Source organism: Janibacter sp. UYMM211 (assembly GCF_040547045.1).
Classification (GTDB): Bacteria; Actinomycetota; Actinomycetes; order Actinomycetales; family Dermatophilaceae; genus Marihabitans; species Marihabitans melonis.
Window position 1 is genome coordinate 1 of the sequence record NZ_JBEPOY010000008.1, and the last position, 56,827, is coordinate 56,827.

Genomic DNA, 56,827 nt, shown 5'->3' on the forward strand with positions numbered 1-56,827 from the left:
CCCCGGGGGGGGGGGCCCCCCGGGGGGGGGGCCCCCCGCGGGGGCCCCCCCCCCCCCCCCCCCCCCGGGGGGGGGGCCCCCGCCCCCCCCCCCCGGGCCCCACCCCTTCGCCATGCCCTGAGTCACCCGCCCCAGTCACCTCGGGCAAGGACCTTCGACCTCGGGAAGGAAATGTTCTTTCCCGAGGTCGAGCTTTCCCGCCCTGGGCGGGAAAGCTGAGGCCTCAGAGCGGGATGTTCGTGTGCTTCCCACGGGCCGCGGGGGCGGCGGCGAGGGTGGCGACGACCGCGGAGCGGGTCCCCGTCGGCTCGACGATCTCGTCGACGACGCCGATCTCGACCGCCCGCGGCAGACCACCGGAGAGGCGGTCGTGCTCGGCGGCGAGCTGCTCCTCGACGGCGGCGCGCTCTGAGTCGTCGACCTCGGCCAGGCGTCGGCGGTGCAGGATCCGGATGGCCGCGACCGAGCCCATGACGGCCACGTGCGCGTCGGGCCAGGCGTAAACCTTCGTCGCGCCGAGCGAGCGAGAGTTCATCGCGATGTAGGCGCCGCCGAAGGTCTTGCGGGTGACGACGGTGACGCGCGGGACGACCGACTCGGCGAAGGCGTGGAGCAGCTTCGCCCCGCGTCGTACGACGCCGTCCCACTCCTGGCCGACACCGGGCAGGTAGCCCGGCACGTCGACGAGGACGACGAGCGGGATGCCGAAGGCGTCGCACATCCGCACGAAGCGGGCCGACTTCTCCGCCGAGGCGGAGTCGAGGCAGCCGCCCAGGCGCATCGGGTTGTTGGCGATGACGCCGACGCTGCGACCGCCGAGACGGCCGAGCGCGGTGACAATGTTCGGTGCCCACCGGGCGTGGAGCTCCTCGGTCGTGCCCTCGTCGAGGAGGTCGTCGACGAGCGAGTGCACGTCGTAGGCGCGCTTGGCCGACTCGGGCAGCGAGGCCGAGAGGTCGCGGTCCTCGACGCCGTCGACGTCGAACTCGCCCTGCGTCGCCGGGTCCATGAGACGCGCGATGGCGCGGCCCCGGGCGAAGGCGTCGTCGACGGAGCTCGCGAGGACGTGGACGACACCGGAGCGACGCCCGTGCGGCTCGGGCCCACCGAGGCGCAGCGCGTCGACGGCCTCGCCGGTGACGGAGCGCACGACGTCGGGCCCGGTGACGAAGATCCGGCCCTCGGGGGCGAGGATGACGACGTCGGTGAGCGCGGGGCCGTAGGCGGCGCCGCCGGCAGCCGCGCCGATGACGATGGAGATCTGCGGGATCTTGCCGCTCGCGCGGGTCATGATCGCGAAGATCAGGCCTACGGCGTGCAGCGAGACGACGCCCTCGGGCAGACGGGCGCCACCGCTGTGCCACAGGCCGATGATCGGCAGCTGCTCGGCGAGGGCGAGCTCGTAGGCGTCGACGACGACGCGGCAGCCGTCGACACCCATCGCGCCGCCCATGATCGTCGCGTCGGAGACGAAGGTGATGACCCGCTGGCCGTCGACCGTGCCGCGCGCGGCCATCATGCCGGAGCCGTCGTCGGGCCCGAGGAGCTCGACCGAGCCCTCGTCGAGGAAGGCCCGCAGGCGCTTCTCCGGGTGACGCGGGTCCTGCAGGCGGTCGGGTTTGCCGGCCTTGCTCACGGCAGCGCTCGCGGCGCTGGGCTGGCGCGCCATCAGATGCTCCCGAAGGTCAGCGCGACGTTGTGACCGCCGAAGCCGAAGGAGTTGTTGAGCACGAGGATCTGGCCGTCGCCGAGCGGGCGGGGCTCGTCGCGCACGACGTCAAGGGTGACCGCGGGGTCGAGCTCGGTGATGTTGATCGTCGGGGGAGCGACACGGTGGTGGACGGCGAGGACGGAGAAGATCGCCTCGAGCGAGCCGGCGGCACCCAGGAGGTGGCCGGTCATCGACTTCGTGCCGCTCACCGCCATGTGGTCGGCCTCGTCGCCGAAGGCGCGACGGATCGCGGCCACCTCGGCGACGTCGCCGACCGGCGTCGAGGTCGCGTGGGCGTTGACGTGGACGACGTCGGCGGGGGTGGCGCCGGCGTCGGTCACGGCGTCGGCCATCGCGCGGCTGGCACCGGCGCCCTCGGGCTCTGGGGCGGCCATGTGGTGGGCGTCGGCGCTCACGCCGAAGCCGGCGAGCGTCGCGTAGATCGTCGCGCCGCGGGCCTTCGCGTGCTCCTCGGACTCGAGGACCATGATCGCGGCGCCCTCGCCGAGGACGAAGCCGTCGCGCGTCGTGTCGTAGGGGCGCGAGGCGGTCGCCGGGTCGTCGTTGCGGGTCGACAGCGCCTGCATCGCGGCGAAGCCGGCGATGGGCAGCGGGTGGATCGCGGCCTCGGAGCCGCCGCAGACGACGACGTCGGCCTTGCCGTCGCGGATCATCTGCAGGCCGTAGCCGATCGACTCCGCGCCGGAGCTGCAGGCCGAGACGAGGGTGTGGGCGCCCGCACGGGCACCGAGCTCGAGCGAGATCGTGCCGGAGGCGCTGTTGGGCATGAGCATGGGGATCGACAGCGGGTAGACCCGACGGGCCCCCTTCGAGCCGAGGGTGTCCCACGCGGTGATGAGGGTCTGCACCCCGCCGATGCCGCTGCCGACGGCGACGCCGAGCCGCTCGGGCTCGACCTCGGGGGCGCCGGCGTGCTGCCAGGCCTCACGGGCGGCGACGAGCGCGTACTGGGCGAAGGGGTCGAGCCGCTTGGTCTCGACCTTCTTGAGCACCTCGGCCACCGGGGTGGTGAGGCTGGCGGCGAAGGTGACGGGCAGCTCGTGCTCGCTCACCCACTCCTGGGTGAGGGGCCGGGCGCCGGGGGTCCCCGCGAGCGCGGCCTCCCAGGTGGAGGTGACGTCCCCGCCGAGCGGGGTGGTCGCCCCGAGACCGGTGACGACGACGGTGGGTGAAGTCATGAGTTCTCCGTGGTGGGGTCGGCGAAGGGGGTGGGCCCGGCGGCCACGCGGCACCGGTCGTGGTGACGACCGGCGCCGCGTGGCAGCGCGGTGATGCGGGCGATCAGCCCTGGTTGGTCTTGATGTAGGTGACGGCGTCGCCGACGGTCTTGAGGTTCTTGACCTCCTCGTCGGGGATCTTCACCCCGAACTTCTCCTCCGCGGTGACCGCGATGGTCATCATCGACAGCGAGTCCACATCGAGGTCGTCGGTGAAGCTCTTGTCGGCGGTGACCTCGGCAGCGTCGATGCCGGTCTCCTCGGCGACGACCTCGGCGAGGCCCTCGAGGATCTCCTGGTCGGTGTAGGCCATGCGTGTCTCCTTCTTCTGTGTGGGTGGTGCTGGTGGTGCGGGTGGTCAGGGTGCGATGACGACCTGGCCGGCGTAGGCCAGGCCGGCGCCGAAGGCGATCTGCAGGACGACGTCGCCGCTGCGGATCTGGCCGGACTCGACGAGCTTGCTCATCGCGAGCGGCACGGAGGCGGCCGAGGTGTTGGCCGTCGTGCGGATGTCGTCGGCGATGACGACCGACTCGGGCAGGCCGAGGGTCTTGGCCAGCGAGTCGATGATCCGCATGTTCGCCTGGTGCGGCACGAAGACGTCGACGTCGGCGACGGTGAGCCCGGCCGCGTCGAGGGTCTCCTGGGCCTTCTTCGCGATCGTCCACACGGCCCAGCGGAAGACGCTCTGGCCCTGCATCTTGATCGAGGGGAACTGCAGGTCCGGGTTGGCCCGGACCTCCATCCACGACTCGTCCTGGGCGATGACGGCCTTCTGCTCGCCGTCGCTGCCCCAGACGGTGGGGCTGATGCCCGGCGTCTCGGAGCGGGAGACGACCGCGGCGCCGGCGCCGTCGCCGAAGATGAAGGCGATGGTGCGGTCGTCGTAGTCGGTGAAGTCCGAGAGCTTCTCGACGCCGAGGACGAGGACGTTCTGGGCCGAGCCCGAGCGCACCATGTCCGAGGCCAGGCCGATGCCGTAGCAGTACCCGGCGCACGCGGCGCTGAGGTCGATGGCCATGCACGTCAGGCCCAGGCGGTGCGCGAGCTCGGGCGCCGCGGCGGGCGTCTGGTAGGGGTGGGTCACCGTCGCGACGAGGACCGCGTCGACCTGGTCGACCTCGAGCCCGGCGTGCGCGATCGCGGCGCGCGCGGCCTGCTCGGCCATGTCGACGACGGTCTCCTCCGGGGCCGCGCGGTGGCGGGCCTCGATGCCGGAGCGCTGGCGGATCCACTCGTCGCTGGAGTCGATCCGCTCGACGATCTCGCTGTTGGGCACGACCCGCTCGGGGCGGTACCCGCCGATGCCCGAGATCCGCGAGTGGTAGCCGCCCGGCGTCGTGCCCAGGCCGGGGCTGAGGGTCACCATGCTGCTCATGCGAGCTCTCCCGTCGGGTGCAGGCGCAGCAGCGGCTGGCCGGGGGAGACGGGGTCGCCCTCCTCGACGAGCCACTCGACGACCTGCCCGCCGTATGCCGAGATGACCTGGTGGGTGTCGCGAAGGGAGGAGACGCGGGCGACGAGGTCGCCCGGGCTCAAGGAGTCGCCGGGGCCGTGCGGCTCGACGGCGACGGTGCCCTTGACCGGGGCGACGACGAGGCGCCAGGCCGGGTCGGACGCGGTGCGCTCCTCGCCGTGCTCGCGCACCATGCGGTGGGCCGCCTCGAGGTCGTCCGGGGTGCGCAGCGCGAGCGTCTCGACGCCCTTGAGGCCACGCTTGGCCAGACCGGTGAGGGCGCCGGCCGGCGGCACCTCGATGATCCCGGTGACGCCGAGGTCGCGCATCGTGTCCATGCACAGGTCCCAGCGCACCGGCGAGGAGACCTGACGCACGATGCGCCGCAGCACCTCGCTGCCGGAGCCGACGACGGTGCCGTCGGAGTTCGACAGCAGCGGCACGCGCGCGTCGTGGGTGGAGACGGCGCGCGAGAGGCGCGAGAGGGTCTCGACGGCGGGCGACATGTAGTCGGTGTGGAAGGCGCCGGCGACCGAGAGCGGGATGACCCGGGCCTTCGCGGGGGCGTCGTCGGCCAGGGCGGCGAGCGCGTCGAGCGCACCGGCCGCGACGACCTGGCCGGCGCCGTTGACGTTGGCGGGGGTGAGACCGTGGCGCTCGATCGCGGCGAGCACCTCGCTCTCGTCGCCGCCGACGACCGCGCTCATGCCGGTCGGGGTCTGCGCCGAGGCGGCGGCCATCGCGCGGCCGCGCTGGGCGACGAGGACCATCGCCTGCTCGGCGCTGATGACGCCCGCCGCGGCAGCGGCGGTGAGCTCGCCGACGGAGTGGCCCGCGCCGACGCCGACGACGCGGAAGCCGTCGGCCGGGTGCTGGAAGAGGCCGAGCATGCCGAGCAGGCCCGCGGCGACGATGAGGGGCTGGGCGACGGCCGTGTCCTTGATCGTCGCCTCGTCGGAGACGGTGCCGTGCTGCTCGAGGTCGAGACCGGCGACGGTGGACAGCCAGTAGAGGCGGTCGCGCATCCCGGGGAGCTCGAGCCAGGGGGCGAGGAAACCGGGGGTCTGGGAGCCCTGACCGGGGCAGGTGATCGCAAGCACGTCTCCACCTTCGCGATGATCGGGCCGTCGACGCGACGGCGACGGGCACAGCAAAATCAGTTAGTTGTTGGAGGTTACCTCCAACAACCGGCCGATCGTCAGGGCAGTGCGCACGGTGAAGGCGTCGTGCGGCTCAGCGAGGTCGTAGCCCGTGGCGTCGGTGATCTTGCCCAGGCGGTAGCGCACCGTGTTGACGTGGACGAAGAGGGCGCGCGCGGTGCCCTCGAGGCCCCCCTTCGTGTCGAGGTGGATCTCGGCGGTGCGCAGCAGCGCCGGCTGCGCGCGCAGCGGCTCCCACACCGTCGTCACGAGCTCGTGGCGCGCCCACTCGTCGCCGGCGAGGGCCCGCTCGGGCAGCAGGTCGGAGGCGGGGCACGGGCGAGGGCAGGCCGGCCAGCCGCCGGACGCGTCGTAGCCGGCCATCGCGGCGGCGGCCGACAGCGCGCCCTCGACGAGGTCGTCGACGACGAGCCCGTGCACGAGCGGGCCGTCGCCGAAGCAGTCGGCGAGCGCGCTCACCTCGGCGGTGACGTCCTCGACCTGGCCGAGCACCGCGACGAGCCGGCGCCCCTGGACCCCGGCGATGACGGCGAGGTGACGGCGGGCGGCCGCCCGGTGCAGGTGAGACAGGACCCCTTCGATCCCGCTCTCGTCGGGCGCCGGGGCGCGGCCGACGACGACGACCACCCCGGTCGTCGCGGTCCACCCGAGGGCCGAGGCCTGCGAGCGGATCGACTCGTCGACCTCGCCGCGCAGGACCGCGTCGAGCACGAGCGCCTCGAGCCGGGCGTCCCATGCCCCGCGCTGCTCGGCCGCCTCGGCGTAGACGAGCGCCGCCCCGAAGGCGACCTCGCTGCTGTAGCGCAGGATGGCCTCGCGCACGACGACGACGTCCTCGGCGCGCACGACGCTCTCGACCCGTGACTCGACGACGCGGACGACCTCGCGGAGCAACGACAGGGTCTGGGCGAGGGTGATCGAGCGGGTCAGCTCGCGTGGTGCGGAGGCGAAGATCGCCCCCGGTCGGGCCGGCCCGCCGTGCGTGCCGGCGGCCAGCCACGCGACGAAGTCGGCGATGCCGGCCTGGGCGACCTGGGCCACCCAGGCGCGCTCCTGGGCGCTGAGGTCGGCGTACCAGGAGTGGCTCTCCTCGAGCTGCCTCGTCGCCGCGGTCGCGAGCTCGCCGGCCCGCCGGCGCACGGCGGCCTGGGCGCGCGAGGGGACGGGCGACGCGGTGGGCACGAGCGCACTCTAGGGGCTGTCTTTGTGGGCGGACGACAACCGGCCCCGTCGAGGACGACGGGGCCGGGTGCGTGGAGAGGTGCGAGGTCAGTCGGTGCCGAACTCCATGGCGGCGCGGTCGAGCGCGTCGTCCTCGTCGTCGACGGCGGCCGCCGCGGGGTTGGAGGCGATCTGCTCCGCACCACCGGGCTCGAGCTCGCCCATGAGGTCGGCGTACCCGCCGCCGAGCTGGTCCTGGCCGGCGTAGATCTCGAGCTTCGCGCGGCTGTCGGCGATGTCGAGGTTGCGCATCGTCAGCTGACCGATGCGGTCGACCGGTCCGAAGGCGGCGTTCTCGGTGCGCTCCATCGACAGCTTGTCGGGGTGGTAGCTGAAGTTCTCGCCCGCCGTCGACACGATGCTCCAGTCGTCGCCGCGGCGCAGCCGCAGGGTGACCTCACCGGTGACGAGCGAGGCGACCCAGCGCTCGATCGACTCGCGCAGCATGAGCGCCTGCGGGTCGAACCAGCGGCCCTCGTACATGAGGCGGCCGAGGCGGCGGCCCTGCGTGTGGTACGCCTCGACGGTGTCCTCGTTGTGGATCGCGGCGACGAGACGCTCGTAGGTGATGTGGAGCAGCGCCATCGCGGGGGCCTCGTAGATGCCGCGCGACTTCGCCTCGATGATGCGGTTCTCGATCTGGTCCGACATGCCCAGGCCGTGGCGACCGCCGATGGTGTTGGCCTCGTGGACGAGGGCCACCGGGTCGTCGTAGCGGGTGCCGTTGATCGCCACGGGACGGCCGCGCTCGAAGCGCACGGTGACGTCCTCGGTCTCGATGGCGACCTCGGGGTCCCAGAAGCGCACGCCCATGATCGGCTCGACGATCTCGATGGACTCGTCGAGGTGCTCGAGGGTCTTCGCCTCGTGGGTCGCGCCCCAGATGTTCGCGTCCGTGCTGTACGCCTTCTCGGCGCTCGCGCGGTAGGGCAGGTCACGCGCGGTGAGCCACTCGCTCATCTCCTGGCGCCCGCCGAGCTCGGTGACGAAGTCGGCGTCGAGCCACGGCTTGTAGACCCGCAGCGCGGGGTTGGCCATGAGGCCGTAGCGGTAGAAGCGCTCGATGTCGTTGCCCTTGAAGGTCGAGCCGTCGCCCCAGATCGACACGCCGTCCTGCGCCATCGCGCGCACGAGCATCGTGCCGGTGACGGCGCGCCCGAGGGGAGTGGTGTTGAAGTACGTGCGGCCGCCCGAGCGGATGTGGAAGGCGCCGGTCGCGATCGCGGCAAGACCCTCCTCGACGAGGGGGCCCTTGCAGTCGACGAGCCGGCTGATCTCGGCGCCGTACTGCCCGGCACGGCCGGGGATCGTCTCGATGTCGTCCTCGTCGTACTGGCCGAGGTCGGCCGTGTACGTGCACGGGACCGCGCCCTTCTCGCGCATCCACGCGACGGCGACAGAGGTGTCGAGACCACCGGAGAAGGCGATCCCGACGCGTTCGTTGACTGGCAGAGAGGTGAGGACCTTGGACACGAGGTCAGCGTAGGACCTCCCGCGCGCGCACCGCGCGCCGGTCCGTCCCCGCGACCTCATCTGATCGTCACCGGCGCGCCACCTGCGCGTCGCGGCCTGCTGGCCGGGCGTCCCTAGCGTCGCCGCCATGACCCCCACGAAGATCGCCACCGGCGTGCTCGCGGCCGCGGCTCTCGCCGCCCCCGCGGCCGCCGCCGTCTCCGCGCCGGCCCCCGCCCTCGACACCCAGACCCAGAGCGTCACCGGCGGCCCCGGTCTGCGCGAGAAGGACATGATCCGCCCGCTCGTCGTGGCCCACCGCGGCGCGTCGGGCTACCGCCCCGAGCACACCCTCGCCGCCTACGAGCTGGCCGTCGGCCAGGGCGCGGACTACATCGAGCCCGACCTCGTCATGACGAGGGACGGCGTGCTCGTCGACCGTCACGAGCCCGAGATCGGCGGCACGACCGACGTCGCGCAGCGCCCCGAGTTCGCCGACCGGCGCACGACGAAGCTGCTCGACGGGGTGCCCACGACCGGGTGGTTCGTCGACGACTTCACCCTCGCCGAGCTGAAGACGCTGCGTGCGACCGAGCGCCTCGGCGAGCTGCGCGAGGAGTCGGCGATGTACGACGGCCGCTTCGAGGTGCCGACCTTCGAGGAGGTGCTGCGCCAGCGCGAGGAGCTCTCGCGGCGCACCGGCCGGGTCATCGGCGTCATCCCCGAGATCAAGCACTCGACCTACCTCCACGCGGAGGGCTTCGACCCCGAGCGCGAGGTGGCCCGCCTGGCCCGCAAGCACCACCTCGACCACCGCCGAGCACCGCTGTGGGTCCAGTCCTTCGAGCTCACCGCCCTGAAGGACCTGCGCGAGCAGCATGGCTTCCGGGCGCGCACGACCTTCCTCACGACGGCGAAGGGGGGCCCCTTCGACCTCAGCGGGCGGGGGACCACCTACGCCCAGCTGACGACGCCGGCGGCGATGAAGGACCTCTCGCGCTGGATCGACGGCTACGGCCCGGAGAAGTCCCAGGTCATCCCGCGCCGGGCGGACGGCTCCCTGGGCACGCCGACGACCTTCGTGCGCGACGCCCACGCGGTCGGGCTCACGGTCATGCCGTGGACCTTCCGGGCGGAGAACTCCTTCCTGCCGACCGACTACCGGGTCGGCGGCGACCCCTCGCACTTCGGCCGCGCGATCGACGAGGCCCGGGCCTTCCTCGAGACCGACGTCGACGGCATCTTCTGCGACCAGCCTGATGTGTGCGTGCAGGCCCGCACCGAGATGCTCCACGAGCGCGGCTGACCCGCGCGGACCTGCGTCGCGCGGAGCGGGCATCGCGAGGAAGGCGATCACTCCTGGCTCGGGACCGGGATGTCGAGATGCTGCTCCTCGGTACACCCCATGCCCTCTGGGGTCTCGGGGCAGAAGCCGATCGCCGTGCGACCCGTGGCCTCGCCGGCCGAGGTCTCGATCGTCAACCCCGAGCCCCACGCCATCTCGTCAGTCGTGATCTCGACCTCGATGACGACGGCTCCCTCGCTGCCGTCGCACCGGGGCAGGACGCTCGACGTGGGTGAGCCGAGCTCTGAGAGCGGACGCGGGGTGAAGTCGTCCGACGGTCGTCGCGGGGCGACGCCGACCTTCGTGATGGTCAGCCCCTCGGACATCTCCCAGCGTGCCCGGGTGACCGACACCTCGTCGTCGGAGCAGAAACCGTCCTGCGTCGCGACGGTGAAGATGGACTCAGCCGGGGAGTACGGCTCGGTGACGACCACCTGGCTCGGGCTCACCACGACCGTCGAGCTGCACCCTGCGAGCAGGAGGCACGCGAGACCGCTGACCCGCCGGATCACCACATGGCCTTGTGGATCTCCAGGCGTTCGGCTTCGCCGTAGTGGTCGGTATCTCCGCACACCGTCGAGCTGGCGCTGGGGTTGATGTACATCCTCGTCTCCTTCGTCCAGTCCGCCTCGGCCGACAGGCCTACCCCCTCGACAGGGAGACCACCTGAGTACTTCCGGTTGTTCTCGCTGATCCTCCATATGGACCTCCCCTTCGGGAGCTTGGCGCAGTACCGGAAGCTCGGACGGGTCGAGTCCCGGTTGAGGCCCCGGCACGACGAAGGGGGAGGCCGGCGGGCCTCCCCCTTCGCAGCCTCGCCTGCGCTCAGGCGTCGCCCCCGGCGTTGCCGGAGGTGCCGGCCCGCACGTCGAGCAGCTGGTACTTCCTCGCCGCCTCCTCGGGGACCGAGGCGTCCACCCAGCCGCGGGCGGCGAGCATCTGCAGCGCGCGGACCGCGACGGACGGGCCGTCGACGTGGAAGAAGCGACGGGCCGCGGCGCGGGTGTCGGAGAATCCGAAGCCGTCCGTGCCGAGCGCCGAGAACTCCTCGGGGACCCAGGGACGGATCTGGTCCTGGACCTGCTTCATGTAGTCCGAGACCGCGACGACCGGGCCGACCGCCGGCTCGAGGGCCGTCGTGATGTACGGCGTGCGCTTCTCCTGCTCCGGGTGGAGGAAGGCCTGCTCGTCGCAGTCCATCGCCTCACGGCGCAGCTCGGTCCACGACGTCACCGACCACGCGTCGGCGACGACGCCCCAGTCCTTGCGCAGCAGCTCCTGGGCCTCGAGGACCCACGGCATGCCGACACCGCTGCCGAGCAGCTGGCAGCGCGGCGGGGTGTCGCCCAGACCCTCGGCGTCACCCTTCTTGTAGAGGTACATGCCCTTGAGCAGGCCGTCGACGTCGACGCCCTCCGGCTCGGCCGGCTGCACGTACGGCTCGTTGTAGAGGGTGAGGTAGTAGATCTTGTTGCGCGACGGGTCGTCCTGCGGGGCGTCGCCGCCGTACATCGTCTCGAGGCCGCGGCGCATGATGTGCCCGATCTCGAAGCCGAAGGCGGGGTCCCACGTGACGACGGCCGGGTTGGTCGCCGCGAGGATCTGCGAGTGCCCGTCGGCGTGCTGCAGGCCCTCGCCGGTGAGCGTCGTGCGGCCGGCGGTGGCCCCGAGGAGGAAGCCTCGGGTCATCTGGTCGGCGGCCGCCCAGATGCCGTCACCGGTGCGCTGGAAGCCGAACATCGAGTAGAAGATGTACAGCGGGATCATCGGCTGGCCGTGCGTGGCGTAGCTCGAGCCGGCGGCGATGAAGGCCGCGACAGAGCCGGCCTCGTTGATGCCGGTGTGGATGATCTGACCCTGCTCGGACTCCTTGTAGGCGAGCATGAGGTCGGCGTCGACCGAGGTGTAGTTCTGGCCGTGCGGGTTGTAGATCTTCTTCGTCGGGAAGAAGGAGTCCATCCCGAAGGTGCGGGCCTCGTCCGGGATGATCGGCACGACGCGGTCGCCGAAGTCCTTCTCGCGCATGAGGTCCTTGACGAGGCGCACCCACGCCATCGTCGTCGCGACCTCCTGCTTGCCCGAGCCCTTGGCCATCTGCTTGTAGGCGTCGTCACCGGGCAGGGTGAGGTCCTTGTACTTCACCCGGCGCGAGGGCAGCGAGCCGCCGAGCTTCTCGCGACGCTCGAGCATGTAGCGCACGGCCTCGTCGTCGGTCCCCGGGTGGTAGTAGGGCGGGGCCTTCGGATTGGCCTCGAGGACCTCGTCGCTGATCGGGATCTTCAGCCCGTCACGCAGACCCTTGAGGTCGTCGAGCGTGAGCTTCTTCATCTGGTGCGTGGCGTTGCGGGCGGCGAAGTGCGTGCCCAGGCCGTAGCCCTTGATGGTCTTGACGAGGATGACGGTCGGCTGGCCGGTGTGCTCGGTCGCCGCCTTGTAGGCCGCGAAGACCTTGTTGTAGTCGTGGCCGCCGCGCTTGAGCTTCCACCACACGTCCTCGTCGCTCCAGTCCTGCACCATCTTGCGGGTGCGGGGGTCGCGGTCGAAGAAGTGCTCGCGGACGTACCGTCCGTCGTTCGCGCGGTAGGTCTGGTAGTCGCCGTCCGGCGTCTGGTTCATGAGGTTGACCAGGGCGCCGTCGTGGTCGGCGGCGAGCAGCGGGTCCCACCCGCGGCCCCACACGACCTTGATGACGTTCCACCCGGCGCCGCGGAAGAAGGCCTCGAGCTCCTGGATGATCTTGCCGTTGCCGCGCACCGGCCCGTCGAGGCGCTGGAGGTTGCAGTTGATGACGAAGGTGAGGTTGTCGAGCTCGTCGGTCGCCGCCGTCTGCAGCAGCCCCCGGCTCTCGGCCTCGTCCATCTCGCCGTCGCCGAGGAAGGCCCACACGTGCTGCTCGCTCGTGTCCTTGATGCCCCGGTTGTGCAGGTACTTGTTGAACTGCGCCTGGTAGATCGCGTCCATCGGGCCCAGGCCCATGGAGACGGTCGGGAACTCCCAGAAGTCGGGCATGAGGCGCGGGTGCGGGTAGCTCGGCAGCCCGAAGGGCTTGCCGTCGACCTCGTGGCTCTTCTCCTGGCGGAAGCCGTCCATCTGGTCCTCGGACAGCCGGCCCTCGAGGAAGGCGCGGGCGTACATGCCGGGGGAGGCGTGGCCCTGGAAGAAGATGTGGTCGCCACCGCCGGGGTGGTCCTTGCCGCGCCAGAAGTGGTTGAAGCCCACCTCGTAGAGGGTCGCCGCGGAGGCGTACGTCGAGATGTGACCGCCGACGGAGATCTCGGGGCGCTGCGCGCGGTGCACCTGCACCGCGGCGTTCCAGCGGATCCACGAGCGGTAGCGCCGCTCGACCTCCTCGTCACCGGGGTACCAGGGCTCGTGCTCGGGCCGGATGGTGTTGACGTAGTCGGTCGTCGTCAGCGACGGGACGCCGACGTTCATCGCCCGGGCGCGCTCGAGCAGGCGCAGCATCACGTAGCGGGCTCGGCGGCGGCCGGCCTGGTCGACGAGGGCCTCGAGCGACTCGACCCACTCCTGGGTCTCGTCGGGGTCGATGTCCGGCAGGTGGGTGGGGATGCCGTTGAGGATCGGGCCGTCGTCGGGCCGGTCGTCAGGGACGGTCACGTCTGCGTCCTTTCGGTGCACGGGGTGCAGGGTGCTGCACCGGGCCCACCACGCGGTGGGTTGCTGGGACCAGTCTCCCACCCGAGGTGGTCACGGTCACATTCCGGGGTGGTGGTTGGATGAGCGCATGACGGAGCAGCCGCCCGCCCTGGACCTCTACGACGACGGCGCGGTGCGCTGGGCGCGGGTCGACCCGGGCCTGGCGGGGGTGCGTCGGGTCGCCACCTCCGTCGTCCTCGCCCCCCTGACGCTCGCCGCGGTCGTCGTCGCCGCGACGGTGTGGCGGTGGGCTGCCGTCCCGGCCGTCGTGCTGCTCCTCCTGTGGGCCTGGGCGTGGTGGCTCGTCGGCCGCCAGGTGAGCGCGATGAGCTATGCCGAGCTGCCCGACGAGCTGGTGATCCGCAAGGGACGGATTGTCCGCACCCTCGTGACGATCCCCTACGGCCGCATCCAGTACGTCGACGTCGAGGCGGGCCCGCTGCTGCGTCGTGCCGGTCTCGCCGAGGTCGAGGTGCACACCGCCAACCCCCAGAGCGCCGGGTCGATCCCCGGCCTGCCCGAGCCGGTCGCCCACCGGCTGCGCGAGAGCCTCAGCTCGCTGGGCGAGAGCCGCCGGGCGGGGCTGTGAGCGCCCCGCCCGAGCCGGGCTGGCAGCGCTTCCACCCCCTCTCCCCGCTGCTGCGCGGCGGGCTGCTCCTGCTCGCCGTCGTCGGCTACCTCGCCAGCCAGCTCGTCGAGGACCTCCTCGGCGGGGTCACCGGCCGGGCCGAAGGGGGACCAGAGGGCGGCGGGTGGGAGGCGTCGGCGGGGGAGCACCCCCTCCTGGCCGTCGCCGCGGTCGCCCTCGTCGTCCTCGGCGTCGTCGCCGTGGCCGCGGCGTCGTGGTGGTTCACCCGCTACCGGCTCGGCCCGAGCACCATCGAGCTCACCCAGGGCGTCCTCTTCCGCCGCCACCGCCAGGCCCGATACGCGCAGATCCAGGCCGTGAGCACGACCCAGCCCCTCCTCGCCCGGCTCGTCGGGCTCGCCGAGGTGCGGGTCGAGTCCGCGGGCGGCGGAGACTCGCACATGTCGCTCGCCTACCTCGACCGGCGCTCCGCCGCCGTGCTGCGCGACCAGCTCCTCGGGCTGGCCGAGCGCGCCGGCGCCGACCCGGTCGGCGCGGGGGCCGACGGGGACGCCCGGGACGAGAGCACGGAGGTCTCGCCCGACGGGCTCGACCGCTCACCCGCGGCGGGTCCCCCTTCGCCGGCGGGACCACCGCCGCCCCCGGTCGTCTCGATGCCCTTCGGCCGGCTTCTCGCCTCAACCGTGCTCACGCTCGACACCCTCGTCATCACCGTGCTCGTCGTCCTCGGCCTGGGCGTCGGGGCGCTCTTCGGGCAGGTCGCGGTCACCGGCTTCGTCGTGCCGCTCCTGCTCTACGTCGTCGGCAAGGTCCGGCGCCTGCTGACCTGGGGCAACCTCACGATGCGGGTGAGCGGTCGCACCCTCGCCTCGCAGCACGGGCTCACCGAGCTCGCGACGTCGACCGTGCCGCTGCACCGCGTGCAGGCGGTCGAGCTCACCCAGCCGCTGCTGTGGCGTCGCCCCGACTGGTGGTCGGTGGCCGTCAACATCGCCGGGGTCAAGGTCGGCGGCGACACCGTCGTCGAGGAGGGCGTCATCGTCCCGGCGGCCAGCCGGGCCGAGGCCGAGCGTCTGCTCGCGGTGCTCTCGACGACGATGGACACGACCCCGGCCCGCTCGGTGATGCGCGACGGGCTGCCGCCCGAGGCCGTCGGCTGCCCGCCCTCGGCCCGGCTGCTCGACCCGTGGGCCTGGCGGCGGCGAGGTGTCCTGCTCGCCGACGAGGTCGCCGTCGTGCGCAGCGGGCGGCTCGCCCGCGTCGTCACCGTCGTGCCTTGGGGGCGCATCCAGTCCGTCGAGGTCTCGCAGGGCCCGCTCGCGCGCCGGCTCGGGCTGGCCGACGTGCGGCTCGTCTCGACCGTCGGGGCGGTGCGCCCGCTCGCCCAGCACCTCGCCGCCCGGGACGCGCAGGAGGTAGCCGAGGAGATGCGCGCTCGCTCCCGCGCGCGGCGCGCCGGGCCAACTCCGAGCGCCCCTAGCCGACCCTTGCCATCCGGGTCGTGATTGGGTGGACTTGATGACAGACATCACGCGAAGCACGAGAGGTGGTACGAGGTGAGCGGGGAGAGCGCCACGAGCGCCGTCAGCCGACTTGGTCTGGAGCACGACCAGGTGATCCAGGAGTTCGGCTGGGACGAGGACATCGACGAGGGCTTCCGGGCCTCGGTCGTCGAGGTCGTCGGGGGAGAGCTGGAGGACGAGGACTACACGGGTGTGGTCGACCACGTCCTCATGTGGTGGCGTGACTCCGACGGCGACCTCACCGACGCGCTCGTCGACACGCTTGGCACCCTCGAGGAGGGCGGCAGCATCGTGCTCGTCACCCCCACCTCCGGGCGGCCCGACGAGGTCGACGCGACGGAGATCGAGGAGGCCGCGAGCACGGCCGGTCTGCACACCTCGGGCACGACGAAGTGCGGCCCGGACTGGGTGGCCACCCGGCTCGTGTCGCCCAAGGGCGGGCGATGAGGCGGCACCAGCCCGTCCCCGCGCCCACGAGGAGCGCCCACCCGCCGGCGGTCGGCGACCTCGCCCCGGATCTCGCCCTGCGCGACCAGAACGGCGCGAGCGTGCGCCTGTCGCAGTTCGCCGGCGAGAAGAACGTCCTGCTCGTCTTCTACCCCTTCGCCTTCTCCGGCATCTGCACGGGTGAGCTGAGCGAGATCCGCGACGACCTCGGCTCCTTCGTCACCTCCACGAGCGAGGTGCTTGCCATCTCGTGCGACCCGATGTTCAGCCTGCGCGCGTGGGCTGACCAGCAGGGCTACTTCTTCCCGCTGCTCTCCGACTTCTGGCCCCACGGCGAGGTCGCCCGCAGCTACGGCGTCCTCGACGAGAAGGCCGGCATGGCGGTGCGCGGCACCTTCCTCGTCGGCCGGGACGGTCGCGTCGTGTGGTCCGGCGTCAACGAGCAGGGCCAGCGCCGCGACTTCGCCCGGGTGCGCGCGGAGGTCGCCGCGCTCGACCGCGTCTGACCTGACGCAGACCCACACGGGCGGCGAAGGGGGAGCACAGCCGGGCCACAGGGTCTGCGTCGACCCTCGGTGAGGTGAGCGCACCGACCCTGCCCGTCCCGGCACCCCCTCTGCCCGTGCCCGCACCCGTGGCCCGGCGGTCCGGCCCGCCGCGCTGGTGGCGTGCTGCGACCGCGACGGCGGCCTGGGGGGTCGTCGTCGCCGTGTGCGCCCTGTGGGCGTACGGCGGCGGTCTGCGCGAGCTCGGCGACCTCGGCAGCGCCCTCGTCTCCCTCGGCCGGCTCACCGGCCTCGTCGCCTCGGCGCTCCTCCTGCTCCAGGTCGTGCTCATGGCGCGGGTGCCCGTCGTCGAGCGGGCGTGGGGGCAGGACGCGCTCGCCCGGGCGCACCGCGTCGTCGGCTTCTCCTCCTTCGTCCTGCTGTGGGTGCACGTCGTCCTCATCAGCGCCGGCTACGCCGCGCGCGCTCCCCGCTCGGTCTCCTGGGCACGCTTGCCGACCTCGTCCTCGACTACCCGGGCATGCTCCTGGCGCTCGCCGGCACCGTGGCCCTCTGCCTCGTCGTCGTGACCTCCCTCGCCCGCGCCCGGCGCCGGCTGCGCCGGGAGTCGTGGCACCTGCTGCACCTCTACGGCTACCTCGGGGCGGGCCTGGTCCTGCCGCACCAGCTGTGGACGGGCGCGGACTTCCTCGGGTCCCGGCTCGCGACGGTCGTGTGGTGGGGGCTGTGGGGAGCGACGGCCGGTGCCGTGCTCCTGTGGCGGGTCGCCGTGCCGCTGCACCGCTCGCTGCGGGCCCCCCTTCGTGTCGTCGACGTCGTCCCGGCCGGCCCGGGCGCCACGACGGTGCGCGTCGGCGGCCCCGGTGTCGCGGCGCTGCAGGCACGGGGCGGTCAGTTCTTCCAGTGGCGCTTCCTCGGTGCGCCGGGGTGGACCCGCGCGCACCCGTATTCGTTGTCGGCCGCCCCCGGTCGCGACACCCTCGAGGTCACGGTCGCCCACGTCGGCGACGGGTCGGCCGCGGTCGCCGACCTGCGGCCCGGTGCCCGGGTGCTCCTCGAGGGCCCCTACGGCCGTCTGCACGACGGCGTCAGGACCCGCCCGCGGGTGCTCCTCATGGGGTCGGGCGTCGGCGTCGCACCGCTGCGCTCGCTGCTCGGCGACCTCGGCGACGACGTCGAGGACGCCGTCCTCGTGCACCGCGTGCGCACCCCGCACGACGCGCTCGTCGCGCAGAGCGCACGGACCGCGGAGGCCGTCGGCGCGCGCTACGTGACCCTCGCCGGTCGTCGCGCGCCCGGCAGCTGGCTGCCGCTCGGGGCGACCTCTCTCGACGACGCAGCGGCCATCGCCCACCTCGTGCCCGACGTCGCGTCGCGCGAGGTCTACCTGTGCGGGGCGCCGGGGTGGACCGACGCCGTCGTCGCGGCGCTGCGCGCCCTCGGCGTGCCCGACGACGCGGTCCACCGCGAGAGCTTCGAGCTGTAGAGCCCCGCACGTGCGGCCCGACCACCCATCACGAAGGAGCGAGATGCGACGCATCGTCATCTGGTCCGCGAGCACGCTCGGCGCGCTGCTCGTCCTGCTGTCCTACTCGACGTCGACCGGCCGGGCGGCCACCCACATCAACTCGCCGGCGGTGGCCGGAGCCGCCCCGGCCGCGGGCGCCACGACCGGCTCCGCGGGGTCGAGCGGGGCAGGCACGACGTACACCGGAGATGTCATGAGCACGCAGTGGGGGCCGGTCCAGGTGCAGATCACCGTCTCCGGCGGGCGGGTCACCTCCGCCGACGCCGTCCAGGTGCCCACCGGCAACCCGCGTGACGAGCAGATCAACGGCTACGCCGTCCCCGTCTACGAGTCCGAGACCGTCACCGCCCAGAGCGCGGACATCGACGCCGTCTCCGGGGCGACGGTGACCTGGCAGGGGTACACGGGATCCCTGCAGTCGGCCCTCGACGAGGCCGGGCTGTGACCGCCACGCCGGTGCGGCCGTGGGCGCCGCCGGGACAGGCTCGTCGCTCGTGGGTCGAGCAGGTCATGGGCATGCCCGTGTCGGTGGCCGTGCGCGGGCCCGTGCACCTGCTCGACGGCGCCGCCCCGCACGTCGAGCAGGTCTACGCCCGGCTGCGCCGCGTCGACCGGGTCTTCTCGACCTACCGGGACGACTCCGACCTCGTGCGGGTGCGGCGCGGCGAGATCGGCCTCGACGAGGCCCACCCGTGGCTCGCCGAGGTGGCCGACCTCTGCGCGCGGGCAGAGGACGTCACGGACGGTCTCTTCAGCGCCCGGGCGCCGGCTCCTGGAGGGGGCCGGGTCTTCGACCCGACGGGCCTGGTCAAGGGGTGGGCCGTCGCCACCGCCTCCGAGCAGCTGCGTCTCGTCCCCGGGGTGCAGCACCTCGTCGACGCCGGGGGCGACGTCGTCGCCGGCACGGGCACCGGCCTCGCCGGTCCGGTCCCGCCGTGGCGGGTGGGCATCGAGGACCCGGCCGACCGCACCCGGGTGGCCCGGGTCGTCGAGGTGGCCCGCGGCGCGGTGGCGACGTCCGGTGCGGCGGCCCGGGGGGACCACGTCTACGACCCGAGGTCGGGGACGGCGATCTCGCCGGCCGGGTCGGCGAGCGTCGTCGGGCCGGACCTGCTGTGGGCGGACGTGTGGGCGACGGCCGCCTACGTCGACCCCGTCGCCGTCTCCGCCCTGCTGCCGCGTCGCGCACCGGGGTACGAGCTCGTCGTGCTCGGCTGAGCGGTACGCCGCGCGTCGGGCGGCGCGGTAGCCTCCCCGCCATGAGCGAGCACATCCTCGAGGTCGACCTGGCAGCCTTCGAGTCCGGGGACGCGCAGCGCGCCCGGGCGGTCGTCGAGGGGATGATGACCTCGCTGGAGACCGGCTTCGTCTTCGTGCGCCACGACCTGTCCGAGGACCTCGTCGACGAGGCCTACGGGATGCTCGAGGAGTTCTTCACCCAGGAGCAGGAGAGCAAGGACCGCTTCGTCGCGCCCGGCACGCACGGCCAGACCGGCTACACCGGGCTGCTCGTCGAGACCGCGGCCAGCGCCGACGTCGCGGACTGGAAGGAGATGCTCAACTGGGGCCGCGACATCCCGGCCGGGCACCCCCTTCGCACCCGCTACCCGCACCGCTACCACGACGCCGTCCTCCCCGAGGCAGCCGTCCCGGGCATCACGAAGGCCCTCACCACCTTCCACGACGAGGTCGCCGACCTCCAGCGGCGCATCCTGCGGATCATCGCGACCGGCATCGGCGCGCACGCCGACTACTTCGAGCGGATGCTCGTCGACGGCCCGACGCTCTCGCGCGCGATCCACTACCCGGCGATGGAGTCCGCACCCGAGCAGCCGCACGTGTGGGCGGCCGAGCACGCCGACATCAACCTCATCACCGCACTGCCCCGTGCCACGGCCTCCGGGCTGCAGGTCAAGCTCAAGGACACGGGGGAGTGGATCGACGCCGTCGCCCCCGAGGGCGGGGCGATCATCAACACCGGGCTCATGCTCGAGGTCGTGACGAACGGCCTCGTCGAGCCGGGCATCCACCGCGTCGTCGCAGCGCCGGGCCAGAGCGGCGACCGCTACTCGGTCGTGCAGTTCTGCCACCCCACCCCGTGGACCGTGCTCAGCCCGGTCGCCTCGACGATCACGCCGCAGACGCCCCAGCGCTTCAGCCCGGTCTCGGCGGCCGACGCGCTCGACCTCGTGCTCTACGAGATCAACCTCATCGAGGACGCGCGCTCCTGAGTGCGCGGCGGGGTGCGCCAGCCCTGCGAGAATGACGTCCGTCCCCCGCACCGCGTGGGCGGGCAGGGGCCTGTAGCTCAGCTGGCAGAGCGCCACGTTTACACCGTGGATGTCGTCGGTTCGATCCCGGCCGGGCCCACATGAGCATCACCCTCGGCGACGTCGTCGCCGCCCTCGAGCAGCTGTACCCGAGCTCGGGGGCCCAGTCCTGGGACCAGGTGGGTCTCGTCACCGGTGACCTCGCGCAGCCCGTGCGCCGCGTCCACGCCGCCGTCGACCCGACCCTCGCCGTCATCGCCGAGGCCCGCGAGCTCGGCGCCGACCTCCTGCTCACCCACCACCCGCTCCTCCTGCGCGGCATCCACTCCGTCGCGACGACGACGGCGAAGGGGGAGAGCGTCACCTCGCTCGTCGTCGGCGACGTCGCGCTCTACGTGGCGCACACGAACGCCGACGTCGCCGACCCCGGGGTCAACACCGCGCTCGCGCAGGCGTGCGGCCTCACGCGATGGGGCCCGCTCTCGGTCGAGGAGGGCCAGCCCCTCGGTCTCGTCGGCGACCTCGACGACGCCGTGGACCTCGCGACCTTCGCCGGTGACCTCGCGGGGCGCCTACCCGCAGCCGCCGGGGGCGTCCGGGTCGCCGGGCCGCCCGACGCGGCCGTGCGCCGCGTCGCGCTGCTCGGCGGGTCCGGTGACGGGCTCTTCGACGCGGTCCGGGCGAGCGGGGCCGACGTCTACGTCACCGCCGACCTGCGCCACCACCCCGCCCTCGAGGCGCGCGAGGAGGCGCGGGGAGGCACGCCCTACCTCGTCGACGCCGGCCACTGGGCGACGGAGTCGCTGTGGCTGGAGCGCGCGACGCGCGACCTGCTGCGGGTGCTGCAGGAGCACGGCCACGACACGACTACCGTGGAGACCCACGTCAGCACCCTGCGCACCGACCCGTGGACCTTCACGGTCGGTGCCACCGGCCCCGAAGGAGCCCCCCAGTGAAGGCCGACCCCACCGTGCAGCTGCGGCTGCTCGACCTGCAGCAGCTCGACACACGCCTCTCGCAGATCGCGCACGCCCGGGCCCGCATCCCCCAGCAGGCCGAGCTCGAGGCCGCGCACGCCCGTCTGGGGAAGGTCCAGGACGCCGTCATCATGGCGCAGACCCAGGTGAGCGACGTCGAGCGCGAGCTCGCGCGGGCCGAGGGCGACGTCCAGCTCGTCCGGGACCGGGCGACCCGGGACCGCTCGCGGCTCGAGTCCGGCCAGGGCAGCGCGAAGGACCTCCAGGCCCTCCAGCACGAGCTCGAGTCCCTCGCCCGCCGCCAGGCCACGCTCGAGGACGTCGAGCTCGAGGTCATGGAGCGCGCCGAGGAGGTCCGCGCACGTCTCGACGACGCGACCGCCCAGGTGCCCGCCGCGGAGGCCGAGGTCACCCGGCTCACCGACGAGCTCGCCGCCGCGCGGGCCGACCTCGACGCCCAGGAGCGCGAGGTGAGCGCACCGCGCGCGTCGATCCTTGCCGAGATCGACGACCCGCTGCTCGCCCTCTACGACCGCGTCCGGGCGCAGAGCGGTGGCCTCGGGGCCGCCCCGCTGCGGGCTCGACGATGCGGCGGCTGCCAGCTCGAGCTCAACCCCGTCGAGCTCAACCGCATGGCCGCGGCGCCGGAGGACGAGGTGCTCCGCTGCGAGGAGTGCGGGCGCATCGTCGTGCGCACCGACGAGTCCGGTCTGCCCGCCTGATGGGTCGACGCCTCCGGGTCGAGGCCGACGGCGGCTCGCGCGGCAACCCCGGTGTGGCCGGGTACGGCGCGCTCGTGCGAGACCGCGCGTCCGGCGCGTTGCTCGTCGAGCTCGCCGCCCCGCTGGGCAAGGCCTCGAACAACGTCGCCGAGTACCGCGGGATGATCGCCGGGCTCGAGGCGGTGCTGCGCATCGACCCCTCGGCCGACGTCGAGGTCGCGATGGACTCCAAGCTCGTCGTCGAGCAGATGAGCGGGCGGTGGAAGATCAAGCACGCCGACATGCGTGCGCTCGCCCTCACCGCCCGCGACCTGCTCGCCGACATCACGCAGGCCGGCGGCTCGGTGCGCTTCACCTGGATCCCGCGCGCGCAGAACGGCGACGCCGACGCGCTGTCGAACCGGGGCATGGACGGCGACCACGTCGCCGACTGGCACGACGGCGCTGCGTCCGAGGACGTCTCGGCGAGCGCGCAGGCGCCCGACGCCGGGGTCGGCCTGTCCCCGGAGGACCTCGAGCCGACGAAGGACACCGACCAGCTGCCCGTGCGCCCGCCCCGGCGCGAGGGCGAGCCGACCCGCGTCGTCCTCGTGCGGCACGGGGTCACCGACTTCACCCTCGAGGCCCGCCTCGACGGTCGCGGCGGGGCCGACCCCGCGCTCGCGCCGAGGGGCCACGAGCAGGCGCAGGCCGCCGCCCGGGGCGTGCGCGCCCTCGTCGGCGACGCCGAGAGCGTCGTCATCAGCTCCTCGCTGCGGCGGGCCCGTGAGACCGCCGAGCACGTCGCCGACGCGCTCGGCGTCACGCCGGTGCAGGTGGCGGACTGGGACGAGCAGTCCTTCGGCGAGTGGGACGGCGCCTCGGTCGGCGAGCTCGTCGCCGCGGACGCCGCGGGCTTCGCCGCGCTGCGCGACGACCCCGCCTTCGCCCCGCCCGGCGGGGAGAGCCACGAGGAGCTGACGACGCGCGTGCTCGCCGCCTGGGAGGCCGTCGTGGCCCGCGGGGACACCGTCGTCGTCGTGTGCCACCGCAAGCCGATCCTCGTCGTCCTCGCGCACGTGCTCGGCATCCCGCACGACCGGATCTGGCGTCTCGCCGGCGCCCCGGGCTCGCTCACCGCCGTCGAGGCCTGGCCCGGCGGCGAGGCCGTCGTCGCCTTCACCAACCGCACGTAGTGGTCGAGCTCATCGGCGCCGGCGACGTCCCCGGCTGGCTGCAGACCTCCGGGCTCGTCGGGGCCGTGGCCTTCGGGCTGCTCTCGGCCTTCATCCCGCCGCTCAACGCCGAGGTGTACGCCCTCGCGCTGCCGCTCGTCTTCCCCGAGACCTGGCACTGGCACATCCTGCTCATGACCGCCGGCTTCATGGTGGGCAAGGTGAGCCACTACGTCGCCGCCGACCGCGGGATGGCTCTCTTCGCCCGGCGTCGTGCGCGACGGCAGAGCGTCGTGCCCGACGACGACCCGCAGGGGCGACCCCCGGACGAGGGCTGGACGGCCGTGGTCAAGCGGGTCCTCGCGCGCTGGACGAGCCGGGCCATCGACACCCTGGAGCGTCCCGTCCTCGGCCCGCTCGTCGTCTTCGTCTCCGGGCTCACCGGGATCCCTCCCTTCGCCGTCATCACGGTGGCCGCCGGTGTGCGTCGCAGCGGCCTCGTCCGCTTCGCGACCTTCGGCACCCTCGGGTGCCTCGTGCGCTTCCTCGGCACGGCCTTCCTCGTCTCCCGCGCCGCGGGCTGACACGCCTCCGCGGGACGCCGCGGGGCTGGTCTAGGGTGCGCCGCATGACCTACGCCGGTGATGTCACGCCCGAGCAGACCTGGGAGGCGCTGCGCTCCCAGCCCGACGCCGTCCTCGTCGACGTGCGCACCCGCGCCGAGCTGACCTTCGTCGGCCGGCCCGACCTCGCCGAGCTCGGCCGCCCGCTCGTCGCGGTCGAGTGGACCCGTTTCCCCGGGGGCGAGCGCAACCCCGACTTCGTCGCCGAGCTCGACCAGCTCGGCGTGCGCCGCGACCAGCCGGTGTACTTCCTGTGCCGCTCCGGGGTGCGCTCCGTGGCAGCGGCCGACGAGGCCACCGCTGCCGGGTGGGACGAGGCGTACAACATCCTCGACGGCTTCGAGGGCGGCGTCGACGACGCCGGCCGCCGCACCCTCGCCGGGTGGAAGGTCGCCGGGCTGCCCTGGCGCCAGGACTGACCCGTGACGCACGACCTCGGCCCCGGCAACCCCCAGCCCTACCTCGACCCCGCCGGTCTCGACCCGCGCACGCTCTCCGTGCGCGGTGGTCAGGCCCGCAGCGCCTTCGACGAGACCGCCGAGGCGATGTACCTCACCTCCGGCTTCGTGTACGGCTCGGCCCGAGAGGCCGAGGCCGCCTTCTCCGGCGAGCGCAGCAAGTTCGTCTACTCGCGCTACGGCAACCCGACCGTCGCGATGTTCGAGGAGCGACTGCGGCTCCTCGAGGGAGCCCCCGCCTGCTACGCGACGGGGTCGGGCATGGGCGCGGTCTTCACCGCCCTGGGCGCGCTGCTCGGCGCCGGCGACCGGGTCGTCGCCTCTCGTGGGCTCTTCGGATCGTGCTTCGTCATCCTCGACGAGATCCTCCCGCGCTGGGGCGTCGAGACCGTCTTCGTCGACGGGCCCGACCTCGAGCAGTGGCGCGAGGCGCTGGCGCAGCCGACGACCGCCGTCTTCTTCGAGACGCCGAGCAACCCGATGCAAGAGCTCGTCGACATCGAGGCCGTGTGCGAGCTCGCACACGCCGCGGGGGCCCAGGTCGTCGTCGACAACGTCTTCGGCACCCCCGTCTTCTCCCGCCCGCTCGACCACGGCGCCGACGTCGTCGTGTACTCGGCGACGAAGCACATCGACGGGCAGGGCAGGGTGCTCGGCGGCGCGATCCTCGGGCCGCAGGAGTACATCCACGGGCCCGTCGAGCAGCTCGTGCGGCACACCGGCCCGAGCCTGTCGCCCTTCAACGCCTGGGTGCTGCTCAAGGGCCTGGAGACGATGGACCTACGGGTGCGCGCGATGGCGTCCTCCGCCCTCGCCGTCGCGGAGCACCTCGACGCGCACCCCGGTGTCGTCTCGACCGTCTACCCCTGGCTGCCCTCGCACCCCCAGCACGACCTCGCCCGCCGGCAGATGAGCGGGGGCGGCACGGTGGTGACCTTCGAGATCGGTGGGGGCAAGGACGACGCCTTCGCCGTCATGGACGCGCTGCGGCTCGTCGACATCTCCAACAACCTCGGTGACAGCAAGTCCCTCATCACCCACCCCGCGACGACGACGCACCGGCGGATGGGCGAGGAGGCGCGCGCCGCGATCGGCATCACCGACGGCACCCTGCGGGTCTCGATCGGTCTCGAGGCGAGCGCCGACCTCGTGGCCGACCTCGACCAGGCACTGCGCAGCACGTCGTCCTGAGCGGACCCGTCCTAGGGTGAGCCGCATGGGTACCCACCGCGTCCTCGGCCTGCGCGACCGCTCGACGGGGGAGCCCGATCCCGACCTCGTCGCCCGCTTCGCGGCGATCCGCGCCGAGCTCGAGGTGCCCGAGGACTTCCCGCCCGAGGCGGTCGCCGAGGCGCGGCGCGTCGCGGAGCAGCCGCTGTCGCTGCCCGGGCGCGACGAGACCGCGCTGCCGCTGCTGACGATCGACCCTCCCGGCTCGATGGACCTCGACCAGGCGATGCACCTCGAGCGCGACCGGCAGGGCTACCGCGTGCGCTACGCGATCGCGCACCTCGTCTCCTTCGTCGAGCCCGGTGGCGCGATCGACGCCGAGGCACGGCGCCGGGGCCAGACCATCTACGCCCCGGACGAGCGGGTGCCGCTGCACCCGCCGGTGCTCTCCGAGGGGGCTGCCAGCCTGCTGCCCGGTCAGGCCACGCCGGCGTACCTGTGGGACATGCGCCTCGACGAGACCGGCGAGGTCACCGCTGTCGAGCTCTACCCCGCGATGGTCCGCTCGGCCGACCGCCTCGACTACGAGGGCGCCCAGGAGCAGCTCGAGACCGCCGAGCCCGACGAGCGCCTCGTCCTGCTGCGCGAGGTGGGAGAGCTCCGGATCGCCCTCGAGCAGGCCCGCGGCGGGGCCACCCTGCCGATGCCCGAGCAGGAGGTGGAGCGCGCCGAGGACGGCTCGTACAGCCTCCAGCTGCGCCCGCTCCTCGCCATCGAGGACTGGAACGCGCAGATCTCGCTGATGACCGGCATGTGCGCCGCCCGGCTCATGCTCGACGCCCGGGTCGGGATCCTGCGCACGATGCCCCCGCCGGACGAGCGCGCGCTGCGTCGTCTGCGCGCCGCCGCCCGGGCGCTCGGCGTGCAGTGGCGCGACGACGTGCCCCACGGCGAGATGCTGCGCTCGCTGGACCGCACGGACGGGCGTCATCTCGCGCTCATCCACGAGGCCACATCGCTCTTCCGCGGGGCGGGGTACACCGCCTTCGACGGCGAGCTGCCCGAGCACACGGAGCAGTCGGCCATCGCCGCACCCTACGCGCACGTCACCGCGCCGCTGCGCCGGCTCGTCGACCGCTTCGGCCTCGCCGTGTGCGCCGCGGTGAGCGCCGGCGAGGAGGTGCCGGCCTGGGCCCGCGACGCGCTCCCGCAGCTGCCGGAGGTCATGGCGGCCTCCGACCGCCTCGCTGGCGCCGTCGAGCGCGCGAGCACCGACGCCGTCGAGGCCGCCGTGCTGCGCGGACGGGTGGGAGAGGAGCTCACCGGCGTCGTCGTCGAGGTCGACGAGGACAAGGAGCGCGTCGAGCTCCAGCTGAGCGAGCCCCCGGCGATGGCCCGGGCCTCCGGCCGCGCCGAGCTCGGCTCGCAGGTGACCGTGCGGGTCGTCGCTGCCGACGTCGCCGCCGGCACCGTCGACCTCGTCGTCGTCTGACCCCCGTCACCTCGCCGGTCGCCCCAGCTTTCCCGCCCTGGGCGGGAAAGCTCGACCTCGGGAAGGGACATTGCCTTCCCGAGGTCGAAGGTTCCTTCCCGAGGTCGTGGCCGGGGGCGAAGGGGGAGCCCGCAGGAGCCGTATGCTGTCCCGCGGATGAGTCAGCCGGGCGGCCGCGGCAGCGATGTCGAGGAAAGTCCGGGCTCCGCAGGGCGAGGTGGTGGCTAACGGCCACCCGGGGCGACCCGCGGGACAGTGCCACAGAGAGAAGACCGCCGGTGCTCGCACCGGTAAGGGTGAAAGGGTGGTGTAAGAGACCACCAGCGGGCCGGGTGACCGGTCCGGCTAGGTAAACCCCACCTGGAGCAAGTCCAGACAGTGCGCGCCCGAGGGCTGCCCGCCCGAGCGCACGGGTAGGACGCGACGAGGTCGTCGGTGACGACGGCCCCAGATGGATGGCCGCCCATCCGCCCCTCGGGGCGGTGGACAGAACCCGGCTTACAGGCTGACTCATCCCCCTTCGGGGTCGGCGGACGTCGACGCCTCGCAGAAGTCTGGACAGGTCTTTGCCAGTCCCGCCACGGGGCGGCTTGTCTGTCCCCATGACCTTCGGACTCGCGATCGCCGTGCTGCCTCTCGTCGTCGTCATGGGTGCCTGCGTCTCGGTGCTCATGGGCAAGACCCCGCTCGGTCGCTGACCAAGCGCGGTCGGCGCGTCACTGCGCCGGCCGCCGCCGGACCAGGACTGCCCGGCCTCAGCCGCCGTCGGGCACGTCGTGCCGGGCCACGTGGCGGAACCACCCGACCGCCGCACCGACGGCGAGCACCGCCGCCCCGACGACGACGCTCTGCACCGGCAGGCACAGCGCGACGACGACGCAGCCGACGAGGCCGCCGACCGGGACGACCCGCAGGGCCGCCGAGCCCGGGAGGGTCAGCGCGCTGGCGTTGGCGATCGCGTAGTAGGTGAGCACGCACACGCTGGAGAAGCCGATGACGGCGCGCACGTCGAAGAGGACGACGAGCAGCAGCACGACGACGGCCACGGTGATCTCCGCCCGGGCGGGGACCCCCTTCGCGTCGACGAGCGCCAGCCCACGGGGCAGGTGGTGGTCGCGCGCCATCGCGAGCACGGTGCGCGAGACACCCAGGAGGAGCGCGAGGAGGGCTCCGCCGGCGGCGACGCCGGCGACGACGCGCAGCACCGGCCCCAGCCACGGCAGACCGGAGATCTCGGCAGCCTCGGCGACGGGGGAGACCCGCGCGCTGAGCCAGTCGGGACCGACGGTGAAGAGGAAGGCCGAGGCGACGAGCAGGTAGACGACCGTCACGACGCCCAGCGACAGGGCGATCGCCCGGGGGAGCGTGCGCTCGGGGTCGCGCACCTCCTCGCCGAGCGTGGCGACCCGGGCGTACCCGGCCATCGCGAAGAAGAGGAATCCCGCGCCCTGGACCGCCCCGAGGAGCCCCGGCTCGCTCTCGCGGGCGGGCAGGTCGGACAGGATCGCCGGGGGCGAGGCGAGCATGACGGCGACGAAGCCGAGCAGCGCGACGAGCACGAGCGCGACGACCGCTGCCGCGACCCTCGCGCTGCGCTGCACGCCGGCGAGGTTGAGCGCCAGCACCGCGAGGACGACGAGGACGGCGAGCACGGCCTGCTGGTCGGGCATGAGGTACGCGCCCACGGTGAGGGCCATCGCCGCGCAGGACGCCGTCTTGCCGGTGATGAAGGCCCACCCGGCCAGGTGCCCCCACGGCACCCCGAGACGCTCCCGGCCGTAGACGTAGGCGCCGCCGGACGTCGGGTAGCGCGCGGCGAGCCGAGCACTGCTGTGGGCGTTCGCCCCGGCGACGAGGACCGCGATCGCCAGCGCGACGAGGAGCAGGTCCCCGGCCGCGCGGGCCGCCGGCGCGAAGGCGACGAAGACCCCTGCGCCGAGCATCGCGGCGAGCCCGACGACGACCGCGTCGCCGAGCCCGAGGCTGCGCCTCAGCGTCTGGTCGTGACCTCCGGTGGCTGCCATGGCTGCTCGAGGTGCCGTGCCCCTCGGGGGGACGACGGCGGCCTCAGGCGTTCGCCGCCAGGTAGGCCGCGCCGATGATGCCGGCCTTGTTGCGCAGCTTCGCCGGGACGATCTCGGTGCGGATCTCGAGGAGCGGCAGGAAGTGGTCGGCGTGCTTGCTCACGCCACCGCCGACGACGAAGAGGTCGGGCCACAGCAAGTCCTCGACGACGCGGTAGTAGCGGGTGAGGCGCTGGGCCCACTGCTCCCAGTCGAGGTCCTCGCGCTCGCGGGCGCTGTCGGCGGCGCGGGTCTCCGCGTCGTGCCCGTCGATCTCGAGGTGGCCGAGCTCGGAGTTGGGCATGAGCTGCCCGTCAAGGAGCACGGCCGAGCCGATGCCGGTGCCGAGCGTCGTGAGCACGACGAGCCCGTCGTGCTTGCGCGCCGCGCCGAAGTGCCGCTCGGCGACCCCGGCCGCGTCGGCGTCGTTGACGATGACGACATCGCGGCCGAGCCGCTTCTCGAAGAGCGCCTCGGCGTCGACGTCCACCCACGAGGGGTCGATGTTCGCGGCGCTGCGCGCGACGCCGTGGGTGACGACCGCGGGCAGCGTGATGCCGACCGCCGCGTCCTTCTTCAGCCCGAACTGGGAGACGATCTCGGCGACGACGTCGCACACCGCGTCGGGTGTCGCGACGTCGGGCGTCGGGATGCGCAGACGGTCGTCGGCGAAGGCGCCCTTGCGCAGGTCGACGGGGGCTCCCTTGATGCCGGAGCCGCCGACGTCGATGCCGAGGGCGGTGCTCGTCGTGGCCATGTGATCTCGCTTCTCGTGCGCGGTCAGGGGGTCAGGGCAGGGTGAGGATCTCGGGGCCGTCCTCGGTGATGAGGACGGTGTGCTCGAACTGCGCCGAGCGACGCAGGTCCTTCGTCGCGACGGTCCAGCCGTCCTCCCACATCGTCCACTCGTGGGTGCCGAGGTTGAGCATCGGCTCCACGGTGAAGGTCATGCCGGGCTCGATGACGGTGTCGTAGCCGGGGGCCGCGTCGTAGTGCGGGATGACGAGACCGGAGTGGAAGGCGCTGCCGATGCCGTGGCCCGTGAAGTCGCGCACGACGCCGTAGCCGAAGCGGGCCGCGTACTTCTCGATGACCCGGCCGATGATGTTGACCTGGCGGCCGGGCACGGCCGCGCGGATGCCGCGCATCATCGCCTCGTGGGTGCGCTCTACGAGCAGGCGCGACTCCTCGTCGACCTCGCCGACGAGATAGGTCGCGTCGGTGTCGCCGTGCACGCCGTCGAGGTAGGCCGTGATGTCGATGTTGACGACGTCGCCGTCCTGGAGCGGGCGGTCGTCGGGGATGCCGTGGCAGACGACCTCGTTGACCGAGGTGCACAGCGACTTCGGGAAGCCGCGGTAGCCCAGGGTCGAGGGGTAGGCGCCGTGGTCGAGGAGGTACTCGTGGCCGACGCGGTCGATCTCGTCGGTCGTCACGCCCGGGGCGATGACCTCGGCGGCGGCGGCCATGGCCCGCGCGGCGAGCCGGCCGGCCACGCGCATCCGCTCGATCGTCTCGGCGTCCTTGACCTCGGGGCCGGTGTACGGCTGGGGCGCGGGGCGGTCGACGTACTCGGGACGGGCGATCGAGGCCGGGACGGGTCGGCGGGGCGAGACCGTGCCGGGTCGGACGGGCGCGGCGGGGCTGGCAGGTGCTGCTCCGGGCATACGGTGGAGTCTAGGCATCTCGTCGGCGACGCAACGGCGAGGCCGCCATGTCTGCGCAGAAGGAGCTGTCGATGACCTACTGGTACAACATCGAGTCCGGCCAGGTGGAGCCCGACGAGAGCAAGTCCGCGGGTGAGAACCTCATGGGCCCGTACGACACCGAGGAGCAGGCCCGCAACGCCCTCGCCTCGGCCGCCGAGCGCACCGCGCAGTGGGACCAGGAGGACGAGGAGTACGAGGAGGGCCGCTGAGGCCCGTCTCGTGCCGTCGAAGGGGGAGCCACCCGCCGCAGCGGGTGGCTCCCCCTTCGCCGTGCTCGGAACAGACCTCAGCTGCGCCGGTGGAGGGCGAGGCAGTAGGAGCCGTCACCCGGCCACGCCTGGGCGTCCCACCCGGCGTAGCGGCGCACGAGGGAGAGCCCGGCGGCGAAGGTCGCGCGCTCGTAGGTCTGCCACGAGACCGGTGCGGCCGCGGCGGGCTCGTGCCCGGGCAACGACCACCCGGCGACGAGGACGCCCTCGGGGGTGAGGTGGCCGCGCAGGTGGCGCAGGACGTCGACGAGCGTGCCGTCGGCGAGGTAGGGCACGACGTTGCCCGCCATGAGCACGACGTCGAAGGTCTGGCCGCGCAGCTCCAGCGAGGCGAGGTCGGCCCGCACGAAGCGGGTGACGTCGTCTCGCTCGCGCGCCACCTCGACCATGTCGCCGTCGGCGTCGACCCCGACGACGTCGTGGCCCAGGCGGGTCAGCTCGGAGGCGACGCGCCCGGTGCCGCAGCCGGCGTCGAGGACCCGGATGGGGGCGGGCAGCAGCTCGTGGACGAAGCGGGCCTCGCCGTGGATGTCGACGCCGCGCTCGACGAGCGCGTCGAAGCGGCGCTGGTAGGCGGTGGCCGCGTCGATGCCGCCGCTCACCTCGGACCAGCGGGTGCGGATCTCGGGCAGCTCGTCAGGCATCGACGTGGAGCCCTCGAGTCGGGATGCGTGCATCACGCATCGAAGGAGTGCTCCGCGGCGGGGAAGGTGCCGGCCTGGACCTCACGGGCGAATTCGCCCGCAGCGCGGGAGAGCTCGCCGCGCAGGTCGGCGTACTTCTTGACGAAGCGGGGCGCCTTGCCCCCGTGCAGGCCGGCCATGTCCTGCCACACGAGCACCTGGGCGTCGCACGACGGGCCGGCGCCGATGCCGACGGTGGGGATGCGCAGCTCCTCGCTCACCCGGGCGGCGACGGGCGCGGGCACCATCTCGAGGACGACGGCGAAGGCCCCGGCGGCCTCGACGGCGCGGGCGTCGGCGAGCGTGCGCTCGGCCTGCTCCTCGCCGCGGCCCTGGACCCGGTAGCCGCCGAGGGTGTGCTCGCTCTGCGGGGTGAAGCCGATGTGCGCGCACACCGGGATGCCGCCGCGCACGAGGCGCTCGATCGTCGGTGCCATCTCGACCCCGCCCTCGAGCTTGACGGCGTGCGCGCCGCCCTCCTTCATGAAGCGGGCGGCCGTGAGGTAGCCCTGCTCGGGGGAGGCCTGGTAGCTGCCGAAGGGGAGATCGGCCAGGACGAGCGCGCGCGTCGCGGCGCGGGAGACGGCCCGCGTGAGGAAGACCATCTCCTCGACGCTCACCGGCAGCGTCGTGTCGTAGCCGTAGACGTTGTTGCCGGCCGAGTCGCCGACGAGGAGCACCTCGATGCCGGCCTCGTCGAAGATCTCCGCCGTGTACATGTCGTAGGCGGTGAGCATGCTCCAGCGATCGCCACGGTCGGTCATCGCCTGCAGGTGCGGGATGCGCACGCGGCGCTTGCCGGCGGCGGCCGGGGCGGTGCCCCCGCCGTACGGGGCGGTGGTCTCGCCGGGTGCGTCCTGGGCGTTCGGGCTCGAGGGCATGGCGTCAGCCTAGGGGGTCGCCCCGACGGGCCAGGATGACCGCTCGGCAGTCAGTGCACGGACTGCAAGAAGTAAGGATTCCTCCAAGAAGATCTCGGATCTCTTCCGGACGGCCGGACGGCTTGCTCAACTACGAGGACCGTCACGCGGCACCCCTGAGCCGCTCGTCCACGAAAGAAGTCCCCTAGTGAAGAGACGTCACAGCACAGCTCTGGCCGGGATCGCCACCTCGGCCCTGGTCTTCACCCTCGCCCCCACGACCGCGACCGCGACCGCCGGTGCGAGCGAGGTCCCGCCCCAGGACGGGACCAGCAAGAACGTCCAGCAGGACGACAAGCCCAACCCGCTGGGCGACGCGCAGCGCCGCCTGCGCGAGGACGCCGTCGACAAGCTCGTCAAGGGCGAGGCCGACGTCGTCACCCGCGGCGGCAAGAAGGTCATCGAGCTCAAGGGCGCGAAGGACGGCAAGGGCAACCGCAAGAAGAGCAAGTACGTCGAGTACGACGTCAACCGCGAGGCCTCGGTCTTCACGGTCCTCACCGACTTCGGTGACAGGGTCAGCTCGCCCCAGGGCGGCGCCCCGGGCCCGGTGCACAACCGGATCCCGAAGCCGGACCGCAACTGGAACAACGACGCCACGGACAACAACTCGACGATCTGGCAGAGCGACTTCGACCAGGAGCACTACCAGGACCTCATGTTCGCCGAGGGCAAGGAGTCCTTCCGCGACTTCTACCTCAAGCAGTCCAACGGTCGCTTCAGCACCACCGGTGACGTCTCCGACTGGGTGAAGGTGCCCTACAACGAGGCGCGCTACGGGCACAACCCCGTCAAGGGCGACGGCACCTCCGAGGCCGACGGCTACTGGAACTACGTCAAGGACACCGCGCAGGCCTGGTACGACGACCAGGTCGCCCAGGGCAAGAGCCTCGAGGAGATCAAGGCCTACCTGCGCACCTTCGACCAGTGGGACCGCTACGACCACGACGGCGACGGTGACTTCGACGAGCCGGACGGCTACATCGACCACTTCCAGGCCATCCACGCCGGTGAGGGCGAGGAGGCCGGCGGCGGCGCCGAGGGCGAGGACGCCATCTGGAGCCACCGCTGGTACGCCTACTCCAACCTCGCGGGCAAGGCCGGTCCCTCCGGCAACCTCCTCGGTGGTGTCCCGATCGGAGACTCCGGCCTGTGGATCGGTGACTACACCACCGAGCCCGAGAACGGCGGCCTGGGTGTCTTCACCCACGAGTTCGGTCACGACCTCGGTCTGCCGGACCTCTACGACACCGCTGGTGGCGACAACGGCACCGGCTTCTGGTCCCTCATGTCCGCCGGCAGCTGGCTCAACGACGGCACCGAGGACATCGGCTCCAAGCCCGGCTACATGGGCGCGTGGGAGAAGCTGCAGCTCGGCTGGCTCGACGTCCAGACCATCGACCCGTCGAAGAAGCGGGTGACCACGGCCAAGCTCGGCCCGGCCGACCGCGACGACAAGAAGCGGCCGCAGGCGCTGTCCGTCCTCCTCCCGGAGAAGACGAACACGACGGAGTACAACACCCCGCACTCCGGCTCCATGCAGTGGTGGGGCGGCTCGGCGGACGACCTCAACAGCACGCTGACCCGCAGCATCGACCTCACCGGCAAGAAGACCGCCTCGGTCTCCGCCTGGACCTGGTACGACATCGAGGAGGGCTACGACTTCCTCTACGGCCAGGTGAGCACCGACGGCGGCGCGACGTGGACCGACACCGGCAGCCCGATCAGCGGTGTCAGCCGCTCGTGGACCCAGAAGACCTGGGACCTGTCGAAGTGGGCTGGTCAGAAGGTCGACTTCCGCTTCCGCTACGCCACCGACGGCGGCGTGCACGAGGACGGTCCCTTCCTCGACGACATCACGGTGACCGCCGACGGCGCGACCCTGCTCTCCGACGACGTCGAGTCCGGTGACAACGGCTGGACCGCCAAGGGCTTCGAGCGCATGGACGGCACGACGACCGAGACGGTCCAGAGCTACTACCTCGCGGAGAACCGCGTCTACAGCGGGTACGACAAGTACCTCAAGACGGGCCCGTACAACTTCGGCTGGTCCTCGACCAAGCCGGACTGGGTGGAGCGCTTCCCGTACCAGAACGGCCTGCTGGTCTGGTACATCAACAACGAGTACACCGACAACAACACGAGCCAGCACCCCGGCTACGGCCAGGTCCTTCCCGTCGACGCCCGGCCCACCCCGGTCACGTTCTCGGACGGCTCGCTCCTGGGCAACCGTCGTCAGCCCTTCGACGCCACCTTCGGCCTCGAGCGGACCGACCCGGTGACCTTCCACAAGAACGGCACGGCGACCTCGCTGCGCTGGCAGGCGGCCATCCCGAAGTTCGACGACACGAACGTCGACAAGTACTGGTCGGCGAAGAACCCCCAGGGCTCGACGAAGGTCGCGGGCTCCGGGACGACGATCGAGGTGCTCTCCGGCACCGGCGACAACATGCAGGTCCAGGTCTCGCGCAAGAAGTGAGCCCGGCCCGGCGTGCCTGACGCCACCCCCGACGGCGCCCGCCGTGACCCGCGTGGTCACGGCGGGCGCCGTGCGTCCATGGGGCAGGATGGGGCCATGGATCGCCAGCAGGAGTTCGTCCTTCGCACCATCGAGGAGCGCGACATCCGCTTCGTGCGGCTGTGGTTCACCGACGTCCTCGGGACGCTGAAGTCGGTCGCCATCGCCCCCGCGGAGCTCGAGGGTGCCTTCGCCGAGGGGATCGGCTTCGACGGCAGCGCCATCGAGGGCTTCACCCGCGTGTACGAGGCGGACATGCTGGCCAAGCCCGACCCCTCGACCTTCCAGGTCCTGCCGTGGCGCGGCGAGCGCCCCGGCACCGCGCGGATGTTCTGCGACATCACCCTGCCCGACGGCAACCCGGCGCTGGCCGACGCGCGCTACGTCCTGCGACGCACGCTCTCGCGGGCCGCGGACATGGGCTTCTCCTTCTACACCCACCCCGAGATCGAGTTCTTCCTGCTCAAGTCCGGCTCCGGGGCCCCCGAGCCGGTCGACCAGGGCGGGTACTTCGACCACGTGCCGAAGGGGACGGCGCACGACTTCCGTCGCGCGGCCATCACCATGCTCGAGCAGGTGGGCATCTCCGTGGAGTTCAGCCATCACGAGGGCGCCCCGGGGCAGAACGAGATCGACCTGCGCTACGCCGACGCGCTGTCGACGGCCGACAACATCATGACCTTCCGCACCGTCATCAAGGAGGTCGCCCTCGAGCAGGGCATCTACGCGACCTTCATGCCCAAGGTCTTCGCCGACCACCCGGGCTCGGGCATGCACACCCACATGTCGCTCTTCGAGGGCGACTCCAACGCCTTCTACGAGCCCGGCGCGCCGTACTCGCTGAGCAAGACCGGGCGGCAGTTCATCGCCGGCCTGCTCACCCACGGACGCGAGTTCACCCTCATCACCAACCAGTGGGTCAACAGCTACAAGCGGCTGTGGGGCGGCGGCGAGGCACCGGCGCACCTCACCTGGGGCCACAACAACCGCTCCGCGATGGTCCGCGTGCCGATGTACAAGCCGAACAAGGCCAACAGCAGCCGGGTCGAGGTGCGCACGCTCGACGCCGCGTGCAATCCCTACCTCGCCTTCTCGGTGATGCTCGCCGCGGGGCTCAAGGGGATCGAGGAGGGCTACGACCTGCCGGCCGAGACCGAGGACGACGTCTGGCAGCTCACGGACCGCGAGCGTCGCGCCATGGGCATCAAGCCCCTGCCCGCCTCGCTCTCGGAGGCGATCGACGCGATGGAGTCCAGCGAGCTCGTCGCCCAGACCCTGGGGGAGCACGTCTTCGACTTCGTCCTGCGCAACAAGAAGCAGGAGTGGGACGACTACAGGCGCCAGGTCACCCCCTTCGAGCTCGAGCGCCTGCTGCCTCGCCTGTGATGGCGCCCGGGCGACGAGAGCCGTCGAGCCTGGCCCGGCGCGGCCTGGTCGACGCGGAGCGTGCTGAGCAGCTGCTCGCCGACCCCGTGCTCACCGAGCTCGAGGGCTGCCGCGACGCGCTCGTCGACACGCTGTCTCGCTGTGCCGACCCAGACGCCGCGCTCCTCGGCCTGGTGCGCCTCGTCGAGGCGGCCGCCCAGCAGGGCGAGGACGGACTGCTCGGCGCCCTGTGCGCCGACGACCGGGCCCGACGTCGGGTCCTCGGGGTCCTCGGTGCGTCGACCGCCCTCACCGACCACCTCGTCGCGCACCCTGGGCACTGGCACGCGGTCGTCGAGGCCGAGGGGCTCGACCCCGCAGCCCGAGCCGGGGCGATGATCGCCGCCGTGCGCGACCCGGGTGACCTCGAGCCCCAGGACGCGCTGCGCGTCGAGTACCGGCGTCAGCTCGTCGCCATCGCCGCGCTCGACGTCACCTCCGGCGACCCCGTCTCGGAGCTGCCGGTCGCCGCCGCCGCCCTCGCAGATCTCGCCGGCGCTGCGCTCGAGGCCGCGCTCGTCATCGCCCAGGACGAGCTGCCCGACGAGGCGGCAGCGGCCCGGCTCGCGGTCATCGGCATGGGCAAGGCCGGCGGCCGAGAGCTCAACTACATCTCCGACGTCGACGTCATCTTCGTCGCCGAGGCCGCCGAGGGGCACGACGAGGGCGAGGCGATCGCGGCCGCGACCCGGCTGGCCAGCCGGCTGATGTCGGCCTGCGCCGCGTCGACCGCGCACGGGTCGTTGTGGCCCGTGGACGCCAACCTCCGGCCCGAGGGCGCTCAGGGTCCGCTCGTGCGCACGGTGGCCAGCCATCGCACCTACTACCAGCGGTGGGCCAAGACCTGGGAGTTCCAGGCGCTGCTCAAGGCCCGCCCGATGGCCGGGGATCCCGAGGTGGGCGCCGCCTACCTCGACGCCATCTGCCCTTTCGTGTGGCAGGCGAGCTCACGAGAGGACTTCGTCGACGACGTGCAGTCCATGCGGCGCCGGGTGGAGGACCACATCCCCAGCGGCGAGGCCGCGCGCCAGCTCAAGCTCGGTCCGGGCGGGCTGCGGGACGTCGAGTTCAGCGTCCAGCTGCTGCAGATGGTCCACGGGCGCACCGACGAGACGCTGCGCTCGGGCACCACTCTCGACGCGCTCGCCGCCCTGTCCCGGGGCAGCTACGTCGGGCGACGTGACGCATCGACGCTCGACCACGCGTACCGGACCCTGCGCACGCTCGAGCACCGGATCCAGCTGCGCCGGATGAGACGCACCCATCTCATGCCCACCGGGGCCACCGACCTGCGCCACCTCGGCCGTGCCCTGCGCATCTTCTCCGAGCCCGAGAAGGGCGTCACCGCGCTGCGCTCGGAGACCTCGCTCGAGGTGCGCCGCCTCCACCAGCGGCTCTTCTACCGCCCGCTCCTGTCGGCCGTGGCCCGCCTCTCCGACGACGACGTGCGCCTGTCGCCCGAGGCGGCGCGCGAGCGCCTGCTCGCGCTGGGGTACCGCGACCCGGCGGGCGCCCTGCGGCACATCGAGGGGCTCACCGGGGGCGTCTCGCGCAGCGCCTCCATCCACCGCCAGCTGCTGCCGGTCATGCTCGAGTGGTTCGGCGAGGAGGCCGACCCCGACGCCGGGCTGCTCGCCTTCCGCAAGGTGAGCGACGCCCTCGGCACGACCCCCTGGTACCTGCGTCTGCTGCGCGACGAGGGCACCGCGGCCCGCACCCTCGCCCGGGTGCTCGGGGCGAGCCGCTTCACCGGCGACCTGCTCCTCGCCAGCCCGGAGGCCGTGCAGATGCTCGGCGAGAGCGGCGGGCTCGTCCCGCGCTCGCGCGAGGACATCGAGCGCCGGATGCGGGCCGCCGCCGGCCGCAAGGACGAGCTCGAGAGCGCGATCTCCTCGATCCGGGCGATCCGACGCGCCGAGTTCTTCCGCGTCGCCGTCGCTGACCTCACCGAGCAGATCGGGCTCGACGACGTCGGGCGGGCCCTCACCGAGCTCACCTGCGCCACCCTCGACGCCGCGCTCGGCGTCGTCGGGCCGGCCGTCGAGGCCGAGCTCGGCCGACCGCTCGGCACCGACCTGCTCGTCGTCGGCATGGGCCGCCTCGGCGGGCGCGAGGTCGGCTACGCGAGCGACGCCGACGTCCTCTTCGTCCACGACCCCCACGACGGGGTGGCGGACGCCGAGGCCCAGGAGGCGGCGGCCGCCGTCGTCTCCCGTCTGCGCACGCTGCTCGGCACCCCCGGCAGCGACCCCCCGCTCGGGCTCGACGCCGACCTTCGCCCCGAGGGCAAGGCCGGGCCGCTCGTGCGCAGCCTGGCGTCCTACCGCGCGTACTACGAGCGGTGGTCCGAGCCGTGGGAGGCCCAGGCGCTCCTGCGCGCCGCCCCGTGCGCGGGCGACGAGGCCCTGGGGGAGCGCTTCGTGGCGCTCGTCGACCCGATGCGGTGGCCGAAGGGGGGTCTCTCGAGCGACGCGGTGCGCCAGGTGCGGCGGCTCAAGGCGCGCATGGAGGGCGAGCGCCTGCCGCGCGGCGCCGACCGGCGCACCCACTTCAAGCTCGGCTACGGCGGGCTGTCGGACGTCGAGTGGACGATCCAGCTCCTCCAGATGCAGCACGCCCACGAGGTGGCCGGCCTGCGCACGACGCAGACCCTGCCGGCGATCGCGGCAGCGGTCGAGGCCGGTCTGCTCGAGCGCGCCGACGCCGACGCGATGCGCGAGGCGTGGTCGATGGCCTCGCGGCTGCGCAACGCGGGGATGCTGCTGCGCGCCCGGCCCGTCGACTCGGTGCCGTCGAACCTGCGCGAGGCCGACGGGGTCGGCCGGATCGTCGGCATGCCGCCGCAGTCCGGGCTCACCCTCGCCGAGTCCTACCGCCGCACGGCGCGGCACGCCCGCTCCGTCACCGACCGGGTCTTCTACGGCGAGGTCTGAGCGCACCCCCGCCTGGTGAGACCTGGCGAAGGGGTGCCGCGAGCGGTACCTAAGATGGAGCCATGCTCTCGACGACTGACCTGCGTGGTACCGACCTGTCGGTGACCGAGCTGCGTGCGGCGCTGCCGCGCGCGGAGTACGACGTCGAGGCCGCCCTGCATGCCGTCACCCCCATCGTCGCCGACGTCGCCGAGCGCGGCGCCGAGGCTCTCCTCGAGCTCGCCGAGCGCTTCGACGGTGTGCGCCCGCAGCGCCTGCGCGTGCCGGCCGAGGTCATGCAGCGCGCGCTCGAGCTCCTCGACCCCGACGTGCGCCGCGCGCTCGAGGTCTCGATCGAGCGGGCGCGGCTCGTGCACGCCGACCAGGTGCGCACCGACACCACGACCCAGGTGAGCCCGGGCGGCACCGTCACCGAGCGCTGGGTGCCCGTCGACCGCGTCGGCCTCTACGTGCCCGGCGGTCTCGCGGTCTACCCGTCCTCGGTCGTCATGAACGTCGTCCCCGCCCAGATCGCCGGGGTCTCCTCGCTCGCCGTGGCGAGCCCGCCCCAGCGCGACAACGCCGGGGAGCTCGCCGGCTATCCCCACCCGACGATCCTCGCCGCCTGCGCGCTCCTCGGGGTCGACGAGGTCTACGCGACCGGCGGGGCCCAGGCCGTCGCCGCCTTCGCCCACGGCTTCGACGACACGACGGCCGAGCCGGTCGACGGGCGCGTGCCGCGCTGCGAGCCGGTGAGCCTCGTCACCGGCCCGGGCAACGTCTACGTCGCCGCCGCCAAGCGCCTGCTCAAGGGCCTCATCGGCATCGACTCCGAGGCCGGCCCGACCGAGATCGCCGTGCTCGCGGACGCGGGTGCCGACCCCGAGCACGTCGCCGCCGACCTCGTCAGCCAGGCCGAGCACGACCCGCTCGCCGCGTCGGTGCTCGTCACCGACAGCACCGAGCTCGCCGCCGCCGTCGAGGAGGCGGTGACCCGACGCGCCCTCGCGACGAAGCACTCCGAGCGCGTCCGGACCGCCCTCACCGGTCCGCAGTCCGGGGTCGTGCTCGTCGACGACCTCGACGCCGGGCTCGCCGTCGTCAACGCCTACGGGGCCGAGCACCTCGAGATCATCACGGCCGACTCACCCGCCGTCGCCGCCCGGGTGCGCAACGCCGGCGCGGTCTTCGTCGGCACGTACAGCCCCGTCTCGCTCGGCGACTACGCCGCCGGCAGCAACCACGTCCTGCCCACCGGCGGGTGCGCCTGCCACAGCAGCGGCCTGTCCGTGCAGTCCTTCCTGCGCGGCATCCACGTCATCCACTACGACGAGCAGGCCCTCACCGAGGTCGGGCAGCACGTCGTCACGCTCGCCGAGGCCGAGGACCTGCCCGCGCACGGCGAGGCCGTCACGGCGCGCACCGGGCAGACGGTCGCCCGATGAGCGGGCCCGCACCTGCCCCCGGCGCCCAGGTCGAGGCCGCCCTGCGACCCGACCTGCGCGGCCGGACCGCCTACGGCGCCCCCCAGCTCGACGTCGCCGTGCAGCTCAACACCAACGAGAGCAGCTACCCCGTGCCCGACGAGGTCGTCGCCGACGTCCTCGCGCGCCTGGGGGAGGACCTCGCCGGGCTCAACCGCTACCCGGACCGCGAGTTCGTCGGGCTGCGCAAGGCGCTCGTCGACTACCTCGAGCTGCAGTCCGGCACCCGGCTGCGTCCCGAGCAGGTGTGGGCCGGCAACGGCAGCAACGAGGTGCTCCAGCACCTCGTGCTCGCCTTCGGCGGGGCCGGGCGCACCGCGCTGGGCTTCACGCCGGCGTACTCGATGCACCCGATCATCGTCGAGACCCTCGGCACCCGGTGGGTGGACGGCCAGCGCGACGCCGAGAGCTTCGACCTCGAGGTGGGCTCGGCGGTCGAGCAGGTCCGGGCGAGCGACCCCGACCTCGTCTTCTTGTGCTCCCCGAACAACCCGACGGGCACCGCGCTCCCCTTCGAGTCGATCGAGGCGGTCCTCGCGGCCGCGCCCCGGGCGATCGTCGTCGTCGACGAGGCGTACGCCGAGTTCGCGCGGCCGGGCACCCCGAGCGCCCTCGCGCTGCTCGAGCACCACGAGCGGCTCGTCGTCACGCGCACGATGAGCAAGGCCTTCACCCTCGCCGGGGCGCGCCTGGGCTACCTCGCCGCGCACCCGAGCCTCGTCGACGCCCTGCGGCTCGTGCGCCTGCCCTACCACCTCTCGACGCCCACCCAGGCCGTCGCCGAGGTCGCCCTGGCCCACGCGCCGCGGCTGCTGTCGACAGTCGAGGCGATCAAGGAGCAGCGCGACCGGCTCGTCACCGAGCTCGCCGAGATGGGTCTGCGACCCGTGCCCAGCGACGCCAACTTCGTCCTCTTCGGAGGGCTCGCCGACGCCCCCGCCACCTGGCAGGCTCTGCTCGACGCGGGCGTGCTCGTCCGCGACGTCGGCATCCCCGGCCACCTGCGGGTCACCGCGGGCACGCCGGAGGAGACCACCGCCTTCCTCACCGCCCTGCGCTCCCTGCTCCCGCAGCACCTCGCGCCGACCAGCACCACGACCGCCACTGCCGAAGGGGCCCGCCCGTGACCACCCAGCAGCACCGGACCGCGACCATCTCGCGCGCCACGTCCGAGAGCTCGGTCGAGCTGCGCATCGACCTCGACGGCACCGGGCGCAGCTCGGTCTCGACGGGGGTGCGCTTCTACGACCACATGCTCGCCTCGCTGGCCAAGCACAGCCTCATCGACATCGACGTCACGGCCACCGGTGACACGGACGTCGACGCGCACCACACCGTCGAGGACGTCGCGATCTGCCTCGGCGACGCCCTGCGCGAGGCGCTCGGCGACAAGTCCGGCATCTCTCGCTTCGGCGACGCGACCGTGCCGCTCGACGAGGCGCTCGTGCACGCCGTCGTCGACGTCGCCGGCCGCCCCTACGTCGTCCACACCGGTGAGCCCGAGGGGCAGCAGTACGTCGTCATCGGCGGCGCCTACGTCGGCTCCCTCACCCGGCACGTCCTCGAGACGCTCGGCCACCACGCCGGCATCGCGCTCCACGTGCGCGTGCTCGCCGGCCGCGACCCGCACCACATCGTCGAGGCGCAGTTCAAGGCCGTCGCCCGTGCCCTGCGCGCCGCGGTGGCTCTCGACCCCCGGGTCGAGGGCATCCCCAGCGCCAAGGGCGCGCTGTAAGCCGATCCCGGTGAGCGCACTCGTCCTCGTCTCCGCGTCGGCCGCGTCGGCCTCGACGTGGGTCCGGCGCGGCGTCGTGGCCTGCCACGTCGCCGAGCAGCACGGCTGGACCCTCGTCTCCGCGGCGCCCGGCCGGGTCGCGGCCGCGGCCCCCTACGACGACCCGACGTCGGTGCTGCTCGCCCGACCCGTCGGGCCGCGCGTGGCGCCCTCCCTCGGTCTCGGCGTCGTCGGCGACCGCGCCGTCATCGCCGCCCAGTCCACCGGCTGGCGCACGATGAAGCGCTGGGCCGTCCGGATGCGTCGGGGCTCCCTCGTGCGCCAGGGCGACCTCGCGCCGCTGCGCCCGGGTGACCTCGCCCCCTTCGCCGGGGCCGGCGTGAGCACCGCCGAGGTGACCGCCGCGCTCGAGGAGACCCAGCTGCCCTCGCACGACTGGCTCGCGCACGTCCTCGAGGTGCTCCAGCTGCCCGGCGCGCAGGTCGTGCGCGGCGAGGACCAGCCCGGCGCGCTCGTCGAGCCCGACCCCCGCTCGCTCGCCGGCTTCGCCCGCGTCGCCGAGGACGGCCGCCCATGACCGACGTCGTCGTCCTCGACTACGGCAGCGGCAACGTCCGCTCCGTCGTCCGCGCCCTCGAGCACGTCGGCGCCGCTGTCGAGCTCACCTCCGACCTCGCCCGCGCGGAGCGGGCCGACGGCCTGCTCGTGCCCGGCGTCGGCAACTTCCACGCCTGCATGACCGGTCTGCGCGACGCCGGCGGCGGCGAGGTCGTCCGGGCCCGGCTCGCCCACGGCGCACCGACCCTCGGCATCTGCGTCGGCATGCAGGTCATGCTCGACGGCTCCGACGAGCCCTCGCCCGACCCGCAGCCGGGCCTGGGCCTGTGGCCGGGCTCGGTGCACCGGGTCGACGCCCCCGTCGTGCCGCACATGGGCTGGACCCCCGTCGTGGCCGGCCGGGGCAGCGCGCTGCTCGACGGGCTCGACGGCGAGCGCTTCTACTTCGTCCACTCCTACGCCGTCACCGACACGGCAGCGCTGGGGGAGCGGGTCGTCTCGGTCGCCGAGCACGGCCACCCCTTCGCCGCCGCCGTCGAGGACGGCACCTTGTCCGCCACGCAGTTCCACCCCGAGAAGTCCGGGGACGCGGGACTGCACCTCTTGAAGAACTGGGTGAGCTCACTATGACCAGCGCGACCGACCCGATCCCGAGCCTGGAGCTGCTGCCGGCCGTCGACGTCTCCGAGGGGCGGGCCGTCCAGCTCGTCCAGGGCGTCGCCGGCAGCGGGGGCCAGTTCGGCGACCCCGTCGAGGCGGCGCTGTCGTGGCAGGAGCAGGGCTCGCGCTGGCTCCACCTCGTCGACCTCGACGCCGCCTTCGGGCGGGGGAGCAACGCCGACCTGCTCGCCGAGATCGTCGGCCGGCTCGACATCGACGTCGAGATGAGCGGGGGCATCCGCGACGAGGTGACCCTGCGCCGTGCCCTCGCGACCGGGTGCCGTCGGGTCAACCTCGGCACCGCGGCGCTCGAGGACCCGGAGTGGACCGCGAGCGCCATCGCGACGTACGGCGACCGGGTCGCCGTCGGTCTCGACGTGCGCGGCACGACGCTCGCGGCCCGCGGGTGGACGAGCGAAGGGGGAGACCTCTGGGAGACCCTCGCGCGCCTGGACTCCGAGGGCTGCGCCCGCTACGTCGTCACCGACGTCGCGAAGGACGGCATGCTCGCCGGCCCGAACCTGCAGCTCCTGCGTGACGTCTGCGCCGCGACGCAGCGACCCGTCGTCGCCTCCGGCGGCGTGACGACCTCGGACGACGTCGCCGCCCTGCGCGAGCTCGTGCCGCTGGGCGTCGAGGGCGCGATCGTCGGCTCCGCGCTCTACCGCGGCACCCTGACGATGGCCGACGCCATCGCGGCGGCCGGGCCCCAGTGACCTCGCCCGAGCAGCCCGAGCAGGTCCCGCAGACCCGCCCGGCCGACTCGGCCGGGGTCCCGTGGGGCGGGCGGGCCGTGCCGCACTCGGGCTTCGAGGGCGACGACGGCTCGCGCGACCCTCGCCTGGGCGCCGCGCTCGGCACGGGCGACGACGCGGCGCTCGTCGAGGCCCTGCGCGGTGCTCGGCTGCTCGTGCCGGTGACGGCCGTCGCGGCAGAGACGACCGAGGGCACGAGCGGCCTCACCGCCGAGAAGGAGACGGACATGGCCGTCGTCCTGCTCGACAACCCCGACGGGCGCACCGCGCTGCCCGTCTTCTCCAGCGCCGCCGACCTCGCGGCCTTCGACACCTCGCTGCGCCCCGTGCCGGTCACGGCCGAGCGGGCGGCCGAGGCGGCGATCTCCGAGCAGGCCCAGCTCATGGTGCTCGACTGCGCGAGCGAGCACGCCGTCGAGGTGCGCTCGAGCATGCTGTGGGCGCTCGTCCAGCGTCAGCCCTGGCTGCCGCCGCACGAGGACCCCTTCGTCGCCCGTTCCGTCGCCGCCGCGCTCTCCGGTGCGCCCGAGGTCCTCGGGCACGACCTGGTCGCCGGCGCCGAGCCCGGCGAGCTCGTCCTGTCGCTGCAGATCGTGCCCGGCCTGGCGACCGAGCAGCTGCAGGCTGTCGTCGAAGGGGTGGGCGAGCGGCTCGCCGCCGACGGCGAGCTGCGGGCGCGGGTGGACGGGCTCACCTTCCGGGTGCGGTGAGCACGCTCACCCCCTTCGCCTCCCGTCGGGACCGGTTTGCCGGGGAGGGCGGGGCAGCCGCACCATAGGCGGTTGTGACCATCGCCCCCTACCGTGACGTGCTGCGGATCCCGCAGGTGCGCCACGCGCTGATCTTCGGCATCATCCTGCGCACCCCGATGGCGGCGAGCCTCATCGCGCTCACGCTGCACGTCGTCACCCACCTCGGGCAGAGCTACGGCAAGGCCGGCATCGCGAGCATGGCGCTGACCCTCGCGCTCGCCGTGAGCAACCCGTGGCGCGGCCGGCTCGTCGACCGGCAGGGTCTGCGCCGCACCTTCGTGCCCTCGCTCGTCGTGCTGCCGCTCGTGTGGTCGGTCGCGCCCTTCCTGTCGTACTGGCCCCTCGTCGCGGCCGTCGTCGTCGCAGGCCTCTTCCAGGTGCCGATCTGGGGGGTGCTGCGCCAGATGATCCTCCACGCCGTGCCCGAGCAGCAGCGCCGCAGCGCGCTCTCGCTCGACTCCGTCGCGACGGAGATCTCCTTCATGATCGGCCCCGCCATCGGCGTCGTCGCCGCGAGCGCCCTCGACACCCGCTACGTCCTGCTCGTCCTCATGTGGCTGGGGGTCCTCGGCGCGGCGGCGATGTGGTGGATGGACCCGACGATCGTCAGCGACGCGCCCGCCCAGGACTCGACGCAGTCCTCCTCGACCCTCGCCCCGGCGCGCTCGTGGTTCTCCGGCGCGGCCGTCGCCGTGCTCGCGATGACCGCCGCGACGACGGTGATCCTCTCGGGCACCGACGTCTCGGTCGTCGCGCTGCTGCGCGCGGTGGGGGAGGAGACGGGGGTCGCGGTCGCGATGGCCGTGTGGGCCTTCGGCTCGCTCGTCGGCGGTCTGCTCTACGGCATGTGGCACCGCAGCGTCCCCGCGCACGTGCTCCTCGTCGCCCTCGCGCTCGCCACCCTGCCGGTCGCCCTCACCTCCTCGACGCTCGTCAGCAGCCTGGCCCTGCTGCTCGCCGGCTTCTTCTGCGCGCCGACGCTCACCGCGACGACCGAGCAGCTGAGCCGGATCGTGCCCGAGCGCTCGCGCGGCGAGGCCCTCGGCTGGCACGGGTCGGCGATCACCGGTGGCAGCGCCCTCGGTGCTCCCGTCGCCGGCTTCGCGATCGACCACGCCGGTGCGCCGGCCGGCTTCGTCGCGGTCTCGGTGGCGGGTCTGCTCGTCGCGGGAGCAGCGCTCGTCGTGCTCCAGGCGCGTCGGCGCAGCCGCTCCGTCGCGTCGGCCCGGGCGTCGCGCCCGCCCGCCCGCGTGGGCTGACCGGGCTGATTTCGTCGGCCACGGGGCCGCTGCTAGTCTTGACCTCGACCGGTTGCACGTCCGCGTGCAGCGCAAGAGGGGCTTCACCGCTTCCACCCAGGCCGACTCGATCGGCCGGGTCTCAGGTCGCGACCGTCACGGTCGTCCTCGGCCTCGCCGTCTCGGCGGGGTCCGACGGCGTCGTGGTGCTCGTGTCCAGGTGGGCTCCTCGCACGGCGAGGAGCCCTTCGTCGTGCCGGGACCAGGACCACCGACGAAGGAGCATCACATCAGCGAGCCTCGCATCAACGACCGCATCCGTGTCCCCGAGGTGCGGCTTGTCGGGCCTAACGGGGAGCAGGTGGGGATCGTCCGGGTCGAGGACGCCCTCCGTCTGGCCGCCGAGGCCGATCTCGATCTCGTCGAGGTCGCCCCGATGGCCAAGCCTCCCGTGGCCAAGCTCATGGACTTCGGCAAGTACAAGTACGAAGCCGCCATGAAGGCGCGCGAAGCGCGCAAGAACCAGGTCAACACGATCATCAAGGAGATCAAGCTCCGCCCGAAGATCGACGCCCACGACTACGGCACGAAGAAGGGCCACGTCGTGCGCTTCCTCAGCGCCGGCGACAAGGTCAAGGTGACGATCATGTTCCGCGGTCGCGAGCAGTCGCGCCCGGAGCTGGGCTTCCGTCTCCTGCAGCGTCTCGCCGAGGACGTCGCCGAGCTCGGCTTCGTCGAGTCCTCGCCGAAGCAGGACGGCCGCAACATGGTCATGGTCCTCGGGCCGACCAAGAAGAAGTCCGAGGCACGCGCCCAGCAGCGTCGGATGAAGGACGAGGCCGCGCAGGCCGAGGCCGTCGAGGCCCAGACCCCGCAGACCGAGACCACCGAGGTCGAGAGCACCGAGGTCCAGGCCGACCAGGTCGAGCAGGCCCCCGCGAGCGAGAGCACCTCGCAGGCCTGAGCGCCGTCCCCCGCCAACCAGCAGAGCAGATCAGCAAGGAGAACGGCGAGATGCCGAAGAACAAGACGCACAGCGGTGCCAAGAAGCGCTTCCGGGTGACCGGCTCGGGCAAGATCATGCGCCAGCGCGCCAACCACGTGCACAAGTTCCACGAGAAGACCCCGCAGCACGCCCGCCGCCTGGCGAACGACGTCGAGCTGAGCCCGGCCGAGACCAAGAAGGTCAAGCGGCTCCTCGGCCTCTGACCTGCCAGTCGACACACCCCACAACGAAGGAGTACTCACGTGGCACGCGTGAAGCGGGCGGTCAACGCCCAGAAGAAGCGCCGGGTCGTCCTCGAGCGGGCCAGCGGTTACCGCGGTCAGCGCTCGCGCCTGTACCGGAAGGCCAAGGAGCAGGTCACCCACTCGCTGGGCTACAGCTACCGCGACCGCCGGGCCAAGAAGGGCGACTTCCGTCGCCTGTGGATCCAGCGCATCAACGCCGGCGCCCGCGCCAACGGCATGACGTACAACCGCTTCATCCAGGGGCTGCGCGCCGCTGAGATCGAGGTCGACCGTCGCATGCTCGCCGAGCTCGCCGTCAACGACGAGGCCGCCTTCGCCGCGCTCGTCGAGATCGCCCGGGCCAACGTCCCGGCGCAGACCGAGACGGCCAGCGCCTGAGCGCAGAGCAGCACCGGGAGAGCCCCGTGCTGACCAACCCCGGTTCCGACCGGGTGCGGTCGGTGCGAGGGCTCTCTCGTCGTCCCGTGCGACGCCGCACGGGACGCCTCCTCGTCGAGGGTCCCCAGGGCGTGCGCGAGGCCGTGCGCTTCGCCCCCCACGACGTGGTGGACCTCTACGTCACCGCCGAGGCGGCCGACCGCTACGCCGACGTCGTCCACGACGCGCGCGAGGCGGGCCGCTTCGTGCACGAGGTGAGCGAGGAGGTCCTCGCGGCGATGTGCGACGCCGAGCACCCGCAGGGCATGGCCGCCGTCGTCGGCTGGCAGCCCGCCGGGCTCGACGACGTCCTCGCCGCCGGCCCCCGCACCCTCGTCTTCCTCACCAACGTCCGTGACCCCGGCAACCTCGGCACGGTCGTCCGCGGTGCCGACGCCGCCGGGGCCGACGCCGTCCTCGTCTCGGGGTCCTCGGTCGACGTCACCGCCCCGAAGGTCGTCCGCTCGACCGTCGGCTCCCTCTTCCACGTCCCGGTCGTCACCGATCTCGACGTGCCCACCACCCTGGCCCGCCTGCGCGAGGCCGGCGTGAGCACCTACGCCGCCGACGGCTCGGGCAGCGCGAGCGTCGACGAGGTCGACCGCACCCGCCCCCACGCCTGGGTCATGGGCAACGAGGCCTGGGGCCTGCCCGACGAGCTCCTGCGCGCGTGCGACGAGGTCGTCCGCGTCCCGATCTACGGGCGCGCCGAGTCGCTCAACCTCGCGATGGCGGCGACCCTGTGCCTCTACGCCTCGACCCGCGCCTGACCTCGACAGACCGAGGGCCGGCGCCGCTCAGGCGTCCGCGTGGGTGCGGCACTCCTTGATGACGTCCTGCTCGGCCTTCGCGTCGTCGGCGTCGCCACCGGGGAGGCTGGCCCCCTTCGCCTCCTCGTAGGCGGCCTGGATGCGCGCGCCGATGTCGCCGTCGACGCTGCGCCAGTACTCGAAGACCCGTGACAGGACGGGCTCGACGACGTCGGGCAGGGTGCCCGCGACGGTGGCGACGAGCCGCTCGCGCTGCGCGTCGTCGAAGACCTCGCGCACGAGCAGCCCCGCCTGGCCGAAGTCGTCGTCCTGCGGGTGCAGCTCGTAGGCCGAGCGCACCATCTCGCCGTCGGCCTCCCAGCCCGCGGCCACCGGACCGGTCTCGTCCGCGTGCGGGCGTCCGTAGCTGTTCGGCAGGTAGGTCGGCGCGGCACCGGAGTGCTCGTAGGTCATCGCCCCGTCGAAGACGGCGGCGTTGGTGCGCTCGACCGCGGGCCGGTTGACCGGCAGCTGGTCGGCGTTGACGCCCACCCGCGCGCGGTGCGCGTCAGCGTAGGCGAAGACCCGGCCGAGGAGCATCTTGTCGGGGGAGAAGCCGATGCCGGGCACGGTGTTGCTCGGCGCGAAGGCCGCCTGCTCGATCTGCGCGAAGAAGTTTACGGGGTTCTCGTCGAGGGTCATCGTGCCGACCTCGATGAGCGGGTAGTCCTCATGCGGCCAGACCTTCGTGAGGTCGAAGGGGTTGTACCGGTAGGCCTTCGCGTCCTCGTAGGGCATGACCTGCACCGACATCGTCCAGCGCGGGGCGTCGCCGCGCTCGATCGCCTCGAAGAGGTCGCGGCGGTGGAAGTCCGCGTCCGACCCGGCGATCCGCTCGGCGGCCTCGCCGGTGAGCGCCTCGACGCCCTGCTCGCTGTGGAAGTGGTACTTCACCCAGGAGCGCTCGCCCTGCGCGTCCACCCACATGTACGTGTGCGAGCCGTAGCCGTTCATGTGACGCCACGTGCGGGGGAGCCCGCGGTCACCCATGAGGTAGGTGACCTGGTGCGCCGACTCGGGGTTGGCGGTCCAGAAGTCCCACTGCATCGTCATGTCGCGCAGCCCGGAGTCCGGCAGGCGCTTCTGGCTGCGGATGAAGTGGGGGAACTTCATGGGGTCGCGGACGAAGAAGACCGGGGTGTTGTTGCCGACGAGGTCGTAGTTGCCCTCGGAGGAGTAGAAGCGCAGCGAGAAGCCGCGGACGTCGCGCCACGTGTCGGGCGAGCCGAGCTCGCCGGCGACGGTCGAGAAGCGGGCGAGCATCCGGGTCGTCGTCCCGGGCTGGAAGACCGCGGCCTTCGTGTACCGGCTGACGTCCCCGGTCACCTCGAAGCGGCCGAAGGCGCCGGAACCCTTCGCGTGCGGCTTGCGCTCGGGGATGTTCTCGCGGTTGAAGTGGGCGAGCGTGTCGACGAGGTGGTGGTCGTGGAGCAGCAGCGGGCCGTTCGCCCCGACGGAGAGGCTGTTGCGGTCGCTGGCGACGGGCGCACCGCTGGCGGTGGTGGACGGCCCGGAGACGTCGACGGTCCCGTCAGGGCCTGCGTGCGGGGCGGGGTGCGAAGGGGTGGACATGCGCTGTGCTCCTCGGGCGAGATCTCAGCCGGCCGGTCCGCGTCGCGGCGGCCCACCTCGATCATGACCCACCGGGGGCCTGCGCGCTCAGCGGGCGTCCACGCTCAGCGCCGGCTCGAGCTCGGCCTGGCACCGGGGGCACAGGCCCCAGTAGATGACCTCGGCCTCGTCGATGGCGAAGCCGTTGTCGTCGGCGGCGTCGAGGCAGGGGGCGGAGCCCGTCGCGCAGTCGACGTCGACCATCGTCGCGCAGGAGCGGCAGACGAGGTGGTGGTGGTTGTCGCCGAGCTCGATCTCGTAGCGGGCCGGGTGGCCGGCCGGCTCGAAACGGCGCACGAGGCCGGCGCGGGCGAGAGCGGCGAGGACGTCGTAGACGGCCTGCGTGCTCACCGAGCCGAGCACCTCGCGGGTCGAGGTCGTGATGACGTCGACCGTCGCGTGGGGTGCCGCAGCGAGCACCGTGAGGACCGCGACCCGCGGCGCGGTCACCCGCAGCGACCGCGCACGCAGCATCTGCGCGGCGTCGTCGGGGGACAGGGTGGGGTGCATCCGTCCAGAGTCCCGCATGATCTGGAACCAGTCAAGTTTAGGGCGCCCGGCGGGGCGTCGGCCGGGGAGTCGTCCCCATGGGCGAGCGGCGGGGGTGCCCCTACGCTGACCCGGGACGAGCAGGCCGTGCGCGAGAGACGGGGGAAGCCGATGACGGTGACGCAGGGGCAGGACCCGGAGCGGGTCGAGCAGGTGGGGGTGGCGCTGTCGGCGCTGGCCGACCGGGTCGACGTCGTCGCGCAGACGGGCACCTCGGGGTTGGGGGTCCTGGGGCAGTCGTGGTCGGGCCCCGACGTCGAGTCCTTCGGGCAGCAGTGGCAGGGAGCCCACCGCTCGCTGGGCGACGCGTCGGCGATGCTGCGCATCGTCTCGGAGCGGGCCCGGCAGCAGGCGGCCGACCAGCGCGCGGCGAGCGGCGAAGGGGGCGGCGGCGCGCCCGGGACGGGCGGCACCGCGCCGGTCCGCACGAGCACCGATCCCGGTGGGGGTCGCCGCGGCCCCTTGCCCAGCGCCGAGGACGTCGATATCCCCTATCCCGACGACGGGCGCCCGTGGGTGCCGCAGGGCTTCGGCTACAGCGAGGAGGAGGGCGCCTACGTCTGGGCCTTCTACGACCACGACAACCCCGAGCAGGGGCTCCTCGCGATCCAGACCGAGGACGGCCAGACGCGCTACGTGCCCGTCGAGGGCAACGACCACTACGGCGGCCTGGCCGTCGACGGGGACAACGTCTACGTCTCCGGCAACGGCGAGGAGGGCAGCGACGGCTCGTACGTCCAGCGCTACTCGCTCGACACCCTGCTCGCGGCCGGCGGTGACGACACCTCCGCCGACCCGACCGCCCCGGTCGAGACGGTGCGGGTGCCGACGGGCTCGACGCTCACCGTCGCCGACGGGCGGCTCGTCGTGGCCGAGTACCTCAACCGCGGCGACGCGGACGGCGACACCCCGACGGTCTACGAGTACGAGCTCGGACCGGACGGCGAGCTGCCGACCCCGGCGTACTCGCCCGGCCCGCCGAGCACCTGGATGCCCGAGCCGGTCCACACCTTCGAGGCCCCGTACAACATCCAGGGGCTCGTCAGCGACGGCGAGCACTACTACTTCACGCAGTCCCGTGGCCCGGACGACCCGTCGAACCTCGTGCAGGTCGACCCGGTGACGGGGGAGCAGACCGTCGTCCGCGACGACCTCAGCCCGCTGTCGCAGGGGCTCGTCATCCGCGACGGGCAGCTCGTCATCAGCAACGAGTCCGACGCCGAGCCCTACCGCCAGGACGTGCTCGACTCCGACAACCCCTTCCTGCCCAACGGCCTCGAGAACCCCGTGAAGCCCGACGGGACCCTCCAGGAGGTCGAGCTCGACGACTGAGGGGGCGCACCCCTTCGCCCGTCGTCAGGCACCGTCCCGCCGCAGGATCTGCGCGGCCGCCTCGCGCATCTCGACCTTGCGCACCTTTCCGGTGACGGTCATCGGGAAGTCGTCGACGACGTGGACGAAGCGCGGGATCTTGTAGTGGGCGAGGCGGCCGGTGCAGAAGTCGCGCAGCGACTGCGCGGTCATCGGCTCGGCGCCCTCGCGCAGACGCACCCAGGCCATGAGCTCCTCGCCGTAGCGATCGTCGGGGACCCCGATGACCTGGGCGTCGAGGACGTCGGGGTGGGTGTAGAGGAACTCCTCGATCTCGCGGGGGTAGATGTTCTCGCCCCCACGGATGACGACGTCCTTGATCCGCCCGGTGATCCGCACGAAGCCCTCGTCGTCCATGACCGCGAGGTCGCCCGTGTGCATCCACCCGTCGCGGATCGCCTCGGCGCTCTTCTGCGGCTCGCGCCAGTAGCCGAGCATCACGGAGTACCCCTTCGTGCACAGCTCGCCGGGCTCGCCGCGGGGCACCGTCTCGCCGGTGGTCGGGTCGACGACCTTGACCTCGAGGTGAGGTCCGACGCGCCCGACGGTGCCGACCTTGGCCTAGAAGGGGTCGTCCGGGCTCGTCTGCGTCGAGACCGGCGAGGTCTCGGTCATGCCGTAGCAGATCGTCATGTCGCTGGTCCCGGCGTCGAGGACCTGGCGCATGAGCTCGGCGGGGCAGGGGGAGCCGGCCATGATCCCCGTGCGCAGGGTGGACAGGTCGTAGCTCTCGCGGTCCGGCAGGGCCCACTCGGCGATGAACATCGTCGGCACCCCGTACAGGCTCGTGCACCGCTCGGCCGCCACGGCGGCCAGCGTGAGGGCGGGGTCGAAGGCGGGGGCGGGGATGACCATGCAGGCCCCGTGCGAGGTGGCCGCGAGGTTGCCCATGACCATGCCGAAGCAGTGGTAGAAGGGCACGGGGATGCAGATCCGCTCCTCGTGCGTGTAGCGGCAGCCCTCGCCGACGAACCACCCGTTGCCGAGGATGTTGCGGTGGGAGAGGGTCGCCCCCTTCGGGAAGCCCGTCGTGCCCGACGTGTACTGGATGTTGATCGGGTCGTCCGGGGCGAGCCCCTCGCCGACCCGGGCGAGCTCGTCGGCGTCCACGGACCGCGCGCCGGCGACGAGGGCGTCCCACGACGGCGTGCCGATGACGACGACCTCGCGCAGCTCCGGCAGCTCGTCGCGCACCTCGGTCACCATCTGCGGGTAGTCGCTGCCCTTGAAGGACTGCGTGCAGACGAGCACGCTCGTGCCGGCCTGGGCGAGGACGTACTGCAGCTCGTGGGTGCGGTAGGCGGGGTTGACGGTGACGAGGACGGCGCCGATCTTCGCCGTCGCGTACTGGGTGAGGGTCCACTCCGCGCAGCTCGGGGCCCAGATGCCGACGCGGTCACCGGGCTGCACGCCCATGGCGAGGAAGCCGCGGGCCAGCTCGTCGACGTCGTGGCGCAGCTGCGCGTAGGTCCAGCGCCGCCCGCTCGCCATCTCCACGAGCGCGTCCCGGTCGGCGTGCGCGGCGACGGTCGCGTCGAGGTCGGCGCCGATCGTGCGCTCGGGCATCGGCAGGTCGGTGCGTCCCACGGCGTGGCTGGGCTCGGGCACGGGTGACTCCTTCGTCGGTCGGGCAGGTCGGCCCGGCTGCGTCGTCGGGCCCCGGCCATCGTCACCCCTGCCGCCCGCGCCCGCGAGCGAAACCGCGGTGAGATCTCTCGCGGGCATTACCTAGACTCTCAGGCGTGTCCGGACCCAACACCAGCTACGACCCCGTCGAGGTGGCCGCGCTCGCGCCCGCCGCCGTCGAGGAGGCCGTCGACGCCGCCCTCGCCGCGATCGCCGCCGCGAGCTCCCTCGAGGAGCTCAAGGCCGTGCGCCCCGCCCACCAGGGGGACAAGAGCCCGCTGGCCCTGGCCAACCGAGAGATCGGCGCCCTGCCGCCGAGCGCGAAGGCCGAGGCCGGCAAGCGTGTCGGGCAGGCCCGCGGCCGGGTGGCCCAGGCCCTCACGGCCCGCCAGGGCGAGCTCGAGGCCGAGCGCGACGAGCGGATCCTGCGCGAGGAGACCCTCGACGTCACCCAGCGCGCGGCCCGCCGCCCGCTCGGGCGCCGGCACCCCATCGAGCTGATGTCCGAGCGCATCGCCGACCTCTTCGTCGGCATGGGCTGGGAGATCGCCGAGGGCCCGGAGGTCGAGGCCGAGTGGTTCAACTTCGACGCGCTGAACTTCGACGCCGACCACCCCGCGCGCCAGATGCAGGACACCTTCTACCTCGAGCCCGCCGACGCCGGTCTCGTCCTGCGCACCCACACCTCACCCGTCCAGGCGCGCTCGCTCATCGAGCGCGGCGTGCCGCTCTACGTCGCCGCGATCGGCCGCGTCTTCCGCACCGACGAGCTCGACGCGACGCACATGCCGGCCTTCCACCAGGTCGAGGGCATCGCCGTCGACGAGGGGCTGACGATGGCGCACCTCAAGGGCACGCTCGACCGGCTCGCGACCTCGCTCTTCGGCGAGGGCATCACGACGCGGCTGCGCCCCTCGTACTTCCCTTTCACCGAGCCGAGCGCCGAGATGGACCTGCGCTGCTTCGTGTGCCGCGGCGAGGACCCCGACTGCCGTACGTGCAAGGGCACGGGCTGGATCGAGTGGGGCGGCTGCGGGATGGTCAACCGCAACGTCCTCACGGCGAGCGGGGTCGACCCCGACCGGTACACCGGCTTCGCCTTCGGGATGGGCATCGACCGGGCGCTGATGTTCCGGACCGGGGTGTCCGACATGCGCGACATGATCGAGGGCGACGTGCGATTCGACGCCCAGTTCGGGATGGAGATCTGATGCGGGTACCCGTCGACTGGCTCGGCGAGCACGTCACCCTGCCCGACGGGGTGAGCGGCCTCGACGTGGCCGCCGCCCTCGTGCAGGTCGGGCTCGAGGAAGAAGGCCTGCACACCGGTGACGTCACCGGCCCGCTCGTCGTGGGCCGGGTGCTCACCCGCGAGCCGGAGGAGCAGAAGAACGGCAAGACGATCAACTGGTGCACGGTCGACGTCGGCGACGCCAACGGCACCGGTGAGCCCCAGGGCATCGTCTGCGGCGCGCACAACTTCGACGCGGGCGACCTCGTCGTCGTCATCCTCCCCGGCGGGGTGCTGCCCGGCGGTTTCGAGATCTCGGCGCGCAAGACCTACGGGCACGTGAGCGCCGGGATGATCTGCTCGGTCGCCGAGCTCGGCATCGGCGAGGACCACGACGGGATCCTCGTGCTCACCGACCGTCCCGACGCCTCCTCGCTGCAGCCCGGCCAGGACGCGATCCCGCTCCTCGGCCTCGACCGCGAGACCGTCGAGATCAACGTCACCCCGGACCGCGGCTACTGCTTCGCCGTGCGCGGCGTCGCCCGCGAGTACGCCCACTCGACGGGCGCCCCCTTCGTCGATCCGGCCCTCGCGCTCGCCGAGCGCGCCCCGGCGGCCGGCGCCGGCGGCTACCCCGTCGAGCTGCGCGACGACTCCCCGGTGCGCGGCCGTCCCGGCTGCGACCGCTACGTCGCCCGCGTCGTGCGCGGCATCGACGTCTCCGCGCCCACGCCGGACTGGATGGCGACGCGGCTCACCGAGGCGGGCATGCGTCCGATCTCGCTGCCCGTCGACGTGACGAACTACGTCATGCTCGACCTCGGCCAGCCGCTGCACGCCTTCGACGTCGCGACCCTCGACGGGCCGGTCGTCGTGCGCCGCGCCCGCGACGGCGAGCGGCTCACGACCCTCGACGACGTCGAGCGCGCCCTCAGCCCGCAGGACCTGCTCGTCACCGAGGGGGGCGAGCGCGTGCTCGCCATCGCCGGTGTCATGGGCGGCCAGGACAGCGAGGTCGGTCCGTCGACGACGGACGTCCTGCTCGAGGCGGCCCACTTCGACGCGGTGTCGGTCGCCCGGACCGCCCGCCGTCACCGGCTGCCCTCGGAGGCGTCGCGCCGCTTCGAGCGCGGCGTCGACCCGCAGCTCGCCGCTGCTGCCGCCCAAATGGCCGTCGAGCTGCTCGTCGAGCACGGGGGCGGCACGGCCGACCCCGGTGTCACCGACGTCGGCGAGCCGCTGCGCCCCGAGCCGGTGCGCATGGCCGCCGACCTGCCCGGCCGCGTCGTCGGCGTGCCCTACGACGGCCCGACCGTCGAGCGCCGCCTGCGCGAGATCGGCTGCGAGGTGAGCACCGAGGACGAGACGTACGTCGTCGTCCCGCCGACCTGGCGCCCCGACCTCACGACGGGGGAGGACCTCGTCGAGGAGGTGGCCCGGCTGGAGGGCTACGACGCCATCCCGTCCGTGGTCCCGACCGCGCCGGGCGGCCGTGGGCTGACCCACGGCCAGAGCGTGCGCCGTCTGCTCGCGACCGTGCTCGCGGCGCAGGGTCTCACCGAGGTGTGGAACCCGCCCTTCG

The 56,827-nt window shown here is 73.1% G+C and carries 52 protein-coding genes, 1 tRNA gene, 1 other RNA gene and 1 pseudogene (1 of these 55 cut by a window edge); 38 read left to right on the top strand and 17 right to left on the bottom strand.

Annotation, left to right across the window (positions count from 1 at the left end; all coding sequences use genetic code 11):
- Positions 1-223 precede the first annotated feature (223 nt).
- The 7 genes from ABIB53_RS15895 to argG all read right to left on the bottom strand — a co-directional run bounded on the left by ABIB53_RS15895 (position 224) and on the right by argG (position 8,259).
- On the bottom strand, positions 224-1,669 hold the full coding sequence (locus ABIB53_RS15895) for an acyl-CoA carboxylase subunit beta (RefSeq protein WP_354588884.1): 1,446 nt from the start codon (positions 1,667-1,669) through the stop codon (positions 224-226).
- Positions 1,669-2,910 (bottom strand): beta-ketoacyl-ACP synthase II, encoded by a 1,242-nt coding sequence (gene fabF / locus ABIB53_RS15900; protein WP_354588885.1) that lies wholly within the window; start codon positions 2,908-2,910, stop codon positions 1,669-1,671. Before fabF ends, ABIB53_RS15895 begins: the two co-directional genes overlap by 1 nt.
- A gap of 103 nt (positions 2,911-3,013) precedes the next feature.
- Entirely contained in the window at positions 3,014-3,262 is a 249-nt protein-coding gene (locus ABIB53_RS15905) for an acyl carrier protein (protein ID WP_068274070.1), read from the bottom strand.
- Between the two features lie 45 nt (positions 3,263-3,307).
- Positions 3,308-4,327 (bottom strand): beta-ketoacyl-ACP synthase III, encoded by a 1,020-nt coding sequence (locus ABIB53_RS15910; RefSeq protein ID WP_224767002.1) that lies wholly within the window; start codon positions 4,325-4,327, stop codon positions 3,308-3,310.
- Entirely contained in the window at positions 4,324-5,505 is a 1,182-nt protein-coding gene (locus ABIB53_RS15915; RefSeq protein ID WP_191680433.1) for an acyltransferase domain-containing protein, read from the bottom strand. Before ABIB53_RS15915 ends, ABIB53_RS15910 begins: the two co-directional genes overlap by 4 nt.
- A 60-nt stretch (positions 5,506-5,565) precedes the next feature.
- Positions 5,566-6,747: a PucR family transcriptional regulator gene (locus ABIB53_RS15920; RefSeq protein ID WP_123090815.1), complete on the bottom strand. Its 1,182-nt coding sequence runs from the start codon at positions 6,745-6,747 to the stop codon at positions 5,566-5,568.
- 87 nt (positions 6,748-6,834) lie between these two features.
- Positions 6,835-8,259 carry an argininosuccinate synthase gene (gene argG, locus ABIB53_RS15925; protein ID WP_068274080.1) on the bottom strand — a complete coding sequence of 475 codons (1,425 nt, stop codon included), beginning with the start codon at positions 8,257-8,259 and terminating at the stop codon, positions 6,835-6,837.
- Between the two features lie 127 nt (positions 8,260-8,386).
- Between argG and ABIB53_RS15930 the strand changes: the two genes are divergently transcribed.
- On the top strand, positions 8,387-9,544 hold the full coding sequence (locus ABIB53_RS15930) for a glycerophosphodiester phosphodiesterase family protein (protein WP_354588886.1): 1,158 nt from the start codon (positions 8,387-8,389) through the stop codon (positions 9,542-9,544).
- A gap of 47 nt (positions 9,545-9,591) precedes the next feature.
- Here ABIB53_RS15930 and ABIB53_RS15935 read toward each other — a convergent pair whose 3' ends face one another.
- Positions 9,592-10,035: a hypothetical protein gene (locus ABIB53_RS15935; protein ID WP_354588887.1), complete on the bottom strand. Its 444-nt coding sequence runs from the start codon at positions 10,033-10,035 to the stop codon at positions 9,592-9,594.
- A 373-nt stretch (positions 10,036-10,408) separates the two neighbouring features.
- On the bottom strand, positions 10,409-13,201 hold the full coding sequence (gene aceE / locus ABIB53_RS15940) for a pyruvate dehydrogenase (acetyl-transferring), homodimeric type (RefSeq protein WP_354588888.1): 2,793 nt from the start codon (positions 13,199-13,201) through the stop codon (positions 10,409-10,411).
- 127 nt (positions 13,202-13,328) lie between these two features.
- Between aceE and ABIB53_RS15945 the strand changes: the two genes are divergently transcribed.
- The 18 genes from ABIB53_RS15945 to rnpB all read left to right on the top strand — a co-directional run bounded on the left by ABIB53_RS15945 (position 13,329) and on the right by rnpB (position 27,216).
- A complete protein-coding gene (locus ABIB53_RS15945) occupies positions 13,329-13,829 on the top strand; it encodes a PH domain-containing protein (RefSeq protein ID WP_229300926.1) in 501 nt (166 codons plus the stop codon).
- Positions 13,826-15,334: a PH domain-containing protein gene (locus ABIB53_RS15950; protein ID WP_354588889.1), complete on the top strand. Its 1,509-nt coding sequence runs from the start codon at positions 13,826-13,828 to the stop codon at positions 15,332-15,334. The genes ABIB53_RS15945 and ABIB53_RS15950 overlap by 4 nt, the downstream gene beginning before the upstream one ends.
- Positions 15,335-15,385: 51 nt before the next feature.
- Positions 15,386-15,799 carry a DUF3052 domain-containing protein gene (locus ABIB53_RS15955; protein ID WP_123090809.1) on the top strand — a complete coding sequence of 138 codons (414 nt, stop codon included), beginning with the start codon at positions 15,386-15,388 and terminating at the stop codon, positions 15,797-15,799.
- The gene (locus ABIB53_RS15960) at positions 15,796-16,305 is read left to right on the top strand and encodes a peroxiredoxin (protein WP_354588890.1); all 510 of its coding nucleotides are present in this window, start codon (positions 15,796-15,798) and stop codon (positions 16,303-16,305) included. The genes ABIB53_RS15955 and ABIB53_RS15960 overlap by 4 nt, the downstream gene beginning before the upstream one ends.
- Positions 16,306-16,379: 74 nt before the next feature.
- Entirely contained in the window at positions 16,380-16,874 is a 495-nt protein-coding gene (locus ABIB53_RS15965) for a ferric reductase-like transmembrane domain-containing protein (RefSeq protein WP_354588891.1), read from the top strand.
- Positions 16,826-17,791, top strand: a complete 966-nt coding sequence (locus ABIB53_RS15970) for a ferric reductase-like transmembrane domain-containing protein (protein WP_354588892.1) — start codon at positions 16,826-16,828, stop codon at positions 17,789-17,791. Before ABIB53_RS15965 ends, ABIB53_RS15970 begins: the two co-directional genes overlap by 49 nt.
- 43 nt (positions 17,792-17,834) lie before the next feature.
- The gene (locus tag ABIB53_RS15975; RefSeq protein WP_354588893.1) at positions 17,835-18,278 is read left to right on the top strand and encodes an FMN-binding protein; all 444 of its coding nucleotides are present in this window, start codon (positions 17,835-17,837) and stop codon (positions 18,276-18,278) included.
- Positions 18,275-19,051 (top strand): FAD:protein FMN transferase, encoded by a 777-nt coding sequence (locus ABIB53_RS15980; RefSeq protein WP_354588894.1) that lies wholly within the window; start codon positions 18,275-18,277, stop codon positions 19,049-19,051. The genes ABIB53_RS15975 and ABIB53_RS15980 overlap by 4 nt, the downstream gene beginning before the upstream one ends.
- A gap of 41 nt (positions 19,052-19,092) precedes the next feature.
- Entirely contained in the window at positions 19,093-20,064 is a 972-nt protein-coding gene (locus ABIB53_RS15985) for an isopenicillin N synthase family dioxygenase (RefSeq protein ID WP_354588895.1), read from the top strand.
- Positions 20,065-20,130: 66 nt separating this feature from the next.
- A tRNA-Val gene (locus ABIB53_RS15990) sits at positions 20,131-20,203 on the top strand.
- A gap of 1 nt (position 20,204) precedes the next feature.
- Entirely contained in the window at positions 20,205-21,059 is an 855-nt protein-coding gene (locus ABIB53_RS15995) for a Nif3-like dinuclear metal center hexameric protein (RefSeq protein ID WP_123090804.1), read from the top strand.
- Positions 21,056-21,802 (top strand): zinc ribbon domain-containing protein, encoded by a 747-nt coding sequence (locus ABIB53_RS16000; protein WP_123090803.1) that lies wholly within the window; start codon positions 21,056-21,058, stop codon positions 21,800-21,802. Before ABIB53_RS15995 ends, ABIB53_RS16000 begins: the two co-directional genes overlap by 4 nt.
- On the top strand, positions 21,802-22,977 hold the full coding sequence (locus tag ABIB53_RS16005) for a bifunctional RNase H/acid phosphatase (RefSeq protein ID WP_354588896.1): 1,176 nt from the start codon (positions 21,802-21,804) through the stop codon (positions 22,975-22,977). Before ABIB53_RS16000 ends, ABIB53_RS16005 begins: the two co-directional genes overlap by 1 nt.
- The gene (locus ABIB53_RS16010) at positions 22,977-23,540 is read left to right on the top strand and encodes a hypothetical protein (protein ID WP_123090801.1); all 564 of its coding nucleotides are present in this window, start codon (positions 22,977-22,979) and stop codon (positions 23,538-23,540) included. Before ABIB53_RS16005 ends, ABIB53_RS16010 begins: the two co-directional genes overlap by 1 nt.
- A gap of 44 nt (positions 23,541-23,584) precedes the next feature.
- Positions 23,585-23,998, top strand: a complete 414-nt coding sequence (locus tag ABIB53_RS16015; RefSeq protein ID WP_123090800.1) for a rhodanese-like domain-containing protein — start codon at positions 23,585-23,587, stop codon at positions 23,996-23,998.
- A 3-nt stretch (positions 23,999-24,001) separates the two neighbouring features.
- The gene (locus ABIB53_RS16020) at positions 24,002-25,228 is read left to right on the top strand and encodes an O-succinylhomoserine sulfhydrylase (protein WP_354588897.1); all 1,227 of its coding nucleotides are present in this window, start codon (positions 24,002-24,004) and stop codon (positions 25,226-25,228) included.
- 25 nt (positions 25,229-25,253) lie between these two features.
- Positions 25,254-26,699 (top strand): ribonuclease catalytic domain-containing protein, encoded by a 1,446-nt coding sequence (locus ABIB53_RS16025; protein ID WP_354588898.1) that lies wholly within the window; start codon positions 25,254-25,256, stop codon positions 26,697-26,699.
- Between the two features lie 157 nt (positions 26,700-26,856).
- Positions 26,857-27,216, top strand: an RNA gene (rnpB, locus tag ABIB53_RS16030) — RNase P RNA component class A.
- Between the two features lie 238 nt (positions 27,217-27,454).
- Here the strand turns inward: rnpB and ABIB53_RS16035 are convergent.
- The 3 genes from ABIB53_RS16035 to map are packed head-to-tail and all read right to left on the bottom strand — an operon-like array spanning position 27,455 to position 30,429.
- Positions 27,455-28,723 (bottom strand): APC family permease, encoded by a 1,269-nt coding sequence (locus ABIB53_RS16035; protein ID WP_354588899.1) that lies wholly within the window; start codon positions 28,721-28,723, stop codon positions 27,455-27,457.
- A gap of 43 nt (positions 28,724-28,766) precedes the next feature.
- Positions 28,767-29,519 (bottom strand): polyphosphate--glucose phosphotransferase, encoded by a 753-nt coding sequence (gene ppgK, locus ABIB53_RS16040; RefSeq protein ID WP_123090796.1) that lies wholly within the window; start codon positions 29,517-29,519, stop codon positions 28,767-28,769.
- 31 nt (positions 29,520-29,550) lie between these two features.
- Positions 29,551-30,429 carry a type I methionyl aminopeptidase gene (gene map / locus ABIB53_RS16045; protein ID WP_354588900.1) on the bottom strand — a complete coding sequence of 293 codons (879 nt, stop codon included), beginning with the start codon at positions 30,427-30,429 and terminating at the stop codon, positions 29,551-29,553.
- Between the two features lie 47 nt (positions 30,430-30,476).
- Between map and ABIB53_RS16050 the strand changes: the two genes are divergently transcribed.
- Positions 30,477-30,680: a methionine aminopeptidase gene (locus ABIB53_RS16050; RefSeq protein ID WP_225985042.1), complete on the top strand. Its 204-nt coding sequence runs from the start codon at positions 30,477-30,479 to the stop codon at positions 30,678-30,680.
- A gap of 77 nt (positions 30,681-30,757) precedes the next feature.
- Here the strand turns inward: ABIB53_RS16050 and ABIB53_RS16055 are convergent, their stop codons facing one another.
- Together ABIB53_RS16055 and panB are read right to left on the bottom strand one after the other, a co-directional pair.
- Complete coding sequence (locus ABIB53_RS16055; RefSeq protein WP_354588901.1) at positions 30,758-31,384, bottom strand: class I SAM-dependent methyltransferase; 627 nt, start codon at positions 31,382-31,384, stop codon at positions 30,758-30,760.
- A gap of 32 nt (positions 31,385-31,416) precedes the next feature.
- Positions 31,417-32,304: a 3-methyl-2-oxobutanoate hydroxymethyltransferase gene (panB, locus tag ABIB53_RS16060; RefSeq protein ID WP_354588902.1), complete on the bottom strand. Its 888-nt coding sequence runs from the start codon at positions 32,302-32,304 to the stop codon at positions 31,417-31,419.
- 187 nt (positions 32,305-32,491) lie between these two features.
- Here panB and ABIB53_RS16065 point away from each other — a divergent pair, with 187 nt between their 5' ends.
- From ABIB53_RS16065 to ABIB53_RS16135, 15 genes are all read left to right on the top strand, one after another.
- Complete coding sequence (locus ABIB53_RS16065; protein WP_354588903.1) at positions 32,492-34,822, top strand: immune inhibitor A domain-containing protein; 2,331 nt, start codon at positions 32,492-32,494, stop codon at positions 34,820-34,822.
- 96 nt (positions 34,823-34,918) lie between these two features.
- The gene (locus tag ABIB53_RS16070; RefSeq protein ID WP_191563426.1) at positions 34,919-36,247 is read left to right on the top strand and encodes a glutamine synthetase family protein; all 1,329 of its coding nucleotides are present in this window, start codon (positions 34,919-34,921) and stop codon (positions 36,245-36,247) included.
- Entirely contained in the window at positions 36,247-39,219 is a 2,973-nt protein-coding gene (locus ABIB53_RS16075; protein ID WP_354588904.1) for a bifunctional [glutamine synthetase] adenylyltransferase/[glutamine synthetase]-adenylyl-L-tyrosine phosphorylase, read from the top strand. The genes ABIB53_RS16070 and ABIB53_RS16075 overlap by 1 nt, the downstream gene beginning before the upstream one ends.
- A 62-nt stretch (positions 39,220-39,281) precedes the next feature.
- Positions 39,282-40,643 (top strand): histidinol dehydrogenase, encoded by a 1,362-nt coding sequence (gene hisD, locus ABIB53_RS16080; RefSeq protein WP_123090790.1) that lies wholly within the window; start codon positions 39,282-39,284, stop codon positions 40,641-40,643.
- Positions 40,640-41,809, top strand: coding sequence for a histidinol-phosphate transaminase (locus ABIB53_RS16085; RefSeq protein WP_191563429.1), 1,170 nt, complete (start codon positions 40,640-40,642; stop codon positions 41,807-41,809). Before hisD ends, ABIB53_RS16085 begins: the two co-directional genes overlap by 4 nt.
- A complete protein-coding gene (hisB, locus tag ABIB53_RS16090; protein ID WP_068274126.1) occupies positions 41,806-42,417 on the top strand; it encodes an imidazoleglycerol-phosphate dehydratase HisB in 612 nt (203 codons plus the stop codon). Before ABIB53_RS16085 ends, hisB begins: the two co-directional genes overlap by 4 nt.
- Positions 42,418-42,427: 10 nt before the next feature.
- Positions 42,428-42,994 carry a hypothetical protein gene (locus ABIB53_RS16095; protein WP_068274128.1) on the top strand — a complete coding sequence of 189 codons (567 nt, stop codon included), beginning with the start codon at positions 42,428-42,430 and terminating at the stop codon, positions 42,992-42,994.
- A complete protein-coding gene (gene hisH / locus ABIB53_RS16100; protein WP_068274132.1) occupies positions 42,991-43,605 on the top strand; it encodes an imidazole glycerol phosphate synthase subunit HisH in 615 nt (204 codons plus the stop codon). The genes ABIB53_RS16095 and hisH overlap by 4 nt, the downstream gene beginning before the upstream one ends.
- Complete coding sequence (priA, locus tag ABIB53_RS16105; protein WP_191563431.1) at positions 43,602-44,351, top strand: bifunctional 1-(5-phosphoribosyl)-5-((5-phosphoribosylamino)methylideneamino)imidazole-4-carboxamide isomerase/phosphoribosylanthranilate isomerase PriA; 750 nt, start codon at positions 43,602-43,604, stop codon at positions 44,349-44,351. Before hisH ends, priA begins: the two co-directional genes overlap by 4 nt.
- Complete coding sequence (locus tag ABIB53_RS16110; protein WP_354588905.1) at positions 44,348-45,100, top strand: SseB family protein; 753 nt, start codon at positions 44,348-44,350, stop codon at positions 45,098-45,100. Before priA ends, ABIB53_RS16110 begins: the two co-directional genes overlap by 4 nt.
- Positions 45,101-45,174: 74 nt before the next feature.
- Positions 45,175-46,401, top strand: coding sequence for an MFS transporter (locus ABIB53_RS16115; RefSeq protein WP_191563433.1), 1,227 nt, complete (start codon positions 45,175-45,177; stop codon positions 46,399-46,401).
- A gap of 310 nt (positions 46,402-46,711) precedes the next feature.
- Positions 46,712-47,344 carry a translation initiation factor IF-3 gene (infC, locus tag ABIB53_RS16120; RefSeq protein WP_308012932.1) on the top strand — a complete coding sequence of 211 codons (633 nt, stop codon included), beginning with the start codon at positions 46,712-46,714 and terminating at the stop codon, positions 47,342-47,344.
- 50 nt (positions 47,345-47,394) lie between these two features.
- Positions 47,395-47,589 carry a 50S ribosomal protein L35 gene (gene rpmI / locus ABIB53_RS16125; protein ID WP_068274142.1) on the top strand — a complete coding sequence of 65 codons (195 nt, stop codon included), beginning with the start codon at positions 47,395-47,397 and terminating at the stop codon, positions 47,587-47,589.
- 39 nt (positions 47,590-47,628) lie between these two features.
- On the top strand, positions 47,629-48,009 hold the full coding sequence (gene rplT, locus ABIB53_RS16130; protein WP_068274144.1) for a 50S ribosomal protein L20: 381 nt from the start codon (positions 47,629-47,631) through the stop codon (positions 48,007-48,009).
- Between the two features lie 26 nt (positions 48,010-48,035).
- Positions 48,036-48,818 carry a TrmH family RNA methyltransferase gene (locus ABIB53_RS16135; protein ID WP_354588906.1) on the top strand — a complete coding sequence of 261 codons (783 nt, stop codon included), beginning with the start codon at positions 48,036-48,038 and terminating at the stop codon, positions 48,816-48,818.
- A gap of 27 nt (positions 48,819-48,845) precedes the next feature.
- Here the strand turns inward: ABIB53_RS16135 and ABIB53_RS16140 are convergent, their stop codons facing one another.
- Together ABIB53_RS16140 and ABIB53_RS16145 are read right to left on the bottom strand one after the other, a co-directional pair.
- The gene (locus tag ABIB53_RS16140) at positions 48,846-50,429 is read right to left on the bottom strand and encodes a catalase (protein WP_354588907.1); all 1,584 of its coding nucleotides are present in this window, start codon (positions 50,427-50,429) and stop codon (positions 48,846-48,848) included.
- A gap of 87 nt (positions 50,430-50,516) precedes the next feature.
- Positions 50,517-50,978 carry a Fur family transcriptional regulator gene (locus ABIB53_RS16145; protein WP_068274148.1) on the bottom strand — a complete coding sequence of 154 codons (462 nt, stop codon included), beginning with the start codon at positions 50,976-50,978 and terminating at the stop codon, positions 50,517-50,519.
- A 150-nt stretch (positions 50,979-51,128) separates the two neighbouring features.
- Here ABIB53_RS16145 and ABIB53_RS16150 point away from each other — a divergent pair, with 150 nt between their 5' ends.
- Positions 51,129-52,349, top strand: coding sequence for a WXG100 family type VII secretion target (locus ABIB53_RS16150; RefSeq protein ID WP_354588908.1), 1,221 nt, complete (start codon positions 51,129-51,131; stop codon positions 52,347-52,349).
- Between the two features lie 24 nt (positions 52,350-52,373).
- Here ABIB53_RS16150 and ABIB53_RS16155 read toward each other — a convergent pair.
- A pseudogene (locus ABIB53_RS16155) lies at positions 52,374-53,954 on the bottom strand (AMP-binding protein).
- 176 nt (positions 53,955-54,130) lie between these two features.
- Here ABIB53_RS16155 and pheS point away from each other — a divergent pair.
- Positions 54,131-55,225 (top strand): phenylalanine--tRNA ligase subunit alpha, encoded by a 1,095-nt coding sequence (gene pheS, locus ABIB53_RS16160; protein ID WP_123090781.1) that lies wholly within the window; start codon positions 54,131-54,133, stop codon positions 55,223-55,225.
- Positions 55,225-56,827, top strand: partial view of a phenylalanine--tRNA ligase subunit beta gene (gene pheT / locus ABIB53_RS16165; RefSeq protein WP_354588909.1) — the 5' portion only. The gene runs 920 nt beyond the window's last position; 1,603 of the gene's 2,523 nt are visible here — the first part of the coding sequence; it begins with the start codon at positions 55,225-55,227; its stop codon lies beyond the right edge, outside the window. The genes pheS and pheT overlap by 1 nt, the downstream gene beginning before the upstream one ends.

Bases quoted from the DNA above. Each gene is read 5' to 3' on its own strand.
- ABIB53_RS15985 (WP_354588895.1), top strand. From the start codon at position 19,093: ATGAGCGAGCACATCCTCGAGGTCGACCTGGCAGCCTTCGAGTCCGGG.
- ABIB53_RS16140 (WP_354588907.1), bottom strand. From the start codon at position 50,429: ATGTCCACCCCTTCGCACCCCGCCCCGCACGCAGGCCCTGACGGGACC.
- priA (WP_191563431.1), top strand. From the start codon at position 43,602: ATGACCAGCGCGACCGACCCGATCCCGAGCCTGGAGCTGCTGCCGGCC.
- hisH (WP_068274132.1), top strand. From the start codon at position 42,991: ATGACCGACGTCGTCGTCCTCGACTACGGCAGCGGCAACGTCCGCTCC.
- ABIB53_RS15975 (WP_354588893.1), top strand. From the start codon at position 17,835: ATGCGACGCATCGTCATCTGGTCCGCGAGCACGCTCGGCGCGCTGCTC.
- ABIB53_RS16035 (WP_354588899.1), bottom strand. From the start codon at position 28,723: ATGGCAGCCACCGGAGGTCACGACCAGACGCTGAGGCGCAGCCTCGGG.
- ABIB53_RS15905 (WP_068274070.1), bottom strand. From the start codon at position 3,262: ATGGCCTACACCGACCAGGAGATCCTCGAGGGCCTCGCCGAGGTCGTC.
- ABIB53_RS16050 (WP_225985042.1), top strand. From the start codon at position 30,477: ATGTCTGCGCAGAAGGAGCTGTCGATGACCTACTGGTACAACATCGAG.
- ABIB53_RS15970 (WP_354588892.1), top strand. From the start codon at position 16,826: ATGCTCCTGGCGCTCGCCGGCACCGTGGCCCTCTGCCTCGTCGTCGTG.
- hisD (WP_123090790.1), top strand. From the start codon at position 39,282: ATGCTCTCGACGACTGACCTGCGTGGTACCGACCTGTCGGTGACCGAG.
- ABIB53_RS15910 (WP_224767002.1), bottom strand. From the start codon at position 4,327: ATGAGCAGCATGGTGACCCTCAGCCCCGGCCTGGGCACGACGCCGGGC.
- ABIB53_RS16085 (WP_191563429.1), top strand. From the start codon at position 40,640: ATGAGCGGGCCCGCACCTGCCCCCGGCGCCCAGGTCGAGGCCGCCCTG.
- map (WP_354588900.1), bottom strand. From the start codon at position 30,429: ATGCCCGGAGCAGCACCTGCCAGCCCCGCCGCGCCCGTCCGACCCGGC.
- ABIB53_RS15895 (WP_354588884.1), bottom strand. From the start codon at position 1,669: ATGGCGCGCCAGCCCAGCGCCGCGAGCGCTGCCGTGAGCAAGGCCGGC.
- ABIB53_RS16055 (WP_354588901.1), bottom strand. From the start codon at position 31,384: ATGCCTGACGAGCTGCCCGAGATCCGCACCCGCTGGTCCGAGGTGAGC.
- ABIB53_RS15930 (WP_354588886.1), top strand. From the start codon at position 8,387: ATGACCCCCACGAAGATCGCCACCGGCGTGCTCGCGGCCGCGGCTCTC.
- ABIB53_RS16025 (WP_354588898.1), top strand. From the start codon at position 25,254: ATGGGTACCCACCGCGTCCTCGGCCTGCGCGACCGCTCGACGGGGGAG.
- ABIB53_RS16070 (WP_191563426.1), top strand. From the start codon at position 34,919: ATGGATCGCCAGCAGGAGTTCGTCCTTCGCACCATCGAGGAGCGCGAC.
- ABIB53_RS16015 (WP_123090800.1), top strand. From the start codon at position 23,585: ATGACCTACGCCGGTGATGTCACGCCCGAGCAGACCTGGGAGGCGCTG.
- fabF (WP_354588885.1), bottom strand. From the start codon at position 2,910: ATGACTTCACCCACCGTCGTCGTCACCGGTCTCGGGGCGACCACCCCG.
- ABIB53_RS16145 (WP_068274148.1), bottom strand. From the start codon at position 50,978: ATGCACCCCACCCTGTCCCCCGACGACGCCGCGCAGATGCTGCGTGCG.
- ABIB53_RS15945 (WP_229300926.1), top strand. From the start codon at position 13,329: ATGACGGAGCAGCCGCCCGCCCTGGACCTCTACGACGACGGCGCGGTG.
- ABIB53_RS15995 (WP_123090804.1), top strand. From the start codon at position 20,205: ATGAGCATCACCCTCGGCGACGTCGTCGCCGCCCTCGAGCAGCTGTAC.
- ABIB53_RS16005 (WP_354588896.1), top strand. From the start codon at position 21,802: ATGGGTCGACGCCTCCGGGTCGAGGCCGACGGCGGCTCGCGCGGCAAC.
- ABIB53_RS16150 (WP_354588908.1), top strand. From the start codon at position 51,129: ATGACGGTGACGCAGGGGCAGGACCCGGAGCGGGTCGAGCAGGTGGGG.
- rpmI (WP_068274142.1), top strand. From the start codon at position 47,395: ATGCCGAAGAACAAGACGCACAGCGGTGCCAAGAAGCGCTTCCGGGTG.
- ABIB53_RS16075 (WP_354588904.1), top strand. From the start codon at position 36,247: ATGGCGCCCGGGCGACGAGAGCCGTCGAGCCTGGCCCGGCGCGGCCTG.
- panB (WP_354588902.1), bottom strand. From the start codon at position 32,304: ATGCCCTCGAGCCCGAACGCCCAGGACGCACCCGGCGAGACCACCGCC.
- ABIB53_RS15960 (WP_354588890.1), top strand. From the start codon at position 15,796: ATGAGGCGGCACCAGCCCGTCCCCGCGCCCACGAGGAGCGCCCACCCG.
- ppgK (WP_123090796.1), bottom strand. From the start codon at position 29,519: ATGGCCACGACGAGCACCGCCCTCGGCATCGACGTCGGCGGCTCCGGC.